The organism is Halalkalibacillus sediminis (genome assembly GCF_002844535.1).
Taxonomy (GTDB): Bacteria; Bacillota; Bacilli; order Bacillales; family Alkalibacillaceae; genus Halalkalibacillus_A; species Halalkalibacillus_A sediminis.
Map to the genome: position 1 here is coordinate 459,523 of NZ_PJNH01000003.1, position 56,869 is coordinate 516,391.

Sequence of the window (56,869 nt, forward strand, 5' to 3'; positions counted from 1 at the left end):
AGAAGAATAGGGTCTCTAATTTTTTTAAGATCTCACCAAATCTCTCTTTGTCTGAATAAAGTCGCCCATTTTCTCAAGGATCGGATCGAGTGAAGATTTATCATTGAATAGATCATAGTCGTTAATGTTTACACGCATCACTGGACATGTATTGAAGTCATCGATCCAGTTTTCATAGCGGTCGTACATCTCTTTCCAATATTCGATTGGGGTTTCTTGTTCCATCTTCCGGCCTCTCGTCTTAAGACGCCCTAACACATCGTCAAATGATCCTTCTAAGTAGATCAGCAAGTCTGGATGTGGGAAGTATGGTGTCATAACCATTGATTCAAAGAGACTCGTATACGTTTCGTGATCTGTTGGAGTCATTGTCCCTTTCTCTCGGTGCATTTTAGCGAAAATTCCCGTATCTTCATAGATTGAACGGTCTTGTACAAACCCTCCACCGTATTCGAACAGTCTCTTTTGTTCTTTGAATCGTTCAGCTAAAAAGTAAATTTGCAGATGAAAGCTCCAACGTTCGAAGTCATAATAGAACTTATCAAGATAAGGGTTTCCGTCGACTTTTTCAAAAGAAGTTCGGAAATTCAACTTGTCCGCTAACGCTTGGGTCATTGTGGATTTTCCGACCCCGACGGTCCCCGCAATTGTAATCACCGCATCGTTTGGGATGCCATATGGATTGTTTCGAGTCATGTCAGTACTTCTCCTTTGTGTAAATGCTTTTCAACTTCCTCTAAGATGAAATCCAAGTCTTCCTGATGCTTGATGAAATCCAAATCATCACCATTCAATCGAATGACAGGAATATGAGGGTGATTTCGTTCAAACTCTTCCATAAACGTATCATAGTCCTCTGACAATTGTTTCAGATAAGAAGGTTGAATGTTTTGTTCGACGTCCCGGCCACGTAACTTAATTCTTTCTAATAAAGTATCTAAGCTAGCATGGATGTAGATCATGATATTTGGCTTTGGCATATCAGCCGTTAATATATGAAAGATCTTCTCGTATTTTTCAAATTGATCTGATTGAAGGGTGCGTTTCGCGAAAATCATGTTTTTCATCACATGATAGTCAGAAACGACAGGTTTTCCTTCCTTCAAGTAATGCTTCTTGATGTCTTCTAATTGCTTGTATCGATTACAGAGAAAGAACATCTCTGTCTGGAAACTCCACTCTTCAATGTTATCGTAGAACTTCCCTAGAAAGGGGTTCTCCTCAACAATTTCTTTTAATAAGTGAAAGTAGAAGTGGGTCGCAATTTTGTTTGATAAGGACGTTTTACCAACGCCTATCGGTCCTTCTACTGCAATAAATGGCACATGTTGTTCTTCCAAAATAAGTCCTCCGTTCATTAGCGAAAGTCATTCTCTCATGATATCAAATTTTCATTAGTTATTGGACAAATTCCAACATATTTCTTGAATTTATATAAAAAAATTATTCGCATACCTATACACTTTTTAATCCTCTACATAGTTTATATTAACGACAAAAAAAAGAGGTGAAATTAAAATGTTTGAAGAAGAATTCGATAAACACAGAGACGATTGTAAAAACAGCAAATGTGTCTGTAAGCAAGTGAAGAAAATTGCAGAGGCACAAGATGCAGTAGCTGGCACAGGTGACTGTGACGTCAGCTGTAAGCAGTCGATTAGAGACCTAGTATCTCCAACGACTACTAGTGGTAATGATACGATTCCTTTCATCCTATACTGCAAATGTAAACCATTCATTGGTAGTGGGGTGATCCAAGGAACTACAAGTAATAACGGTGGAACTCGTCCGGCTTTTACCTGTATCCAAACACCGATCTACCGCGTTAAGAAGGTAGATAAGGATTGTTGTGCTACACTCGAATTGTTACTACCGGTTTCAATGGGTGGTGGTACTCCAGGACCAAGAGAAGATACAGTATGTAGCTACTTCCCTGGTGAAGCAATTGCAGCATTTCAAAGAACAGGTATTTGTATCAAAGTCGACCTATGTGACTTCACAGCAATTTCTTGCTTAGATCCTGTCCGTGCGCGCTCGGTAGCAGATTTTAATATGGGTGCTATGGGTAGAAGCTCTCACAAAGAGGATTAATATCCCTGAAAACTGGTGTCTTCGGACGCCAGTTTTTTTATTTGAACTTTTTTAAGTTTTTCTTTATTGTTAATCTGTAATGCCCCCTCGTAAATCATTTCAAAAAAATTAATGTGCCATAGCATGGAATCAACCACCGAAGGGAAATATAAAAAAATCCTATTTTGATGTTTGACATTATACCTATGGGGGTATATAATACAAATGTAAGATCAAAACAGACACCAAATAAATCGTGTTCAGAACAGTAAGGAAGGAGGCGACACCAATGGAATACGATACTCAGATAAAAAATAGAATCAAACGAATGGAAGGTCAATTACGTGGTGTTCTCCGAATGATGGAGGAAGGCCAAGATTGTAAAGACATTATCACGCAATTGTCTGCTAGTCGTACAGCGATTGATCGTACAATCGGTGTTATCGTCAGCGAGAACTTGATCGAATGTGTCCAAAACGCAAATGAAGAAGGTATAGATACTGAAGATCGAGTGAAAGAAGCGGTAAATTTATTAGTCAAAAGCCGTTAATGAAATTTAATAGTTGACGGCTTTTCGTTTATCGTTTAATATACCCCATAGGGTATCAAAAAATAAAACTTATTTAAAAAATTAGGAGGAATTCAGAATGAACGCAGATAAAGTATTAGACGCAAAAGGATTAGCTTGCCCAATGCCAATCGTAAGAACAAAGAAGGCAATCGATGATATCGATAGTGGCCAAATTTTAGAGGTGCAGGCAACAGATTCTGGAGCAAAAAGTGATTTGACAGCGTGGACGAAATCTTCTGGTCATGAACTTGTAGATATGAAAGAAGATGACGGCGTTTATACTTTCTATGTAAAGAAAGGTTAAGTTATTAGGTTTAAAAAAGAATCAAACGTGATACAAAAATAATAGAACAACTTAGGAGGAATTTAAAATGAACGCAGATAAAGTACTAGATGCAACAGGATTAGCTTGCCCGATGCCAATCGTAAGAACGAAGAAAGCGATCGACGATATCGATAGTGGTCAAATTTTAGAAGTGCAAGCAACAGATTCTGGAGCAAAAAGTGATTTGACAGCATGGACGAAATCTTCTGGTCACGAACTTGTAGACATGAAGGAAGAAGATGGCGTTTATACGTTTTATGTAAAGAAAGGCTAAAATTTTTTCGCATATCTTATACCTATACCGGTATGAGTAATATATAAGGAGGTTTCTCAAATGGCTGAGAAAAAGAAAACGAATATTATCCTCTTCAGCGGGGATTATGATAAAGCAATGGCTGCTTACATTATCGCAAATGGTGCAGCGGCGTATGATCATGACGTAACAGTTTTCCACACGTTCTGGGGATTGAACGCGTTACGTAAGGATGAAAAATTACAACCGAAGAAAACATTCATGGAAAAAATGTTCGGCAAAATGATGCCTCGTGGCGCAGATAAGTTGCCACTATCAAAAATGCAATATGGTGGCATGGGACCGAAAATGATTAAGGCGGTTATGAAGAAGCACAACGCGATGTCATTACCAGACTTGATCGACATGGCAAAGGAACAAGATATTACAATTTTAGCTTGTACCATGACTATGGATTTACTAGGTCTTAAAGAAGAAGAATTATTAGATGGAATTGAATACGGCGGCGTAGCAGCATATATCGCTGAAGGTGAAGACGGCGCGATCAACCTATTCGTATAAGGAGGCACTTATTATGAAGGAAATCGATGCTAGAACGGTTCAAGAAAAATTAGACCAAGGGGAATCTTTGAACATCATTGATGTCCGTGAAGCGGAGGAAGTAGCTGCAGGGAAAATTCCTGAAGCTGACCATATTCCTTTAGGATTAATTGAATTCCGCGAGAACGAATTGGATAAGAATAAAGAGTATATCATGGTTTGTCGTTCTGGTGGACGCAGTGGAAAGGCAACCCAGTATTTGGAGAGTAGAGGTTACAATGTAACTAATATGCGCGGAGGCATGCTGGACTGGGAAGGTTCCGTGCAATAATTCGGAGGGATAACGAATGACTGAAATCAAAGCAGATCACGTGTTGGATGCAAAAGGTTTGGCTTGCCCGATGCCGATTGTGAAAACAAGAAAAGAAATTCAAAATCTAGATTCAGGTAATGTTTTGCTTGTAGAGGCCACAGACAAAGGTTCTACAACAGATATTAAAGCATGGGCTGAGCGCGGTGGCCACCAATACCTTGGTACCACTGAAGAAGGCGATGTATTAAAGCATTATATCCGTAAGGCTTCGGAAGAAACTTACGAGGAAAAGCATGATAAGAAAGTTGATAATGCTGGTTTAAAAGAAAAATTAGCTAGCGGAGATGTAACATTAGTGGATGTCCGCGAATCAGCAGAATATGCATTCGGACATATTCCAAATGCGAAGTCTATTCCGTTCGGAGAGCTTGAAAACCGTATGGATGAATTGAACAAAGACGATGAGATCTATGTGGTTTGCCGCACAGGTACACGTAGTGATTATGCAGCTCAATTATTGACTGAAAAAGGCTATGAAAATGTTTATAACGTTGTTCCAGGAATGAGTGAATGGGACGGCGAGGTAGAAGAATCAAATAAATAATATTTAAGCAGTAATAAACTAACAATATACAGTAGGAGGTATATTTCATGAGTATTAAGAAAATGACAGTTGAAGAACTAGGTAAAAAAGTAATTAATAAAGAGAAAGTTTTCCTATTGGATGTGCGTAATGAGGACGCATTTGAAGATTGGAAAGTAGAAAGTGATAGCTTTGAATATCTAAATAAACCTTATTTTGATCTAATGGACGGAATCGATCCAATTAAAGATGATGTACCTACTGAAACACCTGTATTAGCAGTTTGTGCAAAAGGTAACTCATCGGAATTTGTAGCAGAAGAATTGGATGAAGCAGGCTTTGATAACATTTATACACTTGAAGGTGGTATGAAAGCTTGGAGTGAACACTTAGAGCCAGTTAAAGTTTCAGATCTAGATAACGGCGGTGAACTATATCAGTTTGTACGTCTAGGTAAAGGTTGCCTATCATATATGGTGATTTCTGGTGATGAAGCTGCAGTAATCGATGCTACTCGTATGACAGATAAATTCATCAACTTTGCAAAAGATAAAGGCGTAACAATTAAGCATGTTCTTGATACGCACTTGCACGCAGACCATATTTCAGGTGGCCGTACAATCGCAAAAGAAACAGGCGCAACGTACTGGTTACCACCGAAAGATGCAGAAGAAGTACAATTCGATTATGAAAAACTAGTGGATGGTACCGATCTTACAATCGGTTCATCAAAAATCGACGTTCAAGCAATCTATTCACCAGGTCATACAATCGGATCTACTTCATTCATCGTAGACGAAAAATACTTGATGTCAGGTGACATCCTGTTCATCGAATCAATCGGACGTCCTGACCTTGCTGGTAAGGCAGACGACTGGGTTGGTGACTTACGTGATACGTTGTACAAAAGATATAAAGAACTATCAGATGATCTAGTGGTACTACCTGCACACTACTCTTCATTAGAAGAACAAAATGATGATGGTACAGTAGCTGAAAAGCTAGGCGTACTTTATGAGAAAAACAGTGGTCTTCAAGTGAATGACGAAGAAGAATTTAGAAAAATGGTGACTGAAAACTTACCACCACAACCGAATTCTCATGATAAAATCCGTCACACAAACATGGGTAAAGAAACCCCAGACCTTGAAGAACAACGCGAAATGGAAACTGGTCCAAACCGTTGTGCAGTAAAATAAGCAGATTATTTGATTGAAGTGGTGGGCGTTCAGCACAAACTAGTGAGCGCCTCCCCACTTCAGAGGTTATAAATTTAATGGAAAGAAGGAGCTGAAAATAGCTCCTTCTTTATATGAAAAGGGTGGTGAAAACAATGCTGAGTAAATATGTTCCTTCAGTGGAATGGCTGAAGCGGTATAACGGAATGGATTTCAAAGGAGACTTTATTGCAGGTTTAATAGTGGCGATTATGTTGATTCCTCAAGGGATGGCATACGCAATGCTTGCTGGACTTCCCCCCGTCATTGGGCTATATGCTTCGACGATTCCACTGATCATATACGCAATATTAGGTTCTTCTAGGCAACTGGCAGTAGGCCCAGTAGCCATGGTATCGCTTCTTGTTTTTTCCGGAGTCTCGACACTCGCTGAACCAGGCTCTGATCAATTTGTTTCGTATGCATTGCTATTAGCATTTATGGTTGGTGTCATTCAATTAGTACTAGGATTATTCCGATTAGGCTTTTTAGTAAATTTCCTATCGCACGCAGTCATTAGCGGTTTTACATCTGCTGCTGCGATCATTATTGGGTTATCTCAATTGAAACACCTCTTAGGAATTGAATTGCCTAAGGGTGCAAACGTTTTTGGATTATTGTATGAAACAATGACGAAATTGGGTAACATTAATTTTTATGCACTGCTTATTGGTGTGTTGAGTATTATTACCCTCATTATTTTCAAAAAATACGTCCCGAAAATTCCAGGTCCGTTAGTAGTTGTTGTGCTATCAAGTTTAGCTGTCTATTACTTTAACTTGGATCAACAAGGGTTAAGTATTGTTGGAGATGTACCCCAGGGGGTACCGAGCTTCTCCTTACCAGGATTTGAGTGGGATTCGATTATATCCTTACTTCCAGTAGCACTGACGATTTCTTTCGTCGGTTTCATGGAATCAGTAGCTGTCGCAAAAGCGATTGCTGCAAAAGAAGGATACCGCATTAATTCGAACCAGGAGTTGAATGGTCTTGGGGCAGCAAACATCGTTGGTTCTTTCTTCTCAGCTTATCCAGTAACTGGAGGGTTCTCCCGTTCAGCGGTTAATTATCAAGCTGGAGCTAGAACACCGATGGCTGCGATTTTTACAGCAGTTCTAATTATTCTTACGCTGTTGTTTTTAACCGACTGGTTCTACTATTTACCAAATACGGTTTTAGCTGCAATCATCATGGTCGCTGTATTCCAGCTCATTGATGTCAAAGAGGCAAAACACTTATTCAAAGTGAAGAAAATCGATGGTTGGACTTTAATCGTCACGTTTGCGGCGACATTGTTGACGTCGATTGAAACAGGTATTCTTGTCGGTATCGGCTTCTCGCTAATCGTATTCATTTGGAGAAGTGCTTATCCTCACATTGCAGAATTAGGTTATGTAGAAGAAGAAGGTATCTATCGTAATTTGAATAGATATCCGAATGCCAAAACGTATGATCGCACGGTCATTTACCGATTTGATGCATCATTATACTTTGCTAACATCGCCTTTTTTGAAGAGCAGTTAGCTAAGAAAATAAACGAAGACACGAAGAAAGTCATTTTAGACTTTTCGGCTGTAAACGATATGGATGCAATCGCTTTGGATGAGTTAGACCGCATCATTGAAGAGTACGATTCAAGAGATGTGAAGATCATGATTGCAAATATGAAAGGGCCAATCAAGGACCTAGTTGAAAAAGCAGGCTGGGCTGAAAAATATGAAGAGCGAATATCTAATCTTCCAGTTTCACGTTATGTAAGTAAGTAATAGGCAAAGGAAAAGGGACATATTCAAAGATGTCTCTTTTTCTTAAACATGGAGTGATTTATATATGAAACAAACGATCGACTCAAATTATATACAGCAACATCTAGCGAATGAGCGAACCTTCCTCGCATGGCTGAGAACTTCTCTAGCCAGCATTGGAGTCGGATTTTTGATTGTTAATTTCCATTTTGCCAATGAATCTAGGTTGGCTCCAATCACAGATCTTTTAGCTGAGATCATTGGCATTTTATCAGTGGTCGTTGGTCTATTCATGATTGGTTTTGCAACCTTTAATTATTTGAAAAAGAAAAATGAAATCAATGAACAGACTTTCCGTCCTGTAAAAAATACCGTGGTATTAATCAGCAGCTTTATGATTATGATGATCGGCCTGTTTTTTGGTTACTTCCTCATTTATTAACAATGAAAAAGAGACATTTCTTCTAATGCCTCTTTTTCTTTATATCTATACATAGTATCTACGAGCTTCACATAATTCTTCTTCATACTTCGTTCCTGCCAGTCCGATGATTTCAATGCCTTTACCTGTACTTGGCGAATGAATCATCTTACCATCCCCGTAGTAGATTCCTACGTGATGGGTTCTCCCTTTTCCTTTTTCATAGGCAAAAAATATTAAATCTCCGATTTGTAATTGGTCTAGAGCTACTTTTTTACCTTCTAGGGCCTGATCCGTGGCATCTCTTGGGATTTCATAGCCACTTGCTTTGTGCATGTTATAAGCGAATCCTGAACAATCATATCCGAATGCACTCATACCACCCCAAAAATAAGGCAATTCAATAAAAGGTTCGCCAGCTTGCACAATTTTACCTCCATCACCTTTTGGAATGTCAGTTAAAGAAGGATAGATCGTTACATCTGAGGCTTTTAGTAACCCTTCTCCTGAAGGTGTTTTCACATGTATAAACCCGTCGGAAACCTCGATTACGGGTAAATAGGTTAAGTAACTTAAATCCATCCATTTTTTCTGTTCAGTGTTTAGAAGTTTCGTTTTTGTGGTTGTAACAAGTGCAATAGACTCTTTTTCCCACTGGGAAGTAGGAACTTCTTTCAGTTGGGCAAGTGGGACCCAGCCAGGGTAACCGCGTGAATCTTTTTTCGATGGTTGATGGATAGCGACTATTTTTGCCCAGGTACCTTTTTGTTCTTCCATGATCACTTCCTCACCGAAGAGTAACTGGCTTTGTGTCAGGTTGTCATCACAAAGTGCCAACCTTTTTTCATAGGTTAAACTTGAATACCATTCTTCAAGATCCATTGGATTTGTTAATCCTGGTTCGTCTATGCTTCTTGGTGAATCAGGGCTGGTCCATATAGTAGCAACGGGTACATCTACGACCCAAGTAGTGCTATTAGATTGTTTCATCTTCTTTCACCTCTTATTTGAATCCGTGATTTTAGTTATTCCTAACCCAGGTCGATCTGTTAAGTTCATAAGCTTTCGGTCGTACTCTACGCCGCCCTCAATTGTTTCATAAGAAAGCATGAGCGGGGCATCGAAGTCGAAGCGTGTAATATTTGGCTGACTGGCTGCAAAGTGAGCGGCTGCAGTTATGCCTAGCTTCGTTTCAATCATACTGCCAACCATGCAAGGAATACCGTATGATTCTGCTAAACGGTTGATCTTCATCGCCTCATGTATTCCGCCTGCTTTCATCAGTTTGATATTGATTAAATCGGCACTCCTAGTCTCTAATACTTTCTTTGCATCAACTGCGGAAAAAACACTCTCATCCGCCATAATCAGCGTATTCGTATTTGTGGTGACTTGGCGTAGCCCTTCAATGTCCCTTGCTGTGACTGGTTGTTCAACTAATTCAATGTTTAATCCTAGGTCCTCCATTCGATTGATCGCATAAATAGATTCCTTTACGCTCCAACCTTGATTGGCGTCTAATCGAATGATAGGTTCTGTTCCAATCTGTTCACGGATGGCCTGGATACGTTCGATATCTTTTTCAATCAAATCTTTACCGACTTTGATCTTTAAAGCATCGAACCCTTGATTGATATATCTTTGGGCGTCTTCAGCCATTTCAGGTGGCTCATTGACACTTACTGTATAGTCGGTCTCGAGTTGATCACGATAGCCACCTAACAATTGATATAAAGGCAAGCCTGCCATTTGAGCAAGACAGTCGTGTAAAGCCATATCAACAGAGGCTTTAGCGCTTGTATTACCAACGATTGACTGATTGATTTTTTTCAAAAGATATTCAATTCGAGTGATAGGTTCTCCTAAAAGAAGCGGCTTGAAGATTTCTTCAATCGTGAAGCTGATGCTTGTCAAGCTTTCCCCAGTGATTACGTGGGTCGGTGGAGCTTCACCATATCCAACAACCCCGTTTTCACAAGTGATTTTTACATAAACAGTTTCAGCGTTTTCAACTGTTCGTAAGGCTGTTTTAAATGGTTTATTCAATGGTATGGAGAGTTTTAGGATCTCAATCGATTGTATATTCATGTTTGTCCTCCTTATTGGACACCGGGTTGAATAGTAAGTGTTTTGTGTGCGCTAGAAATTACCGCTTTTGTTCCAAATGGTATAGCGAAATGTGGTTGGCAATGCCCGATTTGAAACCCTTTAATGACAGGCTTACACATTTCTGCAAAGTAATCTTCTAATACTTCATTTAGGGTAAAGGATGGACCCTCTTTCTTTGGCTCAGCATCATTGAAATCACCGATGATGACCCCAGCTGCTTCGTCCAACTTCCCAGCTAACTTCAATTGGCTTAAGAAGGAGTCCACACGGTATGGTTCTTCACCGATATCTTCAATGAAAAGAAGTCGGTCCTCGGTTTCGATTTCATAAGGACCCCCCAGACTATTTACGAGCAGGGACAAATTGCCACCTACAATTTGACCTGAGGCTTCTCCTTCACTAATTGCTTCTAGCCTAGAAATGGATTCATCATAAATCATTTCAGAAGGCTTGAAGAGTTGGTCGAAACTTTTTTTGGATAGTGGATGAAAATCTTCTTTTCCTATATCTGATGCGAGCATTGGTCCATGAAACGTTACAAGCCCAGTTTCTTGTCGGATCGCTGTATGTAGATAAGTGATATCGCTATAACCCCAAAAAATTTTCGGATTTTCTTTGATTAATTGAAAGTCGATATTGTCAGCTATACGAGAGGTACCGAAACCTCCGCCAGCACAAACAATAGCGTTAATTTCAGGGTTTATGAACATTGAATGAAGGTCTTCTAAGCGCTGTTCATCAGTGCCAGCCAAATAGCCATGCACCTTTTCGACATGTGGTGCGACCTCTACTTCAAGTCCCAGATTTTCAAAGAAAGGAATTGCTTTCTTTAAGTTGGACAAGTTTGGTGGACTTGCAGGAGCAATTACACCGACTTTATCTCCTTTATGTAGCCGTTCAGGTAAAATCATAATGACCCTCCCATTTTTCAAGTATTAAAGTATAAATGGTTTCGTGTTATTGTCTAGCTCCAGCGCCTAGAAACGGGGAGACTTCTCTCCCAAACCTACTATGAGTCAACATCGGTTGATGCTTCACCGTGTTTCCTTTATCTCGGTTGGTGAGTTCCAGTCCCACCGTTTCTAAAAAGGCGCTTACGCTTTTCTTATACTTTAAGAATGTTTAACTTTGTTAAAGGATTAAAGTATGTGAAAAACAAAGGCTTTCGCCATTAGGCCTTGGCGATAAGCCAAGTTTTTCACGAAAAATCAGTTTTCATCGCTAACTCAGTCATGACGACCATTGCACGATAAGCTTCAAGGATATCTTTAGCTTTAAAAGAAACGATGCAACTACCGGGTTCTAGCTCTGTTCCAGGCATAAAAGCGGCCCATTCGGCCTGACCGTGGTTAGCAAACTCTATACGAAGTGTCGGTTGCTTAGGTGGAATCAATGGATCGACATTTGCACGGTTGTCCAAGGCTTTTGAGACTTGCTGCCTTAATAACTCTCCTGCTTTCGCTGGGGTCAATGATTTTACTGCGGACCGCGTGATGGAACGCTTCACAATAGCAGTGGTGACATTGGGAATCAGTTCTTCAGCCTCATTTGCAGCCTGATCATCACCTGCTACCATCAAGACCGGAACACCGAAGTGCCCTGCGACATATGCATTAAAACCAAGTTCTCCGACATTCTCATCATTGATATAAAAATTTCTCACACCTTGTGTCATCGAATGAGACATGACACCGGGTTGGCCAGCACGTGCATGATACCCTAAAAAGATAGCACCATTATGGTCCTGATCTAAACCTTCCACCATGGCAAACGGCTTGACTCCTCCTGTTATTAATTCAGCTTTCTCATGAAGTTCATCGATTAGTAGATTGTTCATTTTCGAATGACTGTCGTTGACCAAGACCTGTTGACATCCTGCGTCAAAACAAGCACTCACGACATGGTTTGTTTCCTGCGTCATGATTTTACGGCCTATTTCATAATTATGTAACGCTGGATCAACAAATGTGTGGTCAGGCAAACCTGTAATCCCTTCCATATCTACCGATAAATATAGTTTCATTTATAGTACCTCCAAATCGAATTGAAGTGAAATTTTATTTCAAAAATTAAATTCAATTTAGTCAAAATAGTAGCAAAATCCACATAAAAATGCAATTCAGCATTCATACAACAGGATTTATTTTTGAAATATTTTTTCAAGTAAGTGGCGGGAATGTTTGAATATTTTTTGAACAGGAAAAACAATGAATACAATTTGGATGACTTTTAAAAATAGATGATGTCGTATACAATTGTAGTAACTGAATATTTTAAAAATTTAATCATAACAATTTTAAAAGTAGAGGTGAGCCGAGTGAGTGAAAAAGTATTAAAGGCAAGTAATGGTAATCATAATTTAAGTGACTATGAAAAAACATATGAGAATTTCGACTGGGAAGAGTCTAAAAAAGCTTTTTCCTGGAATGAAACTGGTAAGGTCAACGCAGCTTATGAAGCAATTGACCGCCATGCTGAAAATCCTGATAAAAAGGATCAGGTGGCACTTCATTTTACATCGCCTGACCGAACAGAAGACGTAACATTCGATCAACTCAAGCGTTCTAGTAATCAGTTCGCGAATGTATTGAAAAAGCAAGGGATTGAAAAAGGTGATCGTGTATTTATGTTTATGCCGAGATCGCCGGAATTTTACGCAAGTTTCTTTGGTGTGTTAAAAGTGGGAGCGATTGCAGGTCCATTATTTGAAGCATTTATGGAGCAGGCTGTTCGGGACCGCTTAGAGGATAGCGAAGCAGTTATGTTGATCACAACTCCAGAACTATTGGAACGTGTACCACAAGATGAGTTGCTAGATCTGAAAAAAATCGTGCTTGTTGGAGATTCCAAGGATATTGATGATGGGTATATCGATTTCTATAAGGAAATGGATCAGGCAAGCGAAGATTTCGACATTGAATGGGTCGATCTTGAAGATGGAATGTTGATTCATTATACTTCTGGGTCAACTGGAAAGCCTAAAGGTGTCTATCACGTCCACAACGCAATGATTCAGCATTACCAGACAGGGAAATGGGTCCTTGATCTGAAAGAGGGCGATGTTTATTGGTGTACAGCCGACCCAGGTTGGGTAACTGGAACTAGTTATGGAATCTTCGCTCCATGGTTAAACGGTGTTACGAACGTAATCGTCGGAGGCCGCTTTACTCCTGATGCATGGTATGGTGCTTTGGATCAATACAATGTAACCGTTTGGTATTCAGCACCGACTGCTTTCCGTAAGTTGATGAGTGCAGGAGCAGATGTTCCGAAGAAACATGACTTATCTTCATTACGTCATATTTTAAGTGTAGGAGAACCGTTGAACCCTGAAGTTGTTCACTGGGGCATGAAAGCGTTTGATTTAAGAATTCACGATACATGGTGGATGACAGAGACTGGCGCGATGCTTATTTGTAACTTCCCAACAATGGATATTCGTCCAGGTTCTATGGGTAAACCTATTCCGGGTATCGAGGCTGCTATTGTCGATGATGAAGGAAACGAGTTGCCTCCGAATCAAATGGGGAACTTAGCCATTAAAAGAGGTTGGCCATCCATGATGCGTGCAATTTGGAAACGTCCTCAGAAATTCGAAAGCTATTTCGTCAATGGGTGGTACGTTTCTGGAGATAGTGCTTATCAAGATGAAGACGGATATTTCTGGTTCCAAGGTCGTTTAGATGATGTAATCAATACATCTGGAGAGCGCGTAGGACCTTTCGAAGTAGAAAGTAAATTGATCGAGCACGAAGCAGTATCTGAAGCGGGTGTTATCGGTAAACCGGATCCTGAACGTGGTGAAATCATCAAAGCTTTCATCGCATTGAACGAAGGCTATGAAGATTCAGATGATTTACGTGAAGAAATCCGTCAGTTCGTCAAAAAAGGATTCGCCGCACACGCAGCACCTCGTGAAATTGAAGTTACTGAAAGCATTCCAAAAACTCGTAGTGGTAAAATTATGAGACGACTATTGAAATCAAGAGAACTTGGCTTGCCAGAAGGTGACACTTCAACCTTAGAAGAATAAATAGATGAAAACATGCCTTGGGCGATCATTCATCGTCCAAGGTTTTTTCTTATCAGGAAAACAGAAAAGTATAGCACATAATTGTCTAGCTCCAGTCCCTACGTTTCTGAACGGGCGCTTGCGTTTTTCTATTTAATTGCAACCGTACATAGCATTTAATCGTACTAATCATATAGAGTTTTGATAAAGAGAGGGTTTTTGAAATGAGACAAGCACCACAACAACGGATTGCAAAGGATGCAATCAAGGCATGGAAGACTGCGGCCATATTATGGATGCTCATTCCATGGTTAGTTACGATTGGCGGATACATAATTAGTTATTTCGTTGACTTTCCTTATTGGATCCCGACGGTTGCACTTATCGTAACCATTATTTTGACCGTAGTATCGATCTTTATTATCCCGAAGCTTCGCTGGAGACGATGGAGGTATGAACTTTTCGACCAGGAGATTTATATTCAGCATGGCATACTGATTGTATCTCGTACGTTGGTCCCCATGATTCGTGTTCAGCACGTCGATACGAAGCAAGGACCGATTTTGAAAATGTTCAATTTAGCTAGCCTAACCATTTCAACTGCTGCAACCACTCATGAAATACCTGCTTTGCTTGAAGAAGAAGCGGCTGAACTTCGAGATCAAATCTCAGATCTAGCAAGGGTGGATCAGGAAGATGTTTGATTTGAAAAGACTTCACCCGGTAGCTGTTATCTTTCAGATGTTCAAAATCGTGCGACAAATCTATCTAGCGATTATCCCGATTGTCGTTTTAACGATCCAGGATGGATTTCTTCTATATTTAAACTTAGGGGTACTTTTGTTATTAATGCTATTGATCGGTTCAAGTGTATTACATTGGTTGCGATTTAAATATACGGTTGAAAATGATGAACTATATATCGAGAAAGGCATCTTGATTCGTAAGAAAAGATATATTTCTAAAAATAGGATTCAATCAATTGATCTGACTCAAGGTATCATTCATCGAATATTCGGACTGACGAAAGTGGATATCGAGACGGCAGGAAGCAATGAAGGCACTGATGCTTCATTGAGTGCAGTCACATTTGCCGAAGGACACAGGCTACAAAATGCATTGAAAAACAGACAGCAAACGGATTCATTTACTGAAGTTGATGAGAAATTAGAAAAAGAAGAGGCGCCCTCGATTGCTATATCACAAAAAAGGCTATTGATTGCTGGGTCTACCTCTGGAAGTATCGGAGTGATTTTGGCATTATTCGCTTTTGGTTTATCAGAGGTTGAGCGCTTTATTCCAGAGAGCTTCTATAACCAAGTAGCTCAGTGGTTCCTAGGGTTAACGATTGAGTTCATAATAGGGTTGGCGTTGTTTTTACTGATTATATTATGGGTTCTGGGAATATTAGGTACAATGATTCGTTATGGAAACTTCAAAATCACCAAGTATGAAAATGAAATTTTTATAACAAGAGGCCTGATTGAAAAAAGGCAAATGACAATTCCGCTTAAGAGAATACAAGCTGTCGGAATAGAAGAAAGTCTCATCCGTCAACCTCTTGGTTATGCCACTATTTTTGTAGAAATAGCTGGTGGGGTTAAGGAGATGGGAGGAGAAGGACATACGGTTCTTTTTCCAATTATGAAAAAGAAAGAAATCCCTGGATTCCTAGAGACGATCTTGCCAGAGTATCAACAAATGCCTGATGGAATGACTGGGCTCCCGAAAAGGGCTTTACCCTATTATATGGCGAGAGGGTTATGGGTACCTCTTGTTTTAAGTGTAGTTGTCTCGGTCTTTTGGTTGGAATGGATTTTTATACCCCTAGCACTACTCGTAATAAGTTCTTTCTTTGCTTGGCTTCGTTATCTTAGTGTAGGTTATTCAGTCGATGGAAAAGACTTATCGATCAGCCATAGAGTTTTTGCGAAGACGACTGTGCTTTTAAAGAAACAGCGAATGCAATCTTTTAAGTTAAAGCAACATTTTTTGCATAAAAAACAAGGGCTAGCTAATATGAACACCTCTGTGTTAAATAATTTTAGTGGTAGACACTATGAATTAAAGGAAATGGAACAAAGCGATGTGGATCTTCTTTTTGAATGGTATTCTGTGGAGCCAAAGGAACATCCAAAAATAAAATAGTTAAGTTTTAAGTGAACTAGGGTATTGAAGCATTACACGACTTGAATTAGAACGAGAAGGTGAATGTAATGAAAGAGTCAATATATGATTTTATAGGGATAGGGATTGGACCTTATAACTTAAGTCTAGCAGCATTAACAGAAGATATGGAGGACATAAATGCTCTGTTTTTCGACCAGACGCCGAAGATGGAGTGGCATCCTGGTATGTTGATCGAAGGAACGGATCTTCAAGTACCATTCATGGCTGACTTAGTGACTTTTGCGGATCCTACCAACAGGTATAGCTATATGAATTATTTAAAAGATCAAAACCGATTATACAAATTTTTCTTTTACCAAAAATTAGAAATACCAAGAAAAGAATATAATCACTATTTGCAATGGGCCACAGAACGAATCAGTGGTCTCCATTTCGGGAAAAAAGTAATTGATTTAATCGATCACAGTGATGAAGAGAATAGTCATTACGAAGTTGTCGTTCAAGACCGGGAGAGCGGAGAAGAAGAGCGTTACTTTTCTAAACATATCGTCATGGCTACTGGAGCAGAGCCTCTAGTGCTGGGAGATATGGAAGGATTCCCGAATGAAGATGTACTACATACAAGTAGATATCTTTATGAGAAAGAAACTCTTTTGAAATCAGACCATATAACGATTGTCGGCTCAGGGCAAAGTGCTGCAGAGATATTTGAAGATCTGCTTGATGAACGAGAAGACAAGGATTTTCATCTCACATGGCTGACGAGATCTAAAGGTATTTTCCAATTAGAAGCGGCTAAGCTGGGGCAAGAGTTTTTCTCACCTGATTATGTAGATTACTTCCACAACCTGGACTTTGAAAAGAGGAAAAACACTCTTGAAACACTGGATCCTTTAAGAAATGGAATAGATTTTTCCGCTTTGAATAGAATTTATGAACTCCTTTACCACTATTCCGTTGGTGAACAAGAATCGAAAATTACGATTCAACCTCTAACTGAAGTAAATGGAATAGAAAAAACAGAAAAGGGCTATGAACTTCAATGTAAACAGTGGCAAAAAGGTGATTCCTTTAAGTATGCTACTGAAAAAGTTGTATTGGCTACAGGATACAAGCCGAATATACCTGAATGGTTCAATAAACGTTTCGCGGACAAAATTGAGTGGGAAGAAGAAAACCTTTTTGCTGTTGAAAGGAATTATCGACTGAGATTCAAGGAAGAGCGTGACCACCACTTTTATGTCGTAACGAACTTAGAGCATAGTCACGGAACTGCAGCAACGAACTTAGGGCTTGCAGTACAAAGGAACATGGAGATCATTAATGATCTGACAGGTGAACAGCGCTTTAAATTAGAGGGAGCAAGTATATTCCAGCAATTCCAAATGGAAGAATAGTCATGTTTGCTTAGAGAAAAATCGGGAAAACATATTTGTGTTACGACATTTGTACAAATTGAAGGAGGATTTTTCAATGTCTAAGAAAATAGCTTGCCTAATTACAGATATGTTCGAGGATGTAGAATATACAGAACCTGCAAACGCGTTCCGTCAAGACGGACATGAGGTCATTACAATAGAAAAAGAAAAAGGGAAAAAAGTTAAAGGAAAGCAAGGAGAAGCTGAGATAGAGATTGATTCTTCTATTGATGAAGTGAAACCTGAAAACTTTGATGCTTTACTATTACCAGGAGGATTCTCGCCGGATATATTACGTGCGGATGACCGATTTGTACAATTTGCGAAACATTTTATGGATGAAGACAAACCGGTATTAGCTATTTGTCATGGACCACAGCTATTAATCACTGCTAAATCGCTAGAAGGAAGAACAGCTACAGGTTTTAAGTCGATTGCAGTTGATATGGAATACGCTGGAGTGAACTACAAAGACGATGAAGTAGTCGTTTGTTGTGGCCAGCTAGTGACTAGCAGACAGCCGGATGACATTCCCGCATTCAACCGAGAATCATTGAAAATACTCAATAAGTAGATGACATTCAGAGCTGAGGCAATATGCTTCAGCTCTTTTAACACTTTAAGAATGTTAAACCTTGTTAAAGGGTTAAATTATGTGAAATACCAAGGCTTTCTCCTTTAGGACTTGGCGAGAAGCCAAGTTTTTCTCAAACTATTCATATCAAATTAGAAGGAAGGGTCCATATGATTGTCCAAGAGTACGATAAATATTTTATAATGATTGACCAACATGAACACGCATTAATAAGCGGGGAGTTCGCCAAAAGGTGGGGAAGTCAATATTTCATCGGTGAAGATCGACGTTCTCAAGTAGAACTCGCCATTGCTGAACATGATCGGGCGTGGATTCCTCTTGACCAGAGCCCTAGTTGGAATGATGAAAAGGATGCCCCTCACTCTTTTATGGATTACCCTACTGAGCCTAAAGTGATCTATTACGAAAAAGGTATAGACATTGTTCAAAAAGAATCGCTTTATGCAGGGCTTTTATCAAGTAAGCATTACTTATCATTCTTTGACCACCATTCGACAGATCCCATTATTTCTCGATTTATTTCCCGGGAAATAGACAGACAAAATCGATTGATTCCGGAAATAGGCGAAATTGATCAAAAAGAAATGCATTTTCATTTTCAATTACTACAATTCTGTGATGATCTTTCGTTATATCTTTGTCTCAATGAACCAGGGGTAGATAAAGCCGATGAAAACAAAATGTTCAAAGATGGATTTCGACAAACCTTCGATAAGATTGATTCAAAAATAATTGCTAATTGGAAATCCGAAGAAGTTGTCTTAGTGGATCCTTTCCCTTTTGATGAACCATTTGAAGTGAGCCTTCCTTACCGTAAAGTATTTAAAAGTGATATAAATTCATTTGGCTTACAAGAAGCTTTTGAACAAAGCAAGGTAGAACATTTGAATATTCGCATAGAACAAGCAAAACCTGAATGATCAGCTGATCATTCAGGTTTTTTAACATTCATATAGGGGACTCTAACGATTAATTTTAGTTATCTAACACCTAGATTGAAAAATCTACGACTCAGATTCAGTTATCTAACATTCAGATTGGATAATCTATCACTTAATGCCCGAAATCTAACAGTCAGAACGAGAAATCTATCATTCACTTGTAAATGAATAGAATACTAGAGTGGTATCTTGGCTCAAGCTACCTTAGTTTTTCGATATCGAACTCATTATCTAAGAGCACCCAATTTTGAGGGAAAGCTAAGCCGAGTTTCCAGTAACTGATTCCTTTCAGATTTAATTCCCTAATTAAATCAAACTTCGCTTGGATGGAACGTGCATCTTCAAACCAAACTTCATGTTGGTTCCCATCCTCATCCCAGTAGTTGAAGTAAGGGGCTTGCGCTTCCTCGTCATATTCAATGGACTGGTTATTTTCTCTTGCGATCTGGATCGCCCTATTAGGACTGATCGCTTTCGCAAATTCTCCGCCGGGTTCATAAGGTAATGTCCAATCATACCCATATAAATTTTGACCAAGTAAGATTTTCTCAGCAGGCATTTCTGTTAATGCGTAATTCACAACATCTCTCACAGGTCCTATTGGTGACACGGCCATAGGTGGGCCTCCGCTATAGCCCCATTCGTACGTCATTAACACAACGAAATCTACTATTTCTCCGTGCGCCCCATAATCGTGAGCTTCGTACCATTGTCCCTGCTGATCTGCCCTGTTTTTTGGAGCTAATGCCGTCGATATCAACAAATCATTTTCAGATAAACGCTGCTTAGCTTTTCTGAGGAATTGGTTGTAATCTTCCACATTTTCACCGGGTAAAAATTCGAAATCGAAATGTATGTCTTGAAATCCAATCTCTTGAGCAATACGTATGATTTCATCAAGTAATTTGTCTTGAACAGCTTCGTCTGTTACGATGATTCTTCCTAATTCATCGCTGAACCCATCTTCTTCTAAATTGGTTATGACCATCATTAAAGCTGTACGATTATTAGCTGCAATCGTAGGGAAATCATCCAGAGGCGGAGGGTTCAGTGTCCCGTCGCGATTAACCCGGTAACTAAAAGGGGCTAAGTAAGTAAGTGAGCCAGCTCGAGCTCTTGCAGACTGAATCAATGTTTCACTTACAGGGTCACTAGTAGGTTCTATATATGCGTTGGATGTAATGGTGCGGGGTTCAGGAGTCGGGATTTGGAGTCTCTGACCCACTTGTAGAGGCGTGTTCAAATCTAAATTGTTAAATTGAGCTAATTCTTCGTATGAAATATTGAATTTTTTCGAGATAGAATAGAAGCTATCTCCCGATTGTACTGTATAATAGTCGGTAGGGATGACTAACGCTTGACCAATAACTAAGTCTTCTGGTTGATCGAGACCATTCAATGCTACTAGTTGATCAACTGTTGTCTGATACCTATTGGCGAGTGAGTAAATGGAGTCACCTCGTTGTACCACATGTATAACCATTGTTGGGCTCCTTTCTAAAGCATTCTCTAACCACTGTATGTTGTTCTTTAAATAGATATGATTAACGAACGTTGAAGGTGAATTAAAGATGGAAACATTTATGGAAGAAGCAATAAAAGAAGCACGCAAAGCTGAACAAATGAAAGAGGTACCGATTGGTGCTGTAATTGTTTATCAAGGTGAAGTGATTGCAAGAGGATACAATCAAAGGGAAACACTGCAAAGAAGTGATGCTCACGCTGAAATGATTGCCATTGAAAAAGCTAATCAGAAAATCGGCAGCTGGAGATTAGAGGATTGTACCATGTATGTCACTTTAGAGCCTTGTCCTATGTGTGCGGGAGCCATTCTCCAATCAAGGATACCTAAGTTGGTATATGGAGCTAGTGACCCGAAGGCTGGCTGTGCAGGTTCGTTGTTGAATCTTCTCGACGACGAACGTTTCAATCACCAAGTTGAAATTCATCCAGGGATACTCGAAGAAAAATGTGGCCGATTATTGACTGATTTTTTCAAGCAACTCAGGCTCAACAAGAAGAAATAAGTAGCAAAATTTACTACTGTTTCAGCATTGCATTTTTCATAAAAAAATTATATACTTGTAAATGCGCTCAAATTGCGCAAAACATTTTTATATCTAAACTCTTGCCGTGCTAGGTGGGGAATTAGCGGTGCCCTGTACCCACAATCCGCTACAGTGGGACTGAATCCCTGTCCGAGGTGAAGGCATCTTAAGGTCTGCCGTAAGAGCGTAGTGTTGACGTCCGGGTCCTGTGCAACGGGAACCCGTGAACCCTGTCAGGTCCGGAAGGAAGCAGCAGTAAGCGGTCATTCTTGTGTGTCGCAGGGTCACCTGGACCGAGCTACAAACTTACGTAACGCTTATGGATGTCTCCATCAACGATAGGTGCACGGCGTACATATGCACACAAAACTCATCTTTTTAAAAAGGTGAGTTTTTATTTTATACTTTTAAGAATGTTTAACATTGTTAAAGGAATAAAGTATGTGAAAAACTAAGGCTTTTGCCATTAGGACTCGGCGAGAAGCCAAATTTTTCTCATTGTCTTTTTCTTTTTGGAATTAGGGTTTTAAATGAGTTATAATTGAGAAGAAACTTAAAAGGAGTTCGTGTCTATGGCTTATCAAGCGCTATATCGCGTGTGGCGGCCACAACGCTTTCAAGACGTGGTTGGTCAACAACATATTACTCGTACGCTACAAAATGCGATGGCCCAATCGAAGGTGGCGCATGCTTATTTGTTTTCTGGTCCAAGAGGGACAGGAAAGACTAGTGCTGCGAAAATCTTTGCCAAAGCCATCAACTGTGAACATGCTCCTGTTAAGGAACCTTGTGGCGAGTGTAAAGCCTGCCAAGGGATTCAAGACGGCTCCATATCAGATATGATTGAAATTGACGCGGCTTCAAATAATGGGGTAGAAGATATTCGGGAGATTCGCGACAAAGTAAAATACGCTCCGACTGCAGTAAGTTATAAAGTTTATATTATAGATGAAGTACATATGCTTTCCACGGGTGCGTTCAATGCTTTGCTGAAAACATTAGAGGAGCCTCCGAAACATGTGATTTTTATCTTGGCTACTACAGAACCTCACAAGATTCCACTCACGATCATTTCAAGGTGTCAGCGTTTTGATTTCAAAAGGATTTCTCAACAAGTGATCGTGGATCGCATGGCTTATATTCTCGAGGAAGAAAACTTTTCATATGAAAAAAATGCTTTGATTCATATAGGCTTAGTTGCTGAGGGTGGAATGAGAGACGCTTTAAGTTTGCTCGATCAATCGATTGCTTTCAGCGATGATGATTACATCGATATGGAAGATGTGCTAGCTGTAACAGGGTCGATCGCACAAGAAAACTTGCTTAAAATGGTAGAAGCTTTAGTTGGTAATGATGCGAAAGAAGCTTTATCAATTTTGGATAATAGCATGCAAGATGGGAAAGATCCTGGTCGTTTCGTTTACGATCTAATCTATCTCCTTAGAGACCTTTTTATGTATAATAGTGCTGAAGGAATGGAAGATGTCATGGTAAGAGCCATCCCTGATGATTCTTTCAAGGAACATGCTTCGAAAATTTCTTCTCAGTGGTTGGAAAAAGCAATTGCTTTACTGAATGAGACTCAACAAGATATGAAGTGGACGAATAGCCCGAAAGTGTTGCTTGAAATCGCGTTACTCAACTTACAAGAAATTAATGTGATTCAAGAACCAAAGGGAACTTCAGAAGCTTCCCCAGAGTTGCTTGATGAAATCAATAAACTGAAAGCTGAACTGAAACAACTGAAAGATGAAGGGGTTCAGCCTAAAGAACAAGTGCAACAACAAACACCAAGCAAACGACCGCAACCTCAACGGGGCAATCGTTATAAGGTGCCTTATGAGAAAGTCAGATACACTTTATCTGAAGCCACGAAAGAAGGGCTTCAAGGTGTGAAAAAGAATTGGGCAGCCTTCATGGATGGGTTAAGAAAATCAAGCCCTCCAGCACATGCCAAATTAGTGGATAGTACACCACGGGCAGCATCTTCTCAGTCGTTGATACTCTCTTTCAAGTATGAAATCCACTGTTCACTAGTATTGGAAAATCAGGAGATGATTGAATCAGCACTTGCTCAATATACGGGCACGAAGTTGACAATCATTCCAGTTCCAGACTCTGAATGGCAAACCATACGCGAAGACTATTTAAATAATCAATCATCTGCTGAACAAGATGAAGCTGAGCAACCTCAAGAGGAAGATGAACTTGTTAGCGAGGCCAGAAAATTAGTTGGCGATGATTTATTAGAAATTAAGGATTCCTAAGGAGGAAAAACAAATAATGAAAGGCGGAATGGGAAACATGAATAACATGATGAAACAAATGCAGAAAATGCAAAAGAAAATGATGAAAGCTCAAGAGGAGCTTCATGAAATGTCGTTTGAAGCAACTGCTGGAGGCGGCATGGTCAAAGTCGTTGCTAACGGAAAGAAAGAAATCACGGATGTTGAAATCAACGAAGAAGTTGTTGATCCTGATGATGTTGATATGCTACAAGATTTGATTATTGCAGCAACTAACGAAGTGTTACAACAAGTGGAAACTACAACTAACGAGAAAATGGGAGAATTCACGAAGGGTATGAATATGCCTGGAATGTTCTAGGAGGCATACATCATGTATTATCCAGAACCAATTTCGAAATTGATTGACAGTTTCACAAAATTGCCGGGTATAGGACCGAAAACGGCCAGCCGCCTGGCTTTTTTTGTGTTGAATATGAAAGAAGATGACGTGCTGGACTTTGCAAAAGCTTTAGTTAATGCAAAACGCGAGCTTACGCATTGTTCAGTGTGTGGTCATATTACTGATAAAGATCCTTGCAGTATCTGTACGGACACTAACAGGGATGGATCGCTCATTTGTGTCGTCCAAGATCCTAAAGACGTCATTGCCATGGAGAAGATGAAGGACTTTAAAGGGAAATACCACGTCCTTCACGGTGCTATATCTCCGATGGACGGGATAGGACCAGAGGATATCAATGTGTCCAGTTTGATTGAGCGTTTGAAAGATGAAGAAGTAGAAGAATTGATTGTTGCGACGAATCCGAATGTCGAGGGCGAAGCAACTGCTATGTATATTTCAAGACTAGTTAAACCTGCTGGCATCAAGACGACGAGAATCGCTCATGGCTTACCTGTAGGTGGAGACTTGGAGTATGCAGATGAAGTGACTCTATCGAAAGCTCTTGAGGGTAGACGCGACTTATAAATTCCTTTTCCTATGTTCTATTGATATTAAAGGCAACATATATTATTGATAGGACAAGCGAAAGGGGAATTGTAATGGATCCACTTATAATAGCATTAGCTTTTTTTGCTGGAATCATTTTGCTTTTATTTTTCGGGCCACCATTGAAAATGATGCAGTGGACTTCTAGAGGAGTAATAAAAGTTGTAATCGGAGCGTTACTAATATTTTTTGTCAATGTGTTTGGAGCAATGTTCGGTCTGCATATTCCAATCAATTTGGTTACCTCGATCGTAGTTGGGTTTCTAGGAAACTTCGGTTTGGGATCATTAGTAGCGATTCATTTATTCATTCTTCCATAGAAATCTATAAATCTTATGTATAAACCTTGTTCCACCTGTCCATACTAGAGGATGGAGGTGGAGAGAATGGCTAACAAATCTATGAAACAATGTAATATTTGTGAGGATGTAACGTCAGAAGGGTTTTATTTATTTCTTACTTTCATTTGCTCGAAATGTGAACAAGAAATGGTGCATACATCGCCCGAAGAGGAAAAATACCAATACTTCATTGATCGATTGAAATCCAATAGAATACAGGAAATGTTGATGTAATGAAGCTGAAGCCCAGCTTCTTTTTTTTCGTATTCTAATCTTTATATAGTAATATGAAAAGATAGACTGCATTAGGAGAGATCATACTATGAATCAATCGAAAGCCCCTTTGTTCGAAGCTATAAGTAAGCATGCTAATAGAAACCCGATCTCATTCCATGTTCCAGGACACAAAAATGGTGAGTTATTCTCAGACCACCATCATTTGAATGAGTTTCTGAAATACGATTTAACCGAACTCCCAGAATTGGACGACCTACATCAACCAGAAGGCGTTATTCGAGAAGCGGAACAGTTAGCAGCGGATTTTTATGGTGTTGATCGTACATTTTTTCTGGTGAACGGAACTACTGTGGGAAATTTGGCTATGATTATGAGCAGCTGTACCAAAGGGTCTAAAGTTCTTGTACAAAGAAATAGCCACAAGTCGGTCATGCATGGGCTCGAATTAGCAGGGTGCCAACCTATCTTCTTTTCACCACTGTTTGATCGTGAAACGGGAAGGTATTCCGATGTAGATTCAAATTCGATTTGTGATCTGATTAAAGAAACCCAGGACCTAGAGGCTGTGATCTTAACGTACCCTGATTATTTCGGGAGCACGTATGACTTAACCGAAATCATTCAGGTTGCTCACTCAAAAGATATTCCAGTTCTGATTGATGAAGCGCATGGGGCCCATTTTAAGTGGGGCGCACCTTTTCCAAAATCGGCGATTGATCTTGGGGCAGATGTGGTTGTCCATTCAGCTCACAAATCTCTACCAGCCATGACGATGGGTTCTAACTTACATATATGTTCAGATAGAGTGTCCGAACAAAAAACCAAGATGTATCTTCAAATGCTCCAATCAAGCAGCCCTTCGTATCCGATTATGGCTTCTTTGGATTTATCAAGAAAATATCTAGCTGAACTTACTCCCAAAATAGTTTCTCACACTATTCAAAGGCTGGATCAGTGTAGGGAGATACTAAGCAGTGTCCCCAACTTCACGGTTCAACCAATAAGAGAGACGATAGACGATCCGTTAAAAATAACGATTTCTTCCGATACCGTTAATCTTCAACAGATGATGGAAGTCTTTCATGAACAAGGTATTTACCCAGAAATGATTGAGAACAATCAGTTGTTGCTCATTGGAGGGTTGAACGTATCTGATGAAGCGGTTCATCGAATGGAGTCTGTGAAGAATTTAGTAGAATCGGTAACATTCGATCCAATACATGATAAAATGAACGACAGAGATATGTATGCATATAAAGTTGAAGTCTTTGAGTATAGTTTTCATGAACTTCAACAAATGAATACTCATAGAGTTGAATGGAAAAATGCATGTGGAAATATTTCTGCTGAAACCGTTACTCCTTATCCACCAGGAATACCCGTCTTGATGAAGGGTGAGAGGATAACGGAAAAACATGTGCAATTCATATTAAGTTCATTAAAAGAGAATCGTTATATTCAATATACGGGTGAAAACTTATCGAAGGGCATCCAGGTTTTTGCCGATAGAAAGGGTTTAGTCAGGTGAGTGGATTATTTATAACATTTGAAGGCGGAGAAGGTGCAGGAAAAACAAGCGCCTTATCCTACATATATGAAGTTCTGATTAATAAAGGATATGATGTTGTTCAAACGCGTGAACCAGGTGGTATAGAAATTTCCGAAAAGATAAGGGAAGTTATTTTAAATAAAAACCATACAGCAATGGACGGGCGCACTGAAGCATTATTGTATGCTGCTGCTCGCCGTCAGCATTTGGTTGAAAGGGTAATCCCAGCCTTGAACGAAGGGAAAATCGTCCTTTGTGATCGGTTTGTCGACAGTAGTTTAGCTTACCAAGGCTACGCGCGAGGCCTAGGGATTGATGAAGTGTTCACAATCAATCAGTTTGCTATAGAGAATTGTATGCCTGATGCGACAATCCTTTTTGAACTCGATCCCAAAATAGGTTTAGAAAGAATCGCTGCCAATAAAGGGCGAGAACAGAATAGGCTAGATTTAGAAAAGATAACATTTCATCAGAAAGTATATGAAGCTTATTCCATGCTTAAAAAGAGATTTCCTGAACGAATCCATTCAATTGATGCGAACGAGAGTCAGGCGAATGTCCAGGAAGCATGCTTAAATAAAGTGCTTTCCTTTTTAGAAGATCACAAAAAATGACGCCCACTTTTGTGAAAAATTCTGCTTTTTACTGCTAAAAGTTCAGACAACTTGTTATAATATATATAAAAGTACTAAGGAGGAAAAGGATGAAACTAATCCTTGCGGTTGTTCAGGATAAGGATTCTAACCGATTGGTGGATGCTTTATCTAAAGGAGATTTCAAAACAACAAAATTATCATCTAGTGGAGGGTTCCTGAAAGAAGGGAACACGACTCTGATGATCGGTTGCGATGATGAATACGTGGACCAAGCTTTAGAGTTGATTCGAGATAATTGTAGTCACCGTGATCAAATGGTTGCGCCTATTTCTCCAATGGGTGGGAATGCGGATTCGTATATTCCGAAACCAGTTAAAGTGGAAGTTGGAGGAGCTACTTGTTTCGTCTTGCCAGTAGAAGGATTTTTTCAATTTTAGTAACGGAGGGGGCGATTGGTTATGAAAATCGGTCAAGATTTACGTTCAAAAGTGGAACCGACAAAAAAGAATATTTCTAGCCGATCGACTTCTGTGAAATCCTTTCAACAGGTAGTGGGCCAAGAAACCCAGAAGATGAAGGAAAGTGAGATGGACCGGCTCTTATCACAGATCTCTGATCAAGGTGAGAAATTAGCTGAATACAGAACCTTTAAAGATCTAGCTAAATATAAAAAGCTTGTGCGCCAGTTCATACAAGAAGCTGTCCAATATGGGCTAGAGTTAGAGCAAACTAGAAGTTGGAATGCCAGCGGGAATAATCGTAAATTGACCTTAGTCAAAACGATTGATGAAAAATTAGTCCAGCTGACAGATGATATATTGGATCAAGAAAAGAAGTCTATTGACATCCTTGATGTAATCGGAGAAATTAAGGGAATGTTGATGAATATGTATGCTTAGTTAGGATGACACGCATGACTACCTGGTCCCAATTGAAAAGCAACCAACCAATTGCGATAAAAATGTTACAGAATAGCATAGAAAAGCAAAGAACTGCTCACGCCTATTTGTTTCACGGGCCTAAAGGGACTGGCAAAGTAGAAGCCAGTCTTTTATTTGCGATGAGCTATTTTTGTGAAAACCGTGAAGGAACTAGTGAACCTTGTGGGGAATGTCATTCATGTAAAAGGATACAGACGGGCAATCACCCCGATGTCCATTGGATAAAACCAGATGGTCAGTCGATTAAAAAGGAACAAATCGAACATCTTCAAAAAGAGTTCACTTATACAGGGTTAGAATCCACTCAGAAATGCTACATAATAGAAGATGCAGAAAAGATGACTGTGCATTCGGCCAATCGGTTGCTGAAGTTCTTAGAAGAACCCAGTCGTCAGACAGTAGCTATTTTGCTTTCTGAGAATATTGATTCCATGTTGGCGACTATATTATCACGTTGTCAGCGTATACAGTTCCAGCCTTTAAGCCAAACTGAGCAACAACAGTACTTAATCGAACAAGGCATCCCTGATTCTACAGCACGGATTTGTGTTGCTATGAATTTGAATATATATGAGGCAAAAGAATGGAAAGATGATGAGTGGTTTGCCGAAGCACGAAAAATAGTGTTACAATTGATGGAAAAAGTAATGAATTCAAATAACGAAGGCTATTTGTTCATTCACCAAGCTTGGTTTGATCATTTTAAGGATCGGAACCAACTAGAAACTGGCTTGGAGCTCTTATTGTTGTGGTTCAAAGATATTATATTATACCATTTAGACGAAAAAGAACAGTTAGTCTTTTACGATCAATCAGATCGAATAGAACGTTATCATCAAATGATGACGATAGATCAGGCAAAACATGCAGTATACAATATACTCGATACAAAACGGAGAGTTTCCATGAATGTCCACCAGACATTAGCAATGGAACATTTAGTCCTTCAAATATAGAGGTGATATAGATTGGTAGAAGTAATCGGTGTACGCTTCAAGAAAGCGGGTAAGATATACTATTTCGACCCGGGGGATCAAGAGATTACTACCGATGATCATGTCATCGTAGAAACAGTACGAGGCATCGAATATGGGGATGTAGTCATTGCAAATAAAAAAGTAGATGAAGAGGATGTCGTGCTTCCACTGAAGAAAGTGATTCGAATTGCAGACGATAAGGATCACTTGACAGTAAGCGAAAACGAAGAGAAAACGACAGAAGCTTTTAACATATGTGTAGAAAAAATAGACGAGCATCAGTTGGATATGAACTTAGTTGATGCTGAATTTACATTCGATCGCAATAAAATCATTTTTTATTTTACGGCTGAAGGTCGAGTCGACTTCCGTCATTTAGTAAAAGATTTGGCATCTGTGTTCAAGACACGGATTGAATTGAGACAAATTGGTGTCAGGGATGAGGCTAAAATGCTCGGTGGTATCGGGCCATGTGGACGTATGCTTTGCTGTTCCACGTTCTTAGGTGATTTCGAGCCAGTTTCAATCAAAATGGCTAAGGATCAAAACTTATCCTTAAATCCTGCAAAAATATCTGGACTTTGTGGCCGCCTAATGTGCTGCCTCAAATATGAGAATGATATGTACGAGGATGCTAAGCGAGAGCTTCCGGACATCGGTGAGATCGTGAAGACTTCTAATGGCTCAGGTAAAGTAGTGGGATTAAATATGCTTGAACGTTTAGTTCAACTAGACCTTAAAGATATGGATCGTACTGTAGAATATACTTTAGACGAGCTAATAGAAGAAGGAGCGATTTCGGTTCCTGCAACAAAATAACGAGGTGTAGCAACATGAACAAAAAAGAAATGCTCGATCGTTTTTCAAATTTGGAAAAACGCTTCGTCGAACTTCAAGATGATTTCGGGGTTCTGAAAACTAATCTCGTTCAAATGATTGAAGAGAATCATCAACTTGCTCATGAAAATCACCACTTGAGGCAAAGGTTAGAGGATCTGACGGACAAACAAGATCCTACTGGTGACCAATCACCTTCTGACAACTCTAAAGCTTCAACCGTTGGAGAAGGGTATGACAACCTTGCTAGAATTTATGAGGAAGGATTCCACATTTGTCATGTTTATTTTGGAACACCGAGAGAAGAAGAAGATTGTATTTTCTGTCTGAAATTTTTTGGATAACTACTTAATTATAAGCATCCATTGTTGGCTTCCAACGATGGGTGCTTTTCCTAAGAGGAGACGAATAACATGGTGGAATTAAAAGGTGATGAGAGAATTGATTATCTACTAGCCGATCGAAAAAGAAGGATTATTCAAAGTCCTAGTGTCTTTGCTTTTTCAATAGACGCTGTACTCCTAGCTGAATTCACTTATTTACCCCTTAAAAAAGGGAAAGTTCTGGACCTTTGCACAGGCAACGGTGTGGTGCCATTATTTTTATCCAAGCGCTCTAAGGTCCAAATGGTAGGAGTAGAATTACAGGAACGAATTTATGACATGGCTATTCGTAATGTAGAGCTCAATGACCTTCAAGATCAGATTAATATGATCCATGGCGATTTGAAAGATATGCCGAGACAATTGGGGCATAGCAAGTACGATCTCGTCACCTGTAATCCCCCTTATTTTCAGACAGAAGACCTTGATAAAAGAAACTCTAATGAATATTTAGCGATTGCTAGGCATGAAATTCATTGCAACTTGGATGAAGTTCTTAAGGCTTGTAAGATGTTGGTCAAGCCAGGAGGAAAAGTTTCACTCGTCCATAGGCCCGGTAGGATGGCTGACTTGATAGCGATTGGTAGAAAATATAACTTAGAACCTAAACGCGTCCAATTCGTTCATCCTAAGAAAGGGAAAGAAGCTAATATTGTTCTAATTGAATTCGTACGGGATGGAAGTGCTGACTTAAAGGTGATTCCACCAATCGTCATTCATGATGAGGATGGCAACTATACAGGCGAAGTCGCTAGGATTTTGTACGGAGAAGAAGGGAGCCGACAACATGGTTCACATTCAAAAAAGCTTTGAAGGTCAACAGGCTAAGTTGTACATCGTGCCAACGCCAATTGGGAATTTAGAGGACATGACATTCAGGTCAGTGGATACATTGAAAATGGTTGATTTAATAGCTTGCGAGGATACTCGTCAATCAAAGAAGTTGATGAACCATTTTGAAATAGAAACTGCATTGGTTAGTTATCATGAACATAATAAGTTCGCAAGGGAAGAAGAGTTGATTACTAAACTCAAAAATGGTAATAATATAGCAATCGTAAGTGACGCAGGAATGCCAATGATTTCAGACCCAGGATATGAAATGGTTCGTAGGGCGAGGGAAGAAGAAATTGATGTGGTAGTTTTACCAGGGGCGAACGCCGCCCTTACTGCCCTTGTCGGGTCCGGTCTGCCTGCTTATTCTTTTACATTCTATGGATTTCTACCTAGGAAGAAGAAAGAATTGAAAGAAGTACTGAATTCATTGAAAGATCAAAAGCAAACAATGATTTTCTATGAGTCACCATATAGAATGAAGCAGACATTGGAAATAATGAAGGGTGTATATCCTGCTGATAGAGGGGTCACTGTAGCAAGAGAATTGACTAAGAAATTCGAGGAGTATATTAACGGAACAGTTGAGGAAGTAAGCGAGTATTTCCAGTCTAAGAAGGCTGAAACTCGGGGAGAATTCTGTCTTATCGTAGAAGGTGGAGAAGGTCAAGAAGTAACTGAAACCAGTTGGTGGGAAGGGCTATCAATAATTGAACATGTAGAACAACATATAGAACAAGGGCTCTCAGCAAAAGACGCTATAAAGCAAACTTCCCAAGAAAGAAACATGCCCAAACGAGAAGTCTATCAAGAATATCATCAATGAATTGGCTCTTTAAAAGTTTGTTAAAGTTTGTTTTGGATTTAAATAGAAGGATTCAAAGAATCATCAACATCTGCTAGAAAAGTCATGAATTAAAAAAGGTTGTAGCAATTGCTACAACCTTGGAAAAGTTACATGTTGAATTTCTTTTGAAGCTCTGAGATCAACTGTTCAGCGCCCTCTTTACTAAGTACGATGTTTCCGTCGCCTACAGCTACGTTATCATCAGATACATCCCCCGTAATTGAGCAAGCCATGTTCGGCTTGTACTTTTTGAGGATGATTTTTTCGTCATCCACGTAAATCTCTAAGGCATCTTTTACGTTGATGTCTAATGTACGACGTAATTCTATTGGGATAACAACTCTTCCCAACTCGTCTACTTTTCTAACAATACCTGTTGATTTCATGTTTTTTTCTCTCCTCTCGATCATAGATTCGCTATCTTTCGACAATAGCGTACCATTGTAAGTGATTTTAGTCAATTAAAAGAAGCCAGAATTGTAAAAAAATGTTTCGCAATACTAAGTAATTGACTAGATACATTTTTATGTACCTTTAAAATCTGACTTCGTTATGGAAATTGTGAAATGATATCGTTACAATAGTACGTAGCATCTACAATATAGTTTAACAAAAGTAAATAAAATATAAAATAAATAATTTTGAATTTTTTTGAATACTTATAAATTATTTTTGGTTTTTGAAATGTTTTTCTTAATATAGGAGGTTATTTGATGCCGTCAGAAAAGAATTCTTTTTATATCACAACACCAATTTATTATCCAAGTGGCAATCTTCATATCGGCCACGCTTATACAACTGTAGCTGGAGATGCGATGGCTCGTTACAAACGGCTTAAAGGTTTCGACGTCATGTATTTGACAGGTACAGATGAACATGGGCAGAAGATTCAGCGTAAAGCTACGGAAGAAGGAGTCACACCTCAAGCTTACGTAGACGAAATTGTCGATGGAATTCAAGTTTTATGGGATAAATTAGATATATCACATGATGATTTTATCCGAACCACCCAAGACAGACATAAAGTAGTAGTAGAAGAGATCTTTGACCGATTGGTAAAACAAGGTGATATTTATCTTGATGAATATGAAGGCTGGTACTGTACACCTTGTGAATCTTTCTTCACGGATCGTCAATTAGAAGATGGAAAGTGTCCTGATTGCGGACGACCGGTAGAAAAAGTGAAAGAAGAGTCCTACTTTTTCAAAATGAGTAAGTATGTCGATCGTTTAGTAGCTTTCTATGAAGAAAACCCTGAGTTCATTCAGCCAGAAAGTCGGAAGAATGAGATGCTGAATAACTTCATCAAACCAGGTTTAGAAGATTTAGCAGTTTCAAGAACTACTGTAGACTGGGGAATTAAAGTCCCTGGAGATCCTAAGCATGTCATTTATATATGGATTGATGCGTTAAGCAACTATATTACCGCGTTAGGGTTTGGAACCGATAATGATGAGAAATATCAGAAGTACTGGCCAGCTGATGTCCATTTGGTTGGAAAAGAAATCGTCCGTTTCCATACGATTTATTGGCCAATCATGTTAATGGCACTGGATCTTCCTCTTCCGAAGAAAGTATTTGCTCATGGTTGGTTGCTGATGAAAGATGGAAAAATGTCCAAATCTAAAGGAAACGTTGTCGATCCTGTAGATTTAATTGATCGTTATGGACTTGATTCTTTAAGATACTATCTATTACGAGAAGTTCCATTCGGATCTGATGGTGTGTTCACACCTGAAGCATTCGTTGAGCGCTCCAACTATGATCTGGCTAATGATTTAGGGAATTTATTGAACCGTACAGTAGCTATGATCAATAAGTATTTCGATGGTGAAATTCCAGAGTTGCGTTTAAATGAGAAAACATTCGACGAAGACCTTATGAAAATGGCAGAAGTAACAACGAATAAGGTTGAAGAAGCGATGGACAACATGGAGTTTTCTGTTGCTCTTTCTGAACTTTGGAGGTTTGTCAGCCGTACAAATAAATATATTGATGAGAACGAACCATGGATTCTTGCCAAAGACGATGGAGAAAAAGGTCGCCTAGGAAATGTAATGGCTCACTTGGTTGAATCGTTACGTCAAATAGCGATCATGCTCCAACCTTTCTTGACGAATACTCCTGCAAGGATCTTTGAGCAACTCGGGCTTGAAGAAGAAGAACTTAAGAAGTGGGAAAGCTTGCGCGATCCTAAGTCTTTAGAAGGTTATAAAGTTGTGAAAAAAGGGCAGCCGATCTTCCCTCGTTTAGATACAGAGGAGGAAGTGGATGCTATTAAGAAAATGATGACCAAAAATGTTCCTGCACAACCAGCGGCAGAGGAAGAAGAAGAAAAAGAAGACAAGAGTGAAGAAATCAATTTAGATGATTTCTTTAAAGTAGATCTTCGTGTCGGTGAAGTTGTGCGAGCGGAAAAAGTAGAAAAAACAGACAAACTTCTTCGTATCCAACTGGATTTAGGGTATGAAAAGCGCCAAGTCATCTCAGGTATTGCCGAGCATTACGAGGCAGAAGATTTAATTGGTAAAAAAGTGATTTGTGTAGCGAATTTGAAGCCTGCAAAATTACGTGGAGAGCTTTCACAAGGTATGATATTAGCGGGTGAAGATAAAGCGGGAAACTTAGCTTTAGCATCTGTCGACCAGACCTTACCAAATGGTTCTAAGGTAAAATAATACAATCAAAGGGGAGCGGTTCGTAAGTTGGATCGCTCTCTTTTACACTTTGTTTAAGGACAAAACTATGTGAGAAACTTATTATTACTGGGCTGTAAATCAATTTAACAACGAGGAGTAGATATCATGTTATTCGATACACATGTACATTTAAATGCTGATCAATTTATGGATGATCGTGATGAGGTCATCAAACGTGCTCAAGAAGAAGGAGTATCGAGAATGGTTGTTGTCGGCTTTGACCGCAAAACAATTCCATTAGCGATGGAAATAGCCGAAGAATATGATTTCATTTATGCAGCAGTTGGTTGGCATCCGGTCGATGCAATCGATATGCAGGACGAAGACTTAAAATGGATTGAAGAACTCGCTGAACACCCAAAAGTAGTTGCAATCGGTGAAATGGGTCTCGATTATCATTGGGATAAATCCCCTGCAGACGTCCAAAAAGAAGTCTTTCGTAAGCAGATTGCTTTGGCAAAAAAGGTTAATTTACCTATTATCATTCACAATCGTGAAGCAACAGAGGATATTGTTCAGATTTTAAGGGAAGAAAACGCAGGTGAAATTGGCGGAATCATGCATTGTTACAATGACGTAGTCGACTATGCAAAAGAGTGTTTGGATATGGGTTTTTATATTTCTCTTGGTGGTCCAGTCACATTCAAAAATGCAACGGACCCCAAAATTGTAGCCGAAGAAGTGCCGATGGACAGGCTGTTGATCGAGACGGATTGTCCATTCCTTGCCCCTCACCCGAACCGGGGAAAGCGTAATGAACCCGCTTATGTAAAACTAGTTGCAGAAAAGATTGCAGAAATTAAAAGTCTATCTTTAGAGGAAGTGGCTGAACAGACAACCAGGAATGCCAACAAACTTTTTAATCTATCATAAGGTTGAAGTTCATAGACTCTTAATGACTAGTTATATTTATAAATCTCACGCGTATGGTATAAAAAGCCCTGATCTTGTCTAAGATGCAGTTAGGCGCCTACCAACACGTGAGATTTTTTTATTTGATCTTAATGATTTTGAAGCATGAAATGCCTTAGGGACAAGGGTCTGGAAGCTTTGTTACAGAAATGTAACCTGTATGTAAACCAATATTGTTTGACTTATGTTTTTGGGAAATCTATAATCGACAGATGTACAAAAGGAGGCATGCTTGATGATGAGCACCAGCCAAGCTAATCCGAAGAAAACACGTTTCGGAGCTAGTAAGATCATTGTTACATCAGTAGCTACTATCATAGCAATTGCATTTATTTCATTTTTCATCTATGAATCTATGAGTGCTGACGTGACAGTTAATAACAACGGCGAGGAAATCACAACAACCACCACAGCAGATACAGTTGAAGAATTAATGACCGAACTGGATATAGAAGTAGAAGATCACGATGATTTATCCGAAAATCTCAAATCAGATGTTGAAGACGGAATGGTCATCGAATACAAAAAAGCAAAAGAAGTAACTGTGAATGTCGATGGCGAGTCTGAGTCTCACTTCACAACTGAAGAAACTGTAGAACAATTCCTTGATGAACAGGGAATTGAAGTTAGTGAACATGATGAAATATCTGTTGGACTTCAAGAAAATATTGAAGATGGAATGGCTATTGATTATGACGAAGCAAAACAAGTAACAGTTGCGGAAGATGAAAAATCTGAGACATTTTTCACAACTAAAGATACAGTAGAAACTTTTCTAGATGAAAATGAAATCACTGTAAACAAACATGACGAATTATCTACTTCATTGGATTCTGAAATCAAAGATGGGATGGAACTTTCCATCGCACGTGCATTCGAAGTCAGCATCAATGATGGTGGCGAAGAGATTCAAACGATGACTACAAACATAACAGTTGAAGAGTTACTTGCGAATGAGGAAATTGATATTAATGACCTGGATCGCTTGAATGTTGAACTTGATGATGAAGTGAAAGATCAAAAAGAAATCAACATAGATCGAATTGAGAAAGAGACAGTCGAAGTCGAAGAAGCAATTGCTTTTCAGACTGAAACGAAGAACGATAGTTCATTATTGAAAGGCAAGAGCAAGGTCTTGCAACAAGGTTCAGAAGGTAAGAAAGTGAAAACCTTTGAAATTACGAAAGAAAATGGAGAAGAAGTATCCCGCGAACTGATTGACGAAAAAGTTGTGCAAGAAAGCAAAAACAAAGTCGTCGCTCAGGGTACTAAGGTTCAGCAGACAGCTAAATCTTCTTCATCTGATTCAGGAAGCGTTCAGCAAGTATCAAGTAATGATAGCGAAGTTTTAAAAGAGTTAACAATGACGGCTACTGCTTATACTGCTAAGTGTTCAGGGTGTACAGGAATTACCGCTACAGGTATCAACCTAAATAACAACCCGAACATGAAGGTCATTGCGGTTGACCCAAGTGTAATCCCATTAGGTTCTAAAGTATGGGTTGAAGGCTATGGTACTGCAATTGCTGGAGATACTGGCGGAGCGATCAATGGAAACAAAATCGATTTACACGTGGCAACAAAAAGTGAAGCATACAGCTTCGGCGTACGCACAGTCCGTGTAAAAGTATTTAAATAAACCACTTTTATTAACTTTTTAATCAAGGGATAATCCTGCTATACTTAGCGTATAGAAAAGGGTTATCCTTTTTTTATGATTGAAGAGAATATTAATTTTGGACACACTTGTCTAGCACAAGTACCCATCAACTACGTTGATAACCGGGCGCTTACGCTTTTCTTAACACTAAAACATTTTATGCAAAGAAGGTAAATTTGTGAAAATAAATGAAATCATAGTCGTTGAAGGTAAAGACGATACTACAAGAATAAAGTTAGCCGTCAGTGCTGATACAATTGAAACAAATGGTTCTGCCATCAATAAGTCCGTTTATGATCAAATCAGATTAGCAAAACAGAAAAGAGGAGTTATTGTTTTCACGGACCCTGATTATCCAGGCGAGAGGATCAGAAAGCTGATCAACGAACATGTACCTGGTTGTAAACATGCATTTTTACCAAAAGAAAAAGCAATCGGGAAGCGTGGATTAGGAATTGAGCACGCGTCTGTTGAAGATATCCAGGAAGCCTTGAGTAATGTGTATACGGTTGCTGAGGACCACGAAAGCTCCCAACAAGACTGGAAGCAACTTTTATTAGCTTATGGCTTATTAGGTGGGCCAGAAGCTAAAAGTCGTCGAAAGAGGCTAGGGGATCAATTACAAATTGGTTATGCAAATGGTAAACAGCTTGAGAAGCGATTAAACATGTTTCAAATCACTCAAGAAACGTTTGAAAAGACCATGAAACAAATTATCAAGGAGGAGCGCTCAAGTGAATAAGCCGGTAGCAACAATCACAAGAACGAAGCAAATCATGAAAGACCATCATTTATCTTTCAAAAAAAGTTTAGGTCAAAACTTTTTGATCGATGTGAATGTATTAGAGAAAATCGTATCAAAAGCAGGGGTTGATGAGGATTCTGTCGTTATCGAAATTGGCCCCGGTATCGGTGCACTGACTGAACAGTTAGCGAAAAAAGCTAAGCGCGTCTATGCATTTGAAATCGACCAACGACTTGAAAAAGTATTAGAAGAAACGATGCAGCCTTATGATAACGTTGAAATCATTTTCGAAGATATCTTAAAAGTTGATTTGGAGAAATTTTTTAAAGAAAACATCGATGCTTCTGAGCGCGTCCAAATTGTTGCTAATTTGCCTTACTATATTACGACAGCAATACTAATGAAATTACTCATGGAACGTCTCCCGATTCATTCATACACGGTGATGATGCAGAAAGAAGTTGCTGCACGGATGGCGGCCTCACCTAATACAAAGGATTACGGGTCTTTATCCATAGCGATTCAATATTACACAAAGTCCTCTGTGTTGATGACCGTTCCTAAAACATGTTTTATGCCACAGCCGAATGTGGATTCTTCCATACTGCATCTAGAACAGCGAGCGGAGCCGGCAGTGAAGACGAAAAATGATGATTTATTTTTCGAGTTAGTAAAGGCAAGTTTTGGTCAACGTCGTAAAACTTTAAAAAATAACCTGCAGAGAGCTTTTTCAGATCGTTTATCCAAAGAGGATCTGGCAGAGGTTTTCCAGGGTTCAGGCATAGAACCGTCAAGAAGAGGCGAGTCATTGACACTGGAAGAATTCGCGCAATTAGCAGATGCCAGCGAGGAAATTATTCGAAAATAGCACACAACTCCGCATTTGTAATAGGTATAGTAAAGAAGGTATCGATTACAAGGGGGAGACACTCATGAGCTGGCAAAAAGGTGATATCGTTTCTAGAAAGTCTTATGGGCATGATGTATTGTTTCGAGTTCGTTCTCTAACAAAGGACCAAGCAATTTTGATCGGAGAAGACTTTAGGTTAGAAGCGGATGCCCCATTCGATGATTTAGTAAAAGTGAAGGATGAGGACCGTGAGCGGTATCATCAAGAAATGAAGAAAGAAGAAGATCTATCCTACCGGATGTTCCGTCAAGATTATTATTTACGTTCTTTTAGAAACCAGCAACAACCTTCTACCGCAGAAACTCAGGAAACAAAACAATTCCAACTATGTCCCAAAGTATTGCATATCGATGGCGATTCTTTGTTTTTGAAAAAATGCATACATCTTTATCAACGTCTTGGGCTGCAAGTTCATGGCATCCATTTGGAAGAGTCAGAAATACCTATGAAAGTGAACGCCCTCGTGCAAAAAATCCAACCGGATATCCTTGTGGTTACTGGACATGACTCTTATTCCAAGCAAAAAGGTGAACGGGAAAATATAAGGGCTTATCGTAATAGTAAATATTTTGTGGAATCAGTTCGAGAGGCCCGAAAAGTCATCCCGAGCTTAGATCAACTTGTTATTTTTGCTGGAGCCTGTCAATCCCACTTTGAATCGCTCATAAAAGCAGGTTCAAACTTTGCAAGCTCCCCTACAAGAATTAATATTCACGCATTAGACCCTGTTTATGTGGTTGCTAAAGTAGGATATACACCGTTTATGGATAAAGTAGATATTTATGATGTTATCAGTAAGACTGTGACAAAAGAAAAAGGAATCGGTGGGGTTGAAACAAGAGGACTCTTTCGAGTTGGATTACCATACGTCAAGTCCACTCCTATTACAAACGAAAAAGCACAAGAAGAATAGTTTCACCTGCTAAAAATAGGCTTTCATTTCAACTTATTAGAAAACTGTGTATTAAAATACCATATCAGGGTAAATATATAGGGAGATTGCAGATATTTATATTGACATACTTTATCCGGTACTGTTACAATGTAATATTTATTTTGACTATATGGCCAAAATGTGGTATAGTATTCTTAGTGAGGTGGAGTCTATTGGGAAAAACACTAGCAGAAATTAAACAAGTTTTAGATGATCAAATTGGTGAACGTTTGACATTGAAAGCGAATGGTGGTCGTAGAAAGACAATTGAACGTTGCGGAATATTAGCAGAGACATATCCTTCCGTTTTTATTGTTGAACTAGATCAAGAAGAACATTCATTTGAACGAGTTTCATACAGTTATGCAGATGTTTTAACGGAGACAGTGGAAATTACCTTCACAGATCAAGTCACCAAGATGGCATAACGCAGTATTTAGGTACTGCTTCTTTTTATTCCATCCTTTACCACAATTTTTAGGCTAAACATACATATACTATGGATGTCGTAAAATTGTATAAAGGAGTTGTGGTCATTGAGTAGACGAAGAGGCGTCATGTCTGAGCAGTTGAAAGAAGAGATCGCAAAAGAACTAGGTTTTTACGACACGGTTCAAAAAGAAGGATGGGGAGGCATCAAATCACGTGATGCCGGTAATATGGTGAAACGTGCAGTTGAGATGGCTGAACAATCTTTCAGAAAAGGGTAGATCTTCGGATCTGCTCTTTTTTTGTGCATTTCGACTATTCACTTACTTTTATTGATCTTCAATAATTAACATATCAGTATCATCAAACTCCCAATCTTCTCCATAGGCGACTTCCCAATAGTAGCCATCAAGATCGGTAAAGTATCCGCCGTAACCACCCCAACCAGCCTTTTCTGGTTGTTTTTGGATGGTAGCACCAGCTAATTCTGCTTTATTTAAAATCTCATCCACATCTTCCATTGACTTTGCATTATACGCTAAAGTAATTCCTGAAAATCCATTTGAGATGTCAGGTGGATGCTTTTCATTCACATCCTTAGCAAGTTCTTCTAACGGGTACAAAGCAATTCTTGTTCCATTATTTTTAAAGAAAATAATAGCGGGGTTTGATTCTGTCCCTCTAATTGAGGTATCAAAGCCAAGTTCCTTAAAGAAGTTATGAGATTTTACGATATCTTTTGTTCCAAGTGTAATTAGATTTAATCTGTTCATATTTTTCCTCCTACAAACTTTAAGTACTTCACTTTCTTACTGAAAAGCTAATATGTTATTAAACCTATAATTATTAGTACAAGCAGGAATGCTGCATTTGGAGCACTCAGTAATACCAACCCAATTATCCATTTCCTTTTATCATCGTTATCCATTTTGTTTTCTGAATGGTAATTAGCTCTATTCCTGTCTCCACTTACAAAAGCCCCAGATAATAGTCCAGCAACCAGTAATGGTAACAAAGCACTAACACCAATTACTTTCAAAACCATATCCCAATCACTTGTAACGAATCCATAAATGACTGCGCAGAGTGTATTTAATAGTCCTACTATTATTAATTTCAAATTCAATTAATCTCCCCCATTTAATAATGATCCAATCTCTAAATTTTGGGTTCCTTTATATAGGATTATAACATTCAATTTCCTTTTATGTGGTAATTTTTAGAATTTTACTATAGTAATGAAACGGATTCCTTGTGAGTTTATTTGGCTATTTCCCTCCTGCTCGCTGACAGCCATTATATGTTACAATCATTAAGACGATTTACTAAGTAGGTGAAAGAATGATTTATGAAAAAGCTCCAGCAAAAATAAATTTGACTTTAGATATATTACATAAACGAACTGACGGTTATCATGAGGTCGAAATGATTATGACGACAATTGATCTATCGGACCGCTTATCCTTTGAAAAAAGAGGCGATCAGAAAATTTTAATTGAATCTGATAATCGTTTTGTTCCAAATGATAAAAGGAATTTGGTTTATCAAGCTGCTGATTTGATGATTAGAAAATACGAACTTTCCCAAGGTGTAACCATCCACATGGACAAGAATATTCCGGTAGCAGCAGGACTTGCAGGTGGAAGCAGTGATGCGGCTGCTACGTTACGTGGAGTCAATCGCTTGTTCGAACTTGGACTTACTTCTGGGGAATTGCAGGAATTAGGTGCAACTCTTGGTTCTGATGTCCCTTTCTGTGTAACAGGTGGAACAGCGTTGGCAACGGGGCGAGGTGAAAAACTGAAACCTCTGCCTGCATTACCACCATGCTGGGTCGTGCTTGGTAAACCATCAGTCGGAGTTTCAACAAAAGAAGTGTACGGGAAAGTGAATTTTGAACAAATGAAACACCCACAAACCGAAGAAGCCATTCATGCCTTAGAACAACAAGATTTCTATGAAGTGTGTGATCATCTAGAGAATGTTTTGGAGCCGATTACTGTTCGTATGCACGGAGAAATTTCCCGTATTAAAAGTCGCATGGAACAAGCGGGGGGAGATGGAGTACTTATGAGCGGGAGTGGTCCTACTGTTTTCGCTTTATCTGCACACCAATCGAGAGCTGAAGGAATTTACAATAGCTTGAAAGGGTTCTGTTCAGAGGTATATATTGTACGAAACTTACGTTAATGTATGGATTTTACCTAAATTTCATGGTATATTTAATCATATTATTCGGTTTTTGAGGTGAAGCAATGAAACGTAGTGAAAGATTGGTCGGGATGACTAATTTCTTTTTAGAAAACCCACGCAAACTTTTTTCCCTACCTTATTTCGTTAAAACCTATGATGCTGCTAAATCTTCGATCAGTGAGGATATTGATATCATAGACGATATGTTTCGAAAAATGGGTATAGGGCACTTGGATACTGTGTCTGGCGCTTCTGGAGGGGTTTATTATACTCCTGATTACAGTGAAAAAAATAGTAATGAAGCCATTGAAGAGATGATTTCCATTCTAGAGGACGAAAAGCGGGTCCTGCCAGGTGGATATGTATACATGAGTGATTTGTTAGGGGATCCGAAGTATGTCCGTTTGATCGGTAAAATATTCGCTTCAGCTTTCCAGGACGTACCCATCGATTACATAGTTACAGTAGCGACTAAAGGAATTCCATTAGCCTACGCTGTTGCGGAAGTACTGAATGTTCCTGTGGTTATTATACGGAGAGATCCTAAAGTAACAGAGGGTTCCACCGTAAGCATAAATTATGTGTCAGGTTCTTCTAGGAAGATTCAGACGATGGTTCTGGCTAAGAGAAGTATTCAAGAAGGTTCGAACGTATTGATTGTTGATGACTTCATGAAAGCTGGTGGAACGATTCAAGGGATGACCAGTCTGATGCAGGAGTTCAATGTTACGGTAAGCGGAATCGGAGTCTTGGCAGAGGCTGAGGATGAAGATGAAGATAGAAAAATAGAAGACTATGTTTCTTTACTCAAATTTGTTGAGGTTGATGAAAGAACCAAACATATTCAAGTTAAAAAAGGAAACTACTTTAACAGCAAATAAAACTTACATGCCAAAGGTCGCTGATCTTTGGTTTTTTTATATAATTTTTTTTCAAATAAAGAAGGATATTTTTGTAAGGTGTAGAAATTGTAATATAAGCCCTATTTTTTCATACCTTTATGGAATATTAAATTTTATTATATTGAGCGAAAGGTATGTAAAAATGCCAGCTAACTCCGATATTCTGAGTAAGCACAGTTTTTTTACTAAAAAGGTGGTGAGACATAATGCAAGTAACTGATGTAAGATTACGCCGAGTAAACACGGAAGGACGTATGCGTGCCATCGCATCGATCACTTTGGACGAGGAGTTTGTTGTCCATGACATTCGTGTTATTGATGGAAACAACGGATTATTTGTAGCAATGCCTAGTAAACGTACTCCGGATGGAGAGTTTAGAGACATTGCTCACCCAATTAATTCTGACACTCGTAGTAAACTCCAAGAGGCAGTCTTGGAAGAATACAATCGTGTCGGGGAAGAAGTTGAATATGAAGAAGCAGGTGCAGGTGCTTCATAAACATTCAAATCCATAAGAAGTCTAATCTCAAATGATTAGACTTCTTTTTATTTACCCGAAACAAAGGAAGGTAAACCTATTTTTTACATGTCTTTGATTAAATTTAATTTTGTTTTGTAGGATCTAATTGATGTCACCATAGAGTCTCTATCTGAGGGAAAAATGTTCTGATGTCGGTGTTGACCACAGGACGTGACGAGTTTATCTATCTTGTAGTTGTCTCTATGAATTAATATCACTTATTGAAGACGAAGAACGAAAGACGGTGACGCCTGTGGAAATAGCGCGTACCTCAACTTTCCCAAACGACTATAGTCATTTGGAAAAGTTGAGTAGTACCTACTGTAAAGAAGACACTGCGATTGTTAACAGAGCAGATGTCGAACTTATGCCCTCGGGTGCAAGCATCCGCCTGAAAGAGATTCGCCAGAATCCACAATCAAATTTAACAGTCTTTTACATAAATTCAGAGTGCACAAAAATGTCAAAATGTGTTGCCTGCTCTTAAGTTGCAACCACGCTATTTTTAAGATATATTCATAGTGGATGAATGTGTTGGAGGGAAAAAAATGTCGAATAGATTCGCAGTTGTTTTAGCTGCAGGTAAAGGCACAAGAATGAAGTCTGATTTGTATAAAGTCCTTCATTCTGTATGTGATAAACCAATGGTTCAACACGTGGTTGACCAATTGAATGAGTTAAAACTCGATCAAATTATTACGATAGTAGGCCACGGGGCTGAAAAAGTGAAAGATCAACTAGGTGAACAGACTGAATACGCCCTTCAAGAAGAACAGCTTGGGACAGGCCATGCGGTACAAATGGCTGAGCCTTATATAGGTGGGCGTCAAGGTACAACTGTTGTTGTTTGCGGTGATACACCTATGCTCACTTCAAAGACGATTGATGAATTGATGAAGCATCATGAACAAGAAGATGCAAAGGTCACTGTATTGACCACTGAAATGGACGATCCATCTGGTTATGGTCGTGTGATCCGAAGTTCTGATCATTCGGTTGACCGCATTGTCGAGGATAAAGACGCATCTTCTGATGAGAAACAAGTGAAGGAAATCAACACTGGAACTTATTGCTTTGACAATGAGTTGTTATTTGATGCACTGAACAATGTTTCAAATGACAATGCACAAGGAGAATATTATTTACCTGATGTCCTTGAAATCGCTAAAAAACAAGGGGACAAAGTTAGTGCATACTCCACTCCTCGATCAGAAGAAACGATTGGTGTGAACGACAGGGTTGCTTTAGCAAAAGCTGAAGTTCTTATGAAACGACGCACGAATGAACGTTTGATGAGAGAAGGAGTTACCATTGTTGACCCAGATAACACTTATATCGGGACGGATGTGAAAGTTGGCACAGATACAGTGATTCAACCTGGCTGTGTCATTCAAGGAGATACACAAATCGGTTCAAATGTAGAAATAGGGCCTCATACCGAGATCAAAGATTCAGCTATCGGGGATGGAACGCACATTAAACAAAGTGTGGTAACAGATAGTCGAGTCGGGAAAGATGTTTCTATTGGGCCTTTCGCTCATATCAGACCAGCTAGTGATATTCATGATCAAGTCAAAATCGGCAACTTCGTCGAAATAAAGAAAACTTCTATGGCTAAAAATAGCAAAGCGTCTCACCTTTCTTATTTAGGCGATGCCGAAATTGGAAAAGATGTGAATGTCGGTTGTGGTTCAATTACCGTAAACTACGACGGGAAAGAGAAGCACAAAACGATTATAGAAGACGGAGCTTTTATTGGTTGTAATTCTAATCTAGTAGCTCCTGTAAAAATTGAAAAAGGTGCATATGTTGCAGCAGGGTCCACGATTACGAAGGACGTACCTGAGAAATCACTGTCCATTGCAAGATCCAGACAAGAGAATAAAGAAGGCTACTTAGAGCGTTTAAACAAAAGTAAAAAATAATGATGGAGGCTCCCTTATTATGACTAATCAATATCAAGACCCATATTTGAAAGTGTTTTCATTGAATTCCAATCCAGCATTAGCTGAAGAGATTGCCGACTCAATTGGAGTGGAGTTAGGAAAATCTTCCGTCAATCGTTTCAAGGATGGAGAAGTACAAATTAATATTGAAGAAAGTGTACGTGGGTGTGAAGTATTTGTCGTGCAATCGACATCTGCTCCCGTAAACGAACACCTTATGGAATTGTTGATCATGATTGACGCTTTGAAGCGCGCATCAGCTAGATCAATTAACATTGTCATGCCTTATTACGGGTACGCTCGTCAGGATCGTAAGGCAAGATCAAGAGAGCCGATTACTGCAAAGTTAGTAGCTGACCTTTTAGAAACTGCAGGTGCAGATCGAGTGATTACATTAGATCTACATGCTGCCCAAATCCAAGGGTTCTTCAATATACCAATCGATCACTTGGTAGGGGTTCCAATTCTAAGTGAATACTTTGAAAATAAAGGGTTAGAAGATATTGTCGTAGTATCACCTGATCATGGTGGAGTTACTCGAGCGCGTCTACTAGCAGATCGACTAAAAGCACCGATTGCGATCATTGATAAACGTCGACCGCAAGCGAACGTTGCAGAAGTTATGAATATCGTTGGTAATATTGAAGGCAAGACGGCTATATTAATCGACGATATCATTGATACAGCAGGGACGATTACATTAGCTGCTAATGCGATGGAAGAAAACGGAGCTAAAGAAGTTTACGCTTGCTGTACTCACCCTGTACTATCAGGGCCAGCACTAGAGCGTATAGAGAATTCAGTGCTGAAAGAAGTAATTGTAACGAATACGATCCCACTAGCAGAAGGGTTAGAATCAGATAAAATCAAGCCTTTATCTGTAGGGGAGTTAATCGGTGAATCGATTAAACGTGTACATGAACATCGCTCAATCAGTACGCTTTTCAACTAGAGTTGTACAAAAAGCGTTTAAAAAGGTATAATAAAAGGAAATTAAATTAAGTAGAATTATTGAAATGCGGAGGTATAAAGAGATGACAGCAACAATTAATGCAAAAGCAAGAAATGATATGAGAGGTTCTAATACAAAGAAAATTAGAAAAGAAGGTCTTATTCCAGCTGTAGTATACGGCAAGGAGAAAGAGCCTGTGACTATTTCTTTAGATAGTGTTGAACTTATTAAAAAGGTTCGTGAAGAAGGTAAAAACGCTGTATTTTCATTAGATATCGAAGGCGGTCAAACATTGGATGTCATGCTTTATGACTATCAATCAGATGTCATCAAAGACGAATTGATCCACGCTGACTTTTATCAAGTCGATATGTCTTCTGAAGTTGATGTTGAAGTATATATCAACGTTGAAGGCGAATCTATGGGTGAAAAAGATGGCGGTGTAAGACAGCAAACAATGCACCAAATCAATGTTCGTGCGACTCCTAATAACATTCCAGAAGAAATCACTGTTGAAGTTTCTGAACTTGAAATTGGTGACAGTGTGACTGTTGGAGATTTAAATGTAACTGGTAAATACGAAATCATGGATGATGAAGAATCAACAATCATCACAATCCTACCACCACAACAAGAAGACATTCCAGAAGCTGGTGAAGAAGGATTAGCAGATGACGAACAAGCGGAACCAGAAGTCATTGGAGAAAAATCTGATGATGAAGAAGATAACAAAGAAGAAAAGTAAGATAGTTTTTAAAATATAATTTATCAAGATAGGCAGATCGAAGTCCATTAACTACTAATTGGCTTCGGTCTGTTTTATTGTCAGGAATAAAGAACCCTGGCAAAGTTAATAGTTTTTTTTATACTTTAAGAATGTTTAACTTTGTTAAAGGGCTAAAGTATGTGAAAAACAAAGGCTTTCGCCATTAGGACTTGGCGATAAGCCAAGTTTTTCTCAATGAATTTAAGGGAATGATATAGTGAATTCAACGATAGAAACTATTTGATCGAATGATTATCAGCTTTAAATACATATACATTGATAAAGGAGTCTATTGAGATGAAGTGCATCGTCGGTTTAGGTAATCCAGGACTGAAATATAAGAAGACAAGACATAATATCGGTTTTCAAGTGATCGATGAACTTGCTGCGAAGCAAAAATGGAAATTTCAAAAAGGTAAATTTGAGTCTCATTATATTTACGAACGTTTGAATGGGGAACAAATTCTTTTGTTAAAACCTCAGACATTCATGAATTTATCAGGTAAAGCAATCAAGCAAGCAGCAGATTTTTATCAAATAGAGCCGCAAGATATTTTAGTTATTTATGATGACTTGGATTTACCGACAGGTAAGATCCGCTTACGTCAAAAAGGCGGTCACGGTGGTCATAATGGCATCAGAAGTACGATTGATCAGATAGGTACAAAAGAGTTCAATCGGTTACGCTTCGGCATAGGACGTCCTAAAGAGAACCTTGAAGTCACTCATTATGTATTAGGTAAGTTTTCAAAAGAAGAATTGAAAGACGTCCAACCTTCTGTACAACGTGCAGTTGAAGCTTGTGAGGAATGGACCGAACAACCTTTTCTTGAAGTGATGAATCACTTCAATCAATGAATGAGCCACTTGGAATTAGGAAAAGCTAAGCTTAACTAAGCTTAGGAGGTTTATTCATGTCCTTAAAAATTACTTGCCGCCATTGTAAAAAGCCGATGGGTGAGATAAAAGATGATACTGAGATTAAAGAATTGTTGAACGATCTTTCTGCATTAAATGAGACGGAAGGTAGTATTCACCAACAAGAAGATGGGACACGGTCATTGGAGTTAGTTTGCGAAAATTGCGAAGAGATATTGAATGAAAACCCAACATTATTTGAACTAGATTATTTTATCCATTGATTGAATAACAGCAATCGAAACCGCAGTTGAACTAGCTGCGGGTTGTTGGTATTGGTATGGGATGTAAATAACTACTGTTGAAACAATCAATAAATGTAATATATTAACCATATTTGGTTTGAGCATAAGGGGGAGAAGTTGTTGCAATCGATTAAAAATTACTTAGCCACCCAAGATGATGTAGTAAATCTCATCGAAGGTTTAGAAAACGGAATGACTGAGCAAATTGTATCAGGGCTGACAAACACTCTTAGAAGTACTTTCACTTCCATTCTTCATGAATCGTCAAGTAGACCAGTGCTCTATGTGACCCACCATTTGACGCAAGCTCAGAAAGTGTATGAGGACTTGCTTACGATTTCCGAAAAGGACCATCGTGTTTATCTGTATCCAGTAAATGAATTGTTAGCTGCAGAAATTACAACGGCTTCTCCTGAACTGAAGGCTCAACGCCTCGATGTTTGGAAGGAATGGAGAACGAATCAGCAAGGGATCATGGTGGTTCCTGTTGCAGCTTTGAAGCGGGCATTACCCCCAGTTGATGCTCAAGTTACAGCGAACGTCACATTCAAAAAAGATACAACTTTTCCTTTTGAATCTGCTGTAGAACAATTGATTTCGCTCGGTTATAAGTATACAGATATGGTGACGACTCCTGGTGAAATCAGTCGACGTGGGGGTATTGTAGACATTTACCCATTAACTGAAGATTATCCGGTTCGCGTAGAATGGTTTGATGATGAAGTGGAATCCATTCGATATTTTGACGCCGAATCTCAACGTTCTGCTACAGAACTGGAATCGATTGAAGTAGGCCCAGCTGATGAATTCTTGATTACTAGCGATCAAATGATGCGAGGCGCTGAGGAATTAAAGGTTCGTCTTGAGAAATCAATGGAGGCCATTGAAGATTTCAATGAGAAAGAAAAACTTCGAGAGACAATCATGTATGATGTTGAACGTCTCGCACAAGGTGATTCTTTCCCAGGTAATTATAAATATTTATCGCTATTCTTTGATCGTGTTGATAGTTTGTTAGATTATACTTCAAAAGACACCGTGGTCATCCTAGATGAAATGAGCCGGATATCTGAAAAGGCAGAGCAACTGGATAGGGAAGAAGCGAATTGGTATACGGAAATGCTTCAGAACCGTTCCATTGTGCAAGATTTGCAGGTCTCTTTTGACTGGACGACTGTGTTAGAAAAAATGAATCATCAAAAGATCTATTTCTCTTTATTTTTAAGGCACATCCCCAACACGAAACCTGAAAATATCATCAACTTTTCAAGTAGACAAATGCAGCAGTTCCATGGACAGATGAATCTTCTCCAAAATGAGTTCGAACGTTGGAAGAAGAATGATTATTCAGTGGTCGTTTACGGAAGTGATAGAGAAAGGTTAGAACGGATTCAACGAGTGCTGGACGATTATGACATGACGGTCCATACAATTAAAGAACCTTTCGAATTGCCACAATCAGAACCTCTTGCTGCGATCGGTGATCTGCAAGAGGGCTTTGAGATGCCTAATTATAGACTCGCAGTGCTGACTGAAGAAGAGTTATTCAAAAAGAAGAAACCTAAAAAGCGTAGAAAACAGAAGCTTTCGAACGCAGAGAGAATAAAGAGTTATCAAGAATTATCTATTGGAGACTATGTCGTACATTCAAATCATGGGATCGGGAAGTATATAGGTATAGAAACTTTAGAAGTAAATCAAAAACATAAAGATTATATGGTCATCCGTTACTCTGGAAACGATAAATTATTCGTTCCCGTAGACCAGATTGACCAAGTGCAAAAATATGTAGGATCCGAAGCGAAGGAACCTAAGCTTTATAAGTTGGGCGGAAGCGAATGGAAAAAAGTTAAGTCCCGGGTGAAATCATCTGTTGAAGATATCGCGGATGATCTGATCAAGTTGTATGCTGAACGAGAAGCATCGAAAGGGCACGCTTTTTCTGAGGATACTGAAATGCAGAAGGATTTTGAAGCGACGTTCCCTTATGAAGAAACCGAGGACCAAATTCGGTGTATCGAAGAAATCAAAGAGGATATGGAAAGAGAGCGCCCAATGGATCGTTTGCTTTGCGGGGACGTAGGTTACGGAAAGACCGAAGTGGCAATCCGCGCGGCTTTCAAGGCGATTGTAGACGGTAAACAGGTGGCTGTATTAGTACCTACAACTATTTTAGCGCAACAACACTTTGAAACGTTTCAAGAGCGTTTCCAAGAGTTTGGAATCAATGTCGGTTTGTTAAGTCGTTTCAGAACACCAAATCAGCAAAAAGAAACGCTTGACCGTTTGAGAAAAGGGTTAATAGATGTGGTGATAGGTACTCACCGTGTTTTATCAAAAGATGTGAAATTCAAAGACTTAGGCCTATTGGTCGTCGATGAGGAGCAGCGTTTCGGGGTTAAGCATAAAGAAAAAATCAAACAGTTGAAGGCGAATGTCGATGTCCTGACATTAACTGCGACACCAATTCCAAGGACGTTACACATGTCGATGGTCGGGGTGAGGGATTTATCAGTCATTGAAACTCCACCAGAGAATCGTTTCCCAATCCAGACATATGTAGTGGAATATAATCCTGCATTCATTCGAGAAGCTATCGAGAGGGAATTGGCACGTGGAGGTCAAGTGTTTTTCTTATACAATCGGGTCGATCTGATCGACAGGGTTGCGCATGAGATCGATGAATTAGTCGATGATGCAAAGGTGAATTACGCCCATGGTCAAATGAACGAAAGACAGCTTGAAAACATCATGTTTGATTTCTTGGAAGGCGAGTTTGATGTCCTTGTCAGCACGACAATCATCGAAACAGGTGTGGATATTCCGAATGTGAACACATTAATTGTCTATGATGCGGACAAAATGGGCCTTAGCCAGCTGTATCAGCTAAGAGGTAGGGTTGGAAGATCTAATCGTTTAGCCTATGCCTATTTCACTCATCAACCAAATAAAGTGCTCACAGAAATTGCAGAGAAACGATTAGAAGCTATCAAAGAATTTACTGAACTTGGCTCGGGCTTTAAAATTGCCATGCGCGACCTATCGATTCGAGGAGCAGGAAATCTTTTAGGAACTGAACAGCATGGGTTTATTGATTCTGTCGGTTTTGATATGTACTCCCAGATGTTGAATGATGCAATCAAAGCTAAACAAAAAGGAGTCCCATATGAAGAATCTAAGCCATTCGAAGTAGAAATGACGATCGATTTAGATGCTTATATTCCACCGTCATATATTGATGATGAAGCACAGAAAATCGAGATGTATAAACGAATTCAAGCAGTAGAAGAAGCAACTGAGATTTATGAAATAAAAGATGAAATGCTCGACCGTTTTGGCGAGTATCCTCAAGAAGTAGAGGATCTCCTTCAAGTCTCACGCATCAGATTGTATGCCTTGCAAGAGAAGGTCGAGTCTATCTATGAAAAGAAAAATAAAATTGAATTGATGGTGGACGCGGATGAAAGTCAGTCCGTTGATGGTACAGAGCTATTTAATCTAGCCAATGAATTTGGCAGACAGGTACTCTTAGGTACGGAAGGTAAGCAGTTGAAAATCACAATTCAATTCCAGCGAAGCAATAAACATGACAGGTACGAACTCCTTGAAAAGTTGTTATCAAAGTTACATCGGACGAAAAAACAAAAAACGGGTGAATAGTTTATTTCTGTTGCCTCATACTAAAACTACTAGCAGGTGAACGAACGGTTCAATATATTCTTCACCAATTGCGAGTACATCATAGAAAGAGGGATTGTCACTATGAAAGCAACAGGGATCGTACGCCGTATTGATGATTTGGGGCGAGTTGTAGTGCCTAAGGAGATACGGAGAACACTTCGTATTAGAGAGGGAGATCCTCTGGAGATTTTTGTTGATCGAGAAGGGGAAGTTATCTTAAAAAAATACTCACCGATCAATGAGCTGAGTGAGTTTGCTACTGAGTATGCACAGTCATTATTCGAGTCCATCGGGAATAAAATATTAATTTCCGATCGAGATGAAATTATTGCTGTTGCAGGTGCTTCTAAGAAGGAATATTTAAACAAAGATGTTGGACAACCTGTAGAAAAATGTATGGAGAAAAGAGAAAGTCAACTTGAGCGTAACGAATTCACACAAGAGTTTATTAACGGGCATGAAGAAACGGTCTCATCATTTTTTATACAACCGATCGTATCAAACGGTGATCCAGTAGGAAGTATCATATTACTTATGGAAAAAGGATCGATTTCTGACGTTGAAACCACGGTCATTCAAACAGCATCACACTTTCTAGCACGGCAGATGGAGTAGAGACGAATCGTCTCTGCTCCTTTATGCTATAATGGAAGAAATTCATTCCATTGGAGTTACTTATGAGCGGACAAGCTATGTGGGTGAAGGGGACACTTCTTTTATCAATTGCAGGATTATTGAGCAAAGTGTTAGGGATGGTGTACCGAATCCCTCTACAAAACCTAGCTGGAGACGAAGGGTTATATATTTATCAGCAAATCTATCCGATTCTCTCTTTAGCTATTATATTATCTCTGTATAGTATACCGAGTGCTATTTCTCAAGTAATAGCAGATAACAAACGACCGAACGCCTCGATACGTATAAAAGACGTGTTGGTGGTGTTTTATTTATTATTCGCTGGTGGAGCTGCCGTTTTTATTCTATTGTACGCTCTAGCCCCTTGGTTGGCTGGGTTGATGGGAGATCCTCAATTGACTCAGCCGATCCGTGTGAGTAGTGCAATATTTTTAGTAATACCTTTTACAGCATTTTTAAGAGGGTATTTTCAAATCGAAGATCAATATTCCGTGATGGCTTCATCCCAAGTGGTTGAACAACTTTTTCGTGTAGCTGGTATTATCATTTTCACCGTTATAATCACTGGTGCCGGGTTGTCACTTTATCAAGTGGGCACGTTGGCTGCATGGTCGACGATCGGCGGTACAGTAGTAGGAGCTTCTTTTTTGTTCATCGCTTATAGGTTTTATATAAAAAGCCAATCCTCACGAAGCGAAAAGGTATCTATTTCACCATCGAATCTAACGCGAGGTTTATTAGTTGGTTTATCAATTTATAGCCTGACATACGTACTGCATTTATTGGTACAGGTAATCGATGTGTTTACGATGATTGATTTATTAAAAGATTGGGGAGCCTCTACTCAGGCATCAAAGGTGTGGAAAGGGGTCTACGATCGTGGTAATCCATTGATTCAATTAGGGCTTGTATTCGGTTCTTCCATCGCTTTGTCCTTGATACCATCGCTCAGGAAAAGTGATGCTGATATATCAAGTGGATCAACTGATGATGAGAAGTTTGCATTGAAGTTCACCTTTTTATTTTCAACAGCTGCAACGGCAGGTTTAATTGCCATCATGCCGATGGTCAACCCTTTGTTTTACAAGTCTTCAGACGGTACGTTCGCAATACAGTTGATGATGCCAGCAGTATTTTTACTATCATTGGTAATAACCTTTTCAGTAATTCTACAGCGGTACGGAGTCAAGTTACAGCAGTTGATTTGGGTAGTTGTGATGTTGGTTATTAAAGGGATAGGGAATACCTTGCTAATCCCTCTGTACGGAATCACGGGGGCGAGTATAGCCACATTGATCGCGTTGGCTTTCCTGACGCTCGTCATGTACTACCATTACCAGAGATTAACGAAAAGTTTAGTTAAATATACATTCTTGGTCAATACCTTGTTAGTGACAGCTTTCATGGGGTTACTGATTTCGCTGATCACTCATTGGGTATTAGATTTGATCGATATTCAAAACCGGTTGATATATATTCCGGTGGTGGCTTTGACATGTACCATAGGAGCAGCCATATTCATATATTCGACTTACAAATTCAAGTTGTTATCTAATAAAGAACTACAATTGATTACTACGTATTTGAAAGCAAAGAAAGGAACTGATGATTGATGGGTCAAATCACTGTAATAGGTTTAGGGTCAAGCTCAATTGAACAAATGCCCTTAGGTGTTTATCGCGAACTAACGAAAAATGAGCAAGTTGTATTTACGAGAACATTGGATCATCCAGTGATTAAAGAATTAATGGAAGAGGGCACCGAATTCCATTCCTTCGATCATATTTACGAAAATGAAGATCAATTTGAAGCGGTATACGACGGGATCTGTCAGGAGTTGATCAATCAGGCTCGTTCTAGGGATATTTTATATACGGTACCAGGTCACCCGATGGTTGCAGAGCGCACAGTTCAATTATTGTTGGGAGTGAAAGAAGATGATGTTCATGTTGAAATAAAGGGTGGACAAAGTTTTCTCGATGCGTTATTCACCTCTGTCGGAGTCGATCCGATCGAAGGCTTCCAATTGCTGGACGGAACGAATTTGAATCGAAAATCAATCCAATATGAACAACACCTTTTTATCGCTCAAGTGTACGATCAGCTGGTAGCTTCTGAAGTGAAGCTCACTTTACTAGAAGATCTACCTCACGACCATCCTATAAAAATTATAGAAGCGGCTGGGAGTGAAGGGGAGAAAGTAAAAACAGTCCCTTTACATGAACTGGATCATGACTTTACATTCAGCAACTTGGTTACTTTGTATGTTCCTCCTGCAGAGGTCGAAGTGTTGCACCATCAATTTTCAGTTCTTCGGAATGTGATTGCAGCACTCAGGGGGCCAGGAGGGTGTCCGTGGGATCAGAAGCAGACGCATGAATCGTTGAGAAAGTATTTGATTGAAGAAGCATATGAAGTCATAGATGCAATCGAGGAGCAAGATGACGACCATCTAGCTGAAGAGCTAGGAGATGTATTGCTGCAAGTTATGCTCCATAGCCAGATTGCTGAAGATGAAGGATACTTTACCGTTGACGATGTAATTCGATCGATCACTGATAAGATGATCAAGCGTCACCCGCATGTATTTGGTGATGTCTCCGTTGAATCTTCTGAAGAAGTCAAACAAAATTGGGAAGCGATCAAGCAACAAGGTCGCGCTGAAAAGTCATCAGTGCTGGAAGGATTGAATGAATCACTCCCTCGCCTGACCTATGCCCACGAAATGCAGAAGAAAGCTAGCAAAGTCGGTTTTGATTGGCCAGAGTCGACTGGGGTTTTCTCTAAATTGGCAGAGGAATTGAAGGAATTTGAAGAAGCGGCGTCGAATGGTAATAACCAAGAGGTGGAGGAAGAACTTGGTGATGTGTTATTTACAATTGTTAACATCTCAAGGCACTTGAAAGTTGACCCTGAAGTAGCTCTTCATCGCTCAAGTCAAAAGTTTTTAAAGCGATTCCAGTTTATCGAAAAACGTTTGCAGGAAAGAGACTTGAATATAGAAGAACAATCCTTAGACCAGTTAGAGCAGTACTGGAATGAAAGTAAAAGAGAAGTTTAATAGAAAGAAGGATTAACTATGAGATTAGATAAATTTTTGAAAATCAGCCGTTTGATCAAACGACGTACAGTAGCCAAAGAAATTGCTAATCAAGGCAGAATTGAACTAAATGGACAACCCGCAAAAGCCTCTTCTGACTTGAAGGTCGGAGATGAGTTGATGATTCGCTTTGGACATACGCGTTTGACGATTAAAGTAGATTCACTTCGTGAACAAGTACGAAAAGATGAAGCGAACGGCTTATATACCGTAATCAATGAAGAAAAAGTCCATCAAGATTAATTGAATTTATGATTATAGTGTTAAACTCGTCCTACCCTTCATAAAGTAGTAGTAATAGGAGGGATGAGACGTGCCATATGAAACTAGCATGTACAAAACAGAAAGAGAAACGAATCAAGAACACGATGTAAAATTAATGAACCGCAGAAAGTTGGAAATCACGGGTGTACAAGACGTGGACAGCTTTGATACAGAAGAATTTTTGTTGAAAACCACACTTGGGTATCTCGTCGTCCGTGGTGACAATCTGCATATGAAGAATTTGAATGTGGATCAAGGTTCATTGACGATTCAAGGAAAAATCGACTCTTTCAATTACATTGATGACCAACAAGATAAAGCTAAAGGACTATTTAGCAAGTTGTTTAAATGAGTTTAAATGTCCAGTTTCTATCAATTTTAACGAT

The 56,869-nt window shown here is 39.2% G+C and carries 64 protein-coding genes and 1 other RNA gene (1 of these 65 cut by a window edge); 55 read left to right on the forward strand and 10 right to left on the reverse strand.

The features are described from left to right. Nucleotides 1–24 precede the first annotated feature (24 nt). Nucleotides 25–696, reverse strand: coding sequence for a deoxynucleoside kinase (locus CEY16_RS12035; RefSeq protein ID WP_101332278.1), 672 nt, complete (start codon nt 694–696; stop codon nt 25–27). After that, nucleotides 693–1,358, reverse strand: a complete 666-nt coding sequence (locus CEY16_RS12040; protein ID WP_101332279.1) for a deoxynucleoside kinase — start codon at nt 1,356–1,358, stop codon at nt 693–695. The genes CEY16_RS12035 and CEY16_RS12040 overlap by 4 nt, the downstream gene beginning before the upstream one ends. A gap of 160 nt (nt 1,359–1,518) precedes the next feature. Here CEY16_RS12040 and CEY16_RS12045 point away from each other — a divergent pair, with 160 nt between their 5' ends. The 10 genes from CEY16_RS12045 (at nt 1,519) to CEY16_RS12090 (ending at nt 8,059) form a co-directional block, all read left to right on the forward strand. Further along, nucleotides 1,519–2,091 carry a CotY/CotZ family spore coat protein gene (locus tag CEY16_RS12045; RefSeq protein WP_101332280.1) on the forward strand — a complete coding sequence of 191 codons (573 nt, stop codon included), beginning with the start codon at nt 1,519–1,521 and terminating at the stop codon, nt 2,089–2,091. Nucleotides 2,092–2,359: 268 nt separating this feature from the next. Further along, a complete protein-coding gene (locus CEY16_RS12050) occupies nt 2,360–2,620 on the forward strand; it encodes a metal-sensitive transcriptional regulator (protein WP_101332281.1) in 261 nt (86 codons plus the stop codon). 97 nt (nt 2,621–2,717) lie between these two features. Beyond that, nucleotides 2,718–2,945, forward strand: a complete 228-nt coding sequence (locus tag CEY16_RS12055) for a sulfurtransferase TusA family protein (protein ID WP_101332282.1) — start codon at nt 2,718–2,720, stop codon at nt 2,943–2,945. Between the two features lie 67 nt (nt 2,946–3,012). Next, nucleotides 3,013–3,240: a sulfurtransferase TusA family protein gene (locus CEY16_RS12060; RefSeq protein WP_101332283.1), complete on the forward strand. Its 228-nt coding sequence runs from the start codon at nt 3,013–3,015 to the stop codon at nt 3,238–3,240. A 60-nt stretch (nt 3,241–3,300) separates the two neighbouring features. Next, nucleotides 3,301–3,780, forward strand: a complete 480-nt coding sequence (locus CEY16_RS12065; protein ID WP_101332284.1) for a DsrE/DsrF/DrsH-like family protein — start codon at nt 3,301–3,303, stop codon at nt 3,778–3,780. Between the two features lie 13 nt (nt 3,781–3,793). Beyond that, nucleotides 3,794–4,090 carry a rhodanese-like domain-containing protein gene (locus CEY16_RS12070; RefSeq protein WP_101332285.1) on the forward strand — a complete coding sequence of 99 codons (297 nt, stop codon included), beginning with the start codon at nt 3,794–3,796 and terminating at the stop codon, nt 4,088–4,090. 16 nt (nt 4,091–4,106) lie between these two features. After that, complete coding sequence (locus tag CEY16_RS12075) at nt 4,107–4,676, forward strand: sulfurtransferase TusA family protein (protein WP_101332286.1); 570 nt, start codon at nt 4,107–4,109, stop codon at nt 4,674–4,676. A 47-nt stretch (nt 4,677–4,723) separates the two neighbouring features. Beyond that, a complete protein-coding gene (locus tag CEY16_RS12080) occupies nt 4,724–5,854 on the forward strand; it encodes an MBL fold metallo-hydrolase (RefSeq protein WP_101332287.1) in 1,131 nt (376 codons plus the stop codon). Between the two features lie 134 nt (nt 5,855–5,988). Further along, a complete protein-coding gene (locus tag CEY16_RS12085; RefSeq protein ID WP_101332288.1) occupies nt 5,989–7,638 on the forward strand; it encodes a SulP family inorganic anion transporter in 1,650 nt (549 codons plus the stop codon). A gap of 64 nt (nt 7,639–7,702) precedes the next feature. Then, nucleotides 7,703–8,059: a YidH family protein gene (locus CEY16_RS12090; protein ID WP_101332289.1), complete on the forward strand. Its 357-nt coding sequence runs from the start codon at nt 7,703–7,705 to the stop codon at nt 8,057–8,059. A 45-nt stretch (nt 8,060–8,104) separates the two neighbouring features. Here the strand turns inward: CEY16_RS12090 and CEY16_RS12095 are convergent, their stop codons facing one another. From CEY16_RS12095 to CEY16_RS12110, 4 genes are all read right to left on the reverse strand, one after another. Continuing rightward, complete coding sequence (locus CEY16_RS12095; protein WP_101332290.1) at nt 8,105–9,028, reverse strand: C40 family peptidase; 924 nt, start codon at nt 9,026–9,028, stop codon at nt 8,105–8,107. Nucleotides 9,029–9,034: 6 nt separating this feature from the next. Further along, nucleotides 9,035–10,126, reverse strand: coding sequence for a mandelate racemase/muconate lactonizing enzyme family protein (locus tag CEY16_RS12100; RefSeq protein ID WP_101332291.1), 1,092 nt, complete (start codon nt 10,124–10,126; stop codon nt 9,035–9,037). Nucleotides 10,127–10,137: 11 nt separating this feature from the next. Beyond that, entirely contained in the window at nt 10,138–11,061 is a 924-nt protein-coding gene (locus CEY16_RS12105; RefSeq protein ID WP_101332377.1) for a S66 peptidase family protein, read from the reverse strand. A gap of 284 nt (nt 11,062–11,345) precedes the next feature. Next, the gene (locus CEY16_RS12110; RefSeq protein WP_101332292.1) at nt 11,346–12,170 is read right to left on the reverse strand and encodes a M55 family metallopeptidase; all 825 of its coding nucleotides are present in this window, start codon (nt 12,168–12,170) and stop codon (nt 11,346–11,348) included. 294 nt (nt 12,171–12,464) lie between these two features. Between CEY16_RS12110 and acsA the strand changes: the two genes are divergently transcribed. The 6 genes from acsA to CEY16_RS12140 all read left to right on the forward strand — a co-directional run bounded on the left by acsA (nt 12,465) and on the right by CEY16_RS12140 (nt 19,222). After that, nucleotides 12,465–14,180 carry an acetate--CoA ligase gene (acsA, locus tag CEY16_RS12115; RefSeq protein WP_238378842.1) on the forward strand — a complete coding sequence of 572 codons (1,716 nt, stop codon included), beginning with the start codon at nt 12,465–12,467 and terminating at the stop codon, nt 14,178–14,180. Between the two features lie 203 nt (nt 14,181–14,383). Beyond that, a complete protein-coding gene (locus tag CEY16_RS12120) occupies nt 14,384–14,863 on the forward strand; it encodes a PH domain-containing protein (RefSeq protein WP_101332293.1) in 480 nt (159 codons plus the stop codon). After that, nucleotides 14,856–16,307, forward strand: a complete 1,452-nt coding sequence (locus CEY16_RS12125) for a PH domain-containing protein (protein WP_101332294.1) — start codon at nt 14,856–14,858, stop codon at nt 16,305–16,307. The genes CEY16_RS12120 and CEY16_RS12125 overlap by 8 nt, the downstream gene beginning before the upstream one ends. Nucleotides 16,308–16,375: 68 nt before the next feature. Then, nucleotides 16,376–17,686, forward strand: coding sequence for a lysine N(6)-hydroxylase/L-ornithine N(5)-oxygenase family protein (locus CEY16_RS12130; RefSeq protein WP_101332295.1), 1,311 nt, complete (start codon nt 16,376–16,378; stop codon nt 17,684–17,686). A 76-nt stretch (nt 17,687–17,762) separates the two neighbouring features. After that, nucleotides 17,763–18,281 (forward strand): type 1 glutamine amidotransferase domain-containing protein, encoded by a 519-nt coding sequence (locus CEY16_RS12135; RefSeq protein WP_101332296.1) that lies wholly within the window; start codon nt 17,763–17,765, stop codon nt 18,279–18,281. Between the two features lie 170 nt (nt 18,282–18,451). Then, nucleotides 18,452–19,222, forward strand: a complete 771-nt coding sequence (locus tag CEY16_RS12140) for a DUF3891 family protein (RefSeq protein WP_101332297.1) — start codon at nt 18,452–18,454, stop codon at nt 19,220–19,222. A gap of 220 nt (nt 19,223–19,442) precedes the next feature. Here the strand turns inward: CEY16_RS12140 and CEY16_RS12145 are convergent, their stop codons facing one another. Then, nucleotides 19,443–20,726: a glycoside hydrolase family 18 protein gene (locus CEY16_RS12145; RefSeq protein ID WP_101332298.1), complete on the reverse strand. Its 1,284-nt coding sequence runs from the start codon at nt 20,724–20,726 to the stop codon at nt 19,443–19,445. A gap of 88 nt (nt 20,727–20,814) precedes the next feature. Between CEY16_RS12145 and tadA the strand changes: the two genes are divergently transcribed. The 16 genes from tadA to rsmI all read left to right on the forward strand — a co-directional run bounded on the left by tadA (nt 20,815) and on the right by rsmI (nt 32,049). Further along, complete coding sequence (tadA, locus tag CEY16_RS12150) at nt 20,815–21,270, forward strand: tRNA adenosine(34) deaminase TadA (RefSeq protein WP_101332299.1); 456 nt, start codon at nt 20,815–20,817, stop codon at nt 21,268–21,270. Between the two features lie 104 nt (nt 21,271–21,374). Beyond that, nucleotides 21,375–21,641: signal recognition particle sRNA large type (ffs, locus tag CEY16_RS12155), an RNA gene on the forward strand. 222 nt (nt 21,642–21,863) lie between these two features. Then, nucleotides 21,864–23,558, forward strand: a complete 1,695-nt coding sequence (gene dnaX, locus CEY16_RS12160) for a DNA polymerase III subunit gamma/tau (protein WP_101332300.1) — start codon at nt 21,864–21,866, stop codon at nt 23,556–23,558. 16 nt (nt 23,559–23,574) lie between these two features. After that, the gene (locus CEY16_RS12165; RefSeq protein WP_101332301.1) at nt 23,575–23,898 is read left to right on the forward strand and encodes a YbaB/EbfC family nucleoid-associated protein; all 324 of its coding nucleotides are present in this window, start codon (nt 23,575–23,577) and stop codon (nt 23,896–23,898) included. 12 nt (nt 23,899–23,910) lie between these two features. Then, nucleotides 23,911–24,507, forward strand: coding sequence for a recombination mediator RecR (recR, locus tag CEY16_RS12170; protein ID WP_101332302.1), 597 nt, complete (start codon nt 23,911–23,913; stop codon nt 24,505–24,507). A gap of 74 nt (nt 24,508–24,581) precedes the next feature. Then, the gene (locus CEY16_RS12175; protein ID WP_101332303.1) at nt 24,582–24,848 is read left to right on the forward strand and encodes a pro-sigmaK processing inhibitor BofA family protein; all 267 of its coding nucleotides are present in this window, start codon (nt 24,582–24,584) and stop codon (nt 24,846–24,848) included. Nucleotides 24,849–24,914: 66 nt separating this feature from the next. Further along, on the forward strand, nt 24,915–25,103 hold the full coding sequence (locus CEY16_RS12180) for a sigma factor G inhibitor Gin (RefSeq protein ID WP_162297934.1): 189 nt from the start codon (nt 24,915–24,917) through the stop codon (nt 25,101–25,103). An 88-nt stretch (nt 25,104–25,191) separates the two neighbouring features. Then, the gene (locus CEY16_RS12185) at nt 25,192–26,634 is read left to right on the forward strand and encodes an aminotransferase class I/II-fold pyridoxal phosphate-dependent enzyme (RefSeq protein WP_101332305.1); all 1,443 of its coding nucleotides are present in this window, start codon (nt 25,192–25,194) and stop codon (nt 26,632–26,634) included. Beyond that, a complete protein-coding gene (gene tmk, locus CEY16_RS12190) occupies nt 26,631–27,269 on the forward strand; it encodes a dTMP kinase (protein WP_101332306.1) in 639 nt (212 codons plus the stop codon). Before CEY16_RS12185 ends, tmk begins: the two co-directional genes overlap by 4 nt. An 89-nt stretch (nt 27,270–27,358) precedes the next feature. Continuing rightward, entirely contained in the window at nt 27,359–27,688 is a 330-nt protein-coding gene (locus CEY16_RS12195) for a cyclic-di-AMP receptor (RefSeq protein WP_101332307.1), read from the forward strand. A 21-nt stretch (nt 27,689–27,709) separates the two neighbouring features. Then, on the forward strand, nt 27,710–28,150 hold the full coding sequence (locus tag CEY16_RS12200; protein ID WP_101332308.1) for a YaaR family protein: 441 nt from the start codon (nt 27,710–27,712) through the stop codon (nt 28,148–28,150). A gap of 14 nt (nt 28,151–28,164) precedes the next feature. Further along, nucleotides 28,165–29,148: a DNA polymerase III subunit delta' gene (gene holB / locus CEY16_RS12205; protein WP_101332309.1), complete on the forward strand. Its 984-nt coding sequence runs from the start codon at nt 28,165–28,167 to the stop codon at nt 29,146–29,148. Between the two features lie 12 nt (nt 29,149–29,160). Then, nucleotides 29,161–29,988, forward strand: coding sequence for a PSP1 domain-containing protein (locus CEY16_RS12210; RefSeq protein ID WP_101332310.1), 828 nt, complete (start codon nt 29,161–29,163; stop codon nt 29,986–29,988). Between the two features lie 14 nt (nt 29,989–30,002). Continuing rightward, nucleotides 30,003–30,350, forward strand: a complete 348-nt coding sequence (gene yabA, locus CEY16_RS12215) for a DNA replication initiation control protein YabA (RefSeq protein WP_101332311.1) — start codon at nt 30,003–30,005, stop codon at nt 30,348–30,350. 69 nt (nt 30,351–30,419) lie between these two features. Further along, nucleotides 30,420–31,202 (forward strand): tRNA1(Val) (adenine(37)-N6)-methyltransferase, encoded by a 783-nt coding sequence (locus CEY16_RS12220; protein ID WP_101332312.1) that lies wholly within the window; start codon nt 30,420–30,422, stop codon nt 31,200–31,202. Next, a complete protein-coding gene (gene rsmI, locus CEY16_RS12225) occupies nt 31,177–32,049 on the forward strand; it encodes a 16S rRNA (cytidine(1402)-2'-O)-methyltransferase (protein WP_101332313.1) in 873 nt (290 codons plus the stop codon). Before CEY16_RS12220 ends, rsmI begins: the two co-directional genes overlap by 26 nt. A gap of 128 nt (nt 32,050–32,177) precedes the next feature. On the opposite strand, the gene CEY16_RS12230 is transcribed toward rsmI, so the two are convergent. Further along, the gene (locus CEY16_RS12230; protein ID WP_101332314.1) at nt 32,178–32,456 is read right to left on the reverse strand and encodes an AbrB/MazE/SpoVT family DNA-binding domain-containing protein; all 279 of its coding nucleotides are present in this window, start codon (nt 32,454–32,456) and stop codon (nt 32,178–32,180) included. Nucleotides 32,457–32,783: 327 nt separating this feature from the next. Here CEY16_RS12230 and metG point away from each other — a divergent pair, with 327 nt between their 5' ends. From metG to CEY16_RS12270, 8 genes are all read left to right on the forward strand, one after another. Next, entirely contained in the window at nt 32,784–34,748 is a 1,965-nt protein-coding gene (gene metG / locus CEY16_RS12235; protein ID WP_101332315.1) for a methionine--tRNA ligase, read from the forward strand. Between the two features lie 126 nt (nt 34,749–34,874). Continuing rightward, nucleotides 34,875–35,642: a TatD family hydrolase gene (locus tag CEY16_RS12240; protein ID WP_101332316.1), complete on the forward strand. Its 768-nt coding sequence runs from the start codon at nt 34,875–34,877 to the stop codon at nt 35,640–35,642. A 274-nt stretch (nt 35,643–35,916) separates the two neighbouring features. Next, nucleotides 35,917–37,320, forward strand: coding sequence for a G5 and 3D domain-containing protein (locus tag CEY16_RS15530; RefSeq protein ID WP_101332317.1), 1,404 nt, complete (start codon nt 35,917–35,919; stop codon nt 37,318–37,320). Between the two features lie 199 nt (nt 37,321–37,519). Then, nucleotides 37,520–38,083 carry a ribonuclease M5 gene (gene rnmV / locus CEY16_RS12250; protein WP_101332318.1) on the forward strand — a complete coding sequence of 188 codons (564 nt, stop codon included), beginning with the start codon at nt 37,520–37,522 and terminating at the stop codon, nt 38,081–38,083. Then, a complete protein-coding gene (gene rsmA / locus CEY16_RS12255) occupies nt 38,076–38,954 on the forward strand; it encodes a 16S rRNA (adenine(1518)-N(6)/adenine(1519)-N(6))-dimethyltransferase RsmA (RefSeq protein WP_101332319.1) in 879 nt (292 codons plus the stop codon). Before rnmV ends, rsmA begins: the two co-directional genes overlap by 8 nt. A 64-nt stretch (nt 38,955–39,018) precedes the next feature. After that, nucleotides 39,019–39,909 (forward strand): sporulation peptidase YabG, encoded by an 891-nt coding sequence (yabG, locus tag CEY16_RS12260; RefSeq protein ID WP_101332320.1) that lies wholly within the window; start codon nt 39,019–39,021, stop codon nt 39,907–39,909. Between the two features lie 194 nt (nt 39,910–40,103). Further along, complete coding sequence (gene veg / locus CEY16_RS12265; RefSeq protein WP_101332321.1) at nt 40,104–40,358, forward strand: biofilm formation stimulator Veg; 255 nt, start codon at nt 40,104–40,106, stop codon at nt 40,356–40,358. Between the two features lie 108 nt (nt 40,359–40,466). Continuing rightward, entirely contained in the window at nt 40,467–40,640 is a 174-nt protein-coding gene (locus CEY16_RS12270) for a small, acid-soluble spore protein, alpha/beta type (protein ID WP_101332322.1), read from the forward strand. A 48-nt stretch (nt 40,641–40,688) separates the two neighbouring features. Here the strand turns inward: CEY16_RS12270 and CEY16_RS12275 are convergent, their stop codons facing one another. Together CEY16_RS12275 and CEY16_RS12280 are read right to left on the reverse strand one after the other, a co-directional pair. Next, entirely contained in the window at nt 40,689–41,132 is a 444-nt protein-coding gene (locus tag CEY16_RS12275) for a VOC family protein (protein WP_101332323.1), read from the reverse strand. A 47-nt stretch (nt 41,133–41,179) separates the two neighbouring features. Next, a complete protein-coding gene (locus CEY16_RS12280; RefSeq protein ID WP_101332324.1) occupies nt 41,180–41,485 on the reverse strand; it encodes a DUF5316 family protein in 306 nt (101 codons plus the stop codon). 215 nt (nt 41,486–41,700) lie between these two features. Here CEY16_RS12280 and ispE point away from each other — a divergent pair, with 215 nt between their 5' ends. The 15 genes from ispE to yabQ form a co-directional block, all read left to right on the forward strand. Continuing rightward, the gene (gene ispE, locus CEY16_RS12285; protein ID WP_101332325.1) at nt 41,701–42,549 is read left to right on the forward strand and encodes a 4-(cytidine 5'-diphospho)-2-C-methyl-D-erythritol kinase; all 849 of its coding nucleotides are present in this window, start codon (nt 41,701–41,703) and stop codon (nt 42,547–42,549) included. Between the two features lie 65 nt (nt 42,550–42,614). Beyond that, the gene (gene purR, locus CEY16_RS12290; RefSeq protein ID WP_101332326.1) at nt 42,615–43,433 is read left to right on the forward strand and encodes a pur operon repressor; all 819 of its coding nucleotides are present in this window, start codon (nt 42,615–42,617) and stop codon (nt 43,431–43,433) included. A gap of 227 nt (nt 43,434–43,660) precedes the next feature. Next, nucleotides 43,661–43,954, forward strand: coding sequence for a septation regulator SpoVG (gene spoVG / locus CEY16_RS12295; protein WP_101332327.1), 294 nt, complete (start codon nt 43,661–43,663; stop codon nt 43,952–43,954). 569 nt (nt 43,955–44,523) lie between these two features. Beyond that, complete coding sequence (gene glmU, locus CEY16_RS12300; protein WP_101332328.1) at nt 44,524–45,900, forward strand: bifunctional UDP-N-acetylglucosamine diphosphorylase/glucosamine-1-phosphate N-acetyltransferase GlmU; 1,377 nt, start codon at nt 44,524–44,526, stop codon at nt 45,898–45,900. Nucleotides 45,901–45,919: 19 nt separating this feature from the next. Beyond that, nucleotides 45,920–46,873, forward strand: a complete 954-nt coding sequence (locus tag CEY16_RS12305; RefSeq protein ID WP_101332329.1) for a ribose-phosphate diphosphokinase — start codon at nt 45,920–45,922, stop codon at nt 46,871–46,873. A gap of 82 nt (nt 46,874–46,955) precedes the next feature. After that, on the forward strand, nt 46,956–47,618 hold the full coding sequence (locus CEY16_RS12310) for a 50S ribosomal protein L25/general stress protein Ctc (RefSeq protein WP_101332330.1): 663 nt from the start codon (nt 46,956–46,958) through the stop codon (nt 47,616–47,618). Between the two features lie 318 nt (nt 47,619–47,936). Then, nucleotides 47,937–48,497 (forward strand): aminoacyl-tRNA hydrolase, encoded by a 561-nt coding sequence (pth, locus tag CEY16_RS12315; protein WP_101332331.1) that lies wholly within the window; start codon nt 47,937–47,939, stop codon nt 48,495–48,497. Between the two features lie 56 nt (nt 48,498–48,553). Continuing rightward, nucleotides 48,554–48,781, forward strand: coding sequence for an anti-sigma-F factor Fin (locus tag CEY16_RS12320; RefSeq protein WP_101332332.1), 228 nt, complete (start codon nt 48,554–48,556; stop codon nt 48,779–48,781). A 141-nt stretch (nt 48,782–48,922) separates the two neighbouring features. Beyond that, nucleotides 48,923–52,462, forward strand: a complete 3,540-nt coding sequence (gene mfd / locus CEY16_RS12325) for a transcription-repair coupling factor (protein ID WP_101332333.1) — start codon at nt 48,923–48,925, stop codon at nt 52,460–52,462. A gap of 102 nt (nt 52,463–52,564) precedes the next feature. Beyond that, a complete protein-coding gene (gene spoVT, locus CEY16_RS12330; RefSeq protein ID WP_101332334.1) occupies nt 52,565–53,098 on the forward strand; it encodes a stage V sporulation protein T in 534 nt (177 codons plus the stop codon). Nucleotides 53,099–53,160: 62 nt separating this feature from the next. Next, the gene (locus tag CEY16_RS12335) at nt 53,161–54,732 is read left to right on the forward strand and encodes a putative polysaccharide biosynthesis protein (protein ID WP_101332335.1); all 1,572 of its coding nucleotides are present in this window, start codon (nt 53,161–53,163) and stop codon (nt 54,730–54,732) included. After that, nucleotides 54,732–56,180 carry a bifunctional methyltransferase/pyrophosphohydrolase YabN gene (gene yabN, locus CEY16_RS12340; protein WP_101332336.1) on the forward strand — a complete coding sequence of 483 codons (1,449 nt, stop codon included), beginning with the start codon at nt 54,732–54,734 and terminating at the stop codon, nt 56,178–56,180. Before CEY16_RS12335 ends, yabN begins: the two co-directional genes overlap by 1 nt. 18 nt (nt 56,181–56,198) lie before the next feature. Further along, nucleotides 56,199–56,462: an RNA-binding S4 domain-containing protein gene (locus CEY16_RS12345; protein ID WP_101332337.1), complete on the forward strand. Its 264-nt coding sequence runs from the start codon at nt 56,199–56,201 to the stop codon at nt 56,460–56,462. 88 nt (nt 56,463–56,550) lie between these two features. Beyond that, nucleotides 56,551–56,835 (forward strand): sporulation protein YabP, encoded by a 285-nt coding sequence (gene yabP, locus CEY16_RS12350; RefSeq protein ID WP_101332379.1) that lies wholly within the window; start codon nt 56,551–56,553, stop codon nt 56,833–56,835. Continuing rightward, a protein-coding gene (gene yabQ, locus CEY16_RS15610) for a spore cortex biosynthesis protein YabQ (protein ID WP_101332338.1) crosses the window boundary here: on the forward strand, nt 56,832–56,869 show its 5' portion. 547 nt of this gene lie beyond the right edge of the window; 38 of the gene's 585 nt are visible here — the first part of the coding sequence; its start codon is at nt 56,832–56,834; its stop codon lies off the right edge, out of view. Before yabP ends, yabQ begins: the two co-directional genes overlap by 4 nt.

What these genes read in the sequence shown, in the direction of transcription:
- CEY16_RS12220 (WP_101332312.1), top strand. Translation starts at nt 30,420, where the DNA reads ATGGTGGAATTAAAAGGTGATGAGAGAATTGATTATCTACTAGCCGAT.
- CEY16_RS12320 (WP_101332332.1), top strand. Translation starts at nt 48,554, where the DNA reads ATGTCCTTAAAAATTACTTGCCGCCATTGTAAAAAGCCGATGGGTGAG.
- purR (WP_101332326.1), top strand. Translation starts at nt 42,615, where the DNA reads ATGAAACGTAGTGAAAGATTGGTCGGGATGACTAATTTCTTTTTAGAA.
- yabG (WP_101332320.1), top strand. Translation starts at nt 39,019, where the DNA reads ATGAGCTGGCAAAAAGGTGATATCGTTTCTAGAAAGTCTTATGGGCAT.
- dnaX (WP_101332300.1), top strand. Translation starts at nt 21,864, where the DNA reads ATGGCTTATCAAGCGCTATATCGCGTGTGGCGGCCACAACGCTTTCAA.
- CEY16_RS12090 (WP_101332289.1), top strand. Translation starts at nt 7,703, where the DNA reads ATGAAACAAACGATCGACTCAAATTATATACAGCAACATCTAGCGAAT.
- CEY16_RS12240 (WP_101332316.1), top strand. Translation starts at nt 34,875, where the DNA reads ATGTTATTCGATACACATGTACATTTAAATGCTGATCAATTTATGGAT.
- CEY16_RS12050 (WP_101332281.1), top strand. Translation starts at nt 2,360, where the DNA reads ATGGAATACGATACTCAGATAAAAAATAGAATCAAACGAATGGAAGGT.
- CEY16_RS12185 (WP_101332305.1), top strand. Translation starts at nt 25,192, where the DNA reads ATGAATCAATCGAAAGCCCCTTTGTTCGAAGCTATAAGTAAGCATGCT.
- CEY16_RS12345 (WP_101332337.1), top strand. Translation starts at nt 56,199, where the DNA reads ATGAGATTAGATAAATTTTTGAAAATCAGCCGTTTGATCAAACGACGT.
- yabA (WP_101332311.1), top strand. Translation starts at nt 30,003, where the DNA reads ATGAACAAAAAAGAAATGCTCGATCGTTTTTCAAATTTGGAAAAACGC.
- CEY16_RS12110 (WP_101332292.1), bottom strand. Translation starts at nt 12,170, where the DNA reads ATGAAACTATATTTATCGGTAGATATGGAAGGGATTACAGGTTTGCCT.
- spoVG (WP_101332327.1), top strand. Translation starts at nt 43,661, where the DNA reads ATGCAAGTAACTGATGTAAGATTACGCCGAGTAAACACGGAAGGACGT.
- pth (WP_101332331.1), top strand. Translation starts at nt 47,937, where the DNA reads ATGAAGTGCATCGTCGGTTTAGGTAATCCAGGACTGAAATATAAGAAG.
- CEY16_RS12180 (WP_162297934.1), top strand. Translation starts at nt 24,915, where the DNA reads ATGGCTAACAAATCTATGAAACAATGTAATATTTGTGAGGATGTAACG.
- CEY16_RS12120 (WP_101332293.1), top strand. Translation starts at nt 14,384, where the DNA reads ATGAGACAAGCACCACAACAACGGATTGCAAAGGATGCAATCAAGGCA.
- CEY16_RS12195 (WP_101332307.1), top strand. Translation starts at nt 27,359, where the DNA reads ATGAAACTAATCCTTGCGGTTGTTCAGGATAAGGATTCTAACCGATTG.
- CEY16_RS12175 (WP_101332303.1), top strand. Translation starts at nt 24,582, where the DNA reads ATGGATCCACTTATAATAGCATTAGCTTTTTTTGCTGGAATCATTTTG.
- CEY16_RS12055 (WP_101332282.1), top strand. Translation starts at nt 2,718, where the DNA reads ATGAACGCAGATAAAGTATTAGACGCAAAAGGATTAGCTTGCCCAATG.
- metG (WP_101332315.1), top strand. Translation starts at nt 32,784, where the DNA reads ATGCCGTCAGAAAAGAATTCTTTTTATATCACAACACCAATTTATTAT.
- CEY16_RS12100 (WP_101332291.1), bottom strand. Translation starts at nt 10,126, where the DNA reads ATGAATATACAATCGATTGAGATCCTAAAACTCTCCATACCATTGAAT.
- CEY16_RS12135 (WP_101332296.1), top strand. Translation starts at nt 17,763, where the DNA reads ATGTCTAAGAAAATAGCTTGCCTAATTACAGATATGTTCGAGGATGTA.
- CEY16_RS12080 (WP_101332287.1), top strand. Translation starts at nt 4,724, where the DNA reads ATGAGTATTAAGAAAATGACAGTTGAAGAACTAGGTAAAAAAGTAATT.
- ispE (WP_101332325.1), top strand. Translation starts at nt 41,701, where the DNA reads ATGATTTATGAAAAAGCTCCAGCAAAAATAAATTTGACTTTAGATATA.
- CEY16_RS12065 (WP_101332284.1), top strand. Translation starts at nt 3,301, where the DNA reads ATGGCTGAGAAAAAGAAAACGAATATTATCCTCTTCAGCGGGGATTAT.
- holB (WP_101332309.1), top strand. Translation starts at nt 28,165, where the DNA reads ATGACTACCTGGTCCCAATTGAAAAGCAACCAACCAATTGCGATAAAA.
- CEY16_RS12145 (WP_101332298.1), bottom strand. Translation starts at nt 20,726, where the DNA reads ATGGTTATACATGTGGTACAACGAGGTGACTCCATTTACTCACTCGCC.
- CEY16_RS12125 (WP_101332294.1), top strand. Translation starts at nt 14,856, where the DNA reads ATGTTTGATTTGAAAAGACTTCACCCGGTAGCTGTTATCTTTCAGATG.
- CEY16_RS12140 (WP_101332297.1), top strand. Translation starts at nt 18,452, where the DNA reads ATGATTGTCCAAGAGTACGATAAATATTTTATAATGATTGACCAACAT.
- CEY16_RS12040 (WP_101332279.1), bottom strand. Translation starts at nt 1,358, where the DNA reads ATGAACGGAGGACTTATTTTGGAAGAACAACATGTGCCATTTATTGCA.
- CEY16_RS12230 (WP_101332314.1), bottom strand. Translation starts at nt 32,456, where the DNA reads ATGAAATCAACAGGTATTGTTAGAAAAGTAGACGAGTTGGGAAGAGTT.
- CEY16_RS12070 (WP_101332285.1), top strand. Translation starts at nt 3,794, where the DNA reads ATGAAGGAAATCGATGCTAGAACGGTTCAAGAAAAATTAGACCAAGGG.
- CEY16_RS12060 (WP_101332283.1), top strand. Translation starts at nt 3,013, where the DNA reads ATGAACGCAGATAAAGTACTAGATGCAACAGGATTAGCTTGCCCGATG.
- CEY16_RS12095 (WP_101332290.1), bottom strand. Translation starts at nt 9,028, where the DNA reads ATGAAACAATCTAATAGCACTACTTGGGTCGTAGATGTACCCGTTGCT.
- CEY16_RS12165 (WP_101332301.1), top strand. Translation starts at nt 23,575, where the DNA reads ATGAAAGGCGGAATGGGAAACATGAATAACATGATGAAACAAATGCAG.
- yabP (WP_101332379.1), top strand. Translation starts at nt 56,551, where the DNA reads ATGTACAAAACAGAAAGAGAAACGAATCAAGAACACGATGTAAAATTA.
- rsmI (WP_101332313.1), top strand. Translation starts at nt 31,177, where the DNA reads ATGGTTCACATTCAAAAAAGCTTTGAAGGTCAACAGGCTAAGTTGTAC.
- CEY16_RS12045 (WP_101332280.1), top strand. Translation starts at nt 1,519, where the DNA reads ATGTTTGAAGAAGAATTCGATAAACACAGAGACGATTGTAAAAACAGC.
- CEY16_RS12035 (WP_101332278.1), bottom strand. Translation starts at nt 696, where the DNA reads ATGACTCGAAACAATCCATATGGCATCCCAAACGATGCGGTGATTACA.
- CEY16_RS12085 (WP_101332288.1), top strand. Translation starts at nt 5,989, where the DNA reads ATGCTGAGTAAATATGTTCCTTCAGTGGAATGGCTGAAGCGGTATAAC.
- CEY16_RS12305 (WP_101332329.1), top strand. Translation starts at nt 45,920, where the DNA reads ATGACTAATCAATATCAAGACCCATATTTGAAAGTGTTTTCATTGAAT.
- CEY16_RS12310 (WP_101332330.1), top strand. Translation starts at nt 46,956, where the DNA reads ATGACAGCAACAATTAATGCAAAAGCAAGAAATGATATGAGAGGTTCT.
- tadA (WP_101332299.1), top strand. Translation starts at nt 20,815, where the DNA reads ATGGAAACATTTATGGAAGAAGCAATAAAAGAAGCACGCAAAGCTGAA.
- spoVT (WP_101332334.1), top strand. Translation starts at nt 52,565, where the DNA reads ATGAAAGCAACAGGGATCGTACGCCGTATTGATGATTTGGGGCGAGTT.
- glmU (WP_101332328.1), top strand. Translation starts at nt 44,524, where the DNA reads ATGTCGAATAGATTCGCAGTTGTTTTAGCTGCAGGTAAAGGCACAAGA.
- CEY16_RS12200 (WP_101332308.1), top strand. Translation starts at nt 27,710, where the DNA reads ATGAAAATCGGTCAAGATTTACGTTCAAAAGTGGAACCGACAAAAAAG.
- yabN (WP_101332336.1), top strand. Translation starts at nt 54,732, where the DNA reads ATGGGTCAAATCACTGTAATAGGTTTAGGGTCAAGCTCAATTGAACAA.
- recR (WP_101332302.1), top strand. Translation starts at nt 23,911, where the DNA reads ATGTATTATCCAGAACCAATTTCGAAATTGATTGACAGTTTCACAAAA.
- CEY16_RS12130 (WP_101332295.1), top strand. Translation starts at nt 16,376, where the DNA reads ATGAAAGAGTCAATATATGATTTTATAGGGATAGGGATTGGACCTTAT.
- CEY16_RS12335 (WP_101332335.1), top strand. Translation starts at nt 53,161, where the DNA reads ATGAGCGGACAAGCTATGTGGGTGAAGGGGACACTTCTTTTATCAATT.
- CEY16_RS12075 (WP_101332286.1), top strand. Translation starts at nt 4,107, where the DNA reads ATGACTGAAATCAAAGCAGATCACGTGTTGGATGCAAAAGGTTTGGCT.
- CEY16_RS15530 (WP_101332317.1), top strand. Translation starts at nt 35,917, where the DNA reads ATGATGAGCACCAGCCAAGCTAATCCGAAGAAAACACGTTTCGGAGCT.
- CEY16_RS12275 (WP_101332323.1), bottom strand. Translation starts at nt 41,132, where the DNA reads ATGAACAGATTAAATCTAATTACACTTGGAACAAAAGATATCGTAAAA.